This window comes from Streptomyces hokutonensis (assembly GCF_042751305.1).
Classification (GTDB): Bacteria; Actinomycetota; Actinomycetes; order Streptomycetales; family Streptomycetaceae; genus Streptomyces; species Streptomyces hokutonensis_A.
Window position 1 is genome coordinate 114,874 of sequence record NZ_JBHYWD010000003.1, and the last position, 54,721, is coordinate 169,594.

57 protein-coding genes and 1 pseudogene (1 of these 58 cut by a window edge) are annotated in these 54,721 nt (G+C 71.6%); 33 read left to right on the forward strand and 25 right to left on the reverse strand.

Features of this window, described 5'->3' with window-relative positions:
- Positions 1-121: 121 nt before the first annotated feature.
- Entirely contained in the window at positions 122-970 is an 849-nt protein-coding gene (locus tag ACFXC1_RS10405; RefSeq protein ID WP_381241301.1) for an ester cyclase, read from the reverse strand.
- A 100-nt stretch (positions 971-1,070) separates the two neighbouring features.
- Positions 1,071-2,000 carry an NADP-dependent oxidoreductase gene (locus ACFXC1_RS10410; RefSeq protein WP_381241302.1) on the reverse strand — a complete coding sequence of 310 codons (930 nt, stop codon included), beginning with the start codon at positions 1,998-2,000 and terminating at the stop codon, positions 1,071-1,073.
- Between the two features lie 209 nt (positions 2,001-2,209).
- Here ACFXC1_RS10410 and fabD point away from each other — a divergent pair, with 209 nt between their 5' ends.
- Genes fabD through ACFXC1_RS10460 form a run of 10 tightly spaced genes read left to right on the forward strand, consistent with a single transcriptional unit; the run spans position 2,210 to position 11,708 of the window.
- Positions 2,210-3,244, forward strand: a complete 1,035-nt coding sequence (fabD, locus tag ACFXC1_RS10415; RefSeq protein WP_381241303.1) for an ACP S-malonyltransferase — start codon at positions 2,210-2,212, stop codon at positions 3,242-3,244.
- The gene (locus ACFXC1_RS10420; protein ID WP_381241304.1) at positions 3,241-3,651 is read left to right on the forward strand and encodes an acyl carrier protein; all 411 of its coding nucleotides are present in this window, start codon (positions 3,241-3,243) and stop codon (positions 3,649-3,651) included. Before fabD ends, ACFXC1_RS10420 begins: the two co-directional genes overlap by 4 nt.
- Positions 3,641-4,081, forward strand: coding sequence for a holo-ACP synthase (gene acpS, locus ACFXC1_RS10425; RefSeq protein ID WP_381241306.1), 441 nt, complete (start codon positions 3,641-3,643; stop codon positions 4,079-4,081). Before ACFXC1_RS10420 ends, acpS begins: the two co-directional genes overlap by 11 nt.
- Positions 4,068-4,835 (forward strand): SDR family NAD(P)-dependent oxidoreductase, encoded by a 768-nt coding sequence (locus ACFXC1_RS10430; RefSeq protein WP_381241308.1) that lies wholly within the window; start codon positions 4,068-4,070, stop codon positions 4,833-4,835. Before acpS ends, ACFXC1_RS10430 begins: the two co-directional genes overlap by 14 nt.
- Before the next feature lie 24 nt (positions 4,836-4,859).
- Positions 4,860-5,309, forward strand: a complete 450-nt coding sequence (locus ACFXC1_RS10435) for a hotdog family protein (RefSeq protein ID WP_381241310.1) — start codon at positions 4,860-4,862, stop codon at positions 5,307-5,309.
- Positions 5,310-6,578 carry a beta-ketoacyl-[acyl-carrier-protein] synthase family protein gene (locus ACFXC1_RS10440; RefSeq protein ID WP_381241312.1) on the forward strand — a complete coding sequence of 423 codons (1,269 nt, stop codon included), beginning with the start codon at positions 5,310-5,312 and terminating at the stop codon, positions 6,576-6,578.
- Positions 6,575-6,988: a 3-hydroxyacyl-ACP dehydratase FabZ family protein gene (locus tag ACFXC1_RS10445; RefSeq protein WP_381241314.1), complete on the forward strand. Its 414-nt coding sequence runs from the start codon at positions 6,575-6,577 to the stop codon at positions 6,986-6,988. Before ACFXC1_RS10440 ends, ACFXC1_RS10445 begins: the two co-directional genes overlap by 4 nt.
- Complete coding sequence (locus tag ACFXC1_RS10450; RefSeq protein ID WP_381241316.1) at positions 6,985-8,277, forward strand: beta-ketoacyl-[acyl-carrier-protein] synthase family protein; 1,293 nt, start codon at positions 6,985-6,987, stop codon at positions 8,275-8,277. The genes ACFXC1_RS10445 and ACFXC1_RS10450 overlap by 4 nt, the downstream gene beginning before the upstream one ends.
- Complete coding sequence (locus ACFXC1_RS10455; protein ID WP_381241317.1) at positions 8,274-10,592, forward strand: beta-ketoacyl synthase N-terminal-like domain-containing protein; 2,319 nt, start codon at positions 8,274-8,276, stop codon at positions 10,590-10,592. The genes ACFXC1_RS10450 and ACFXC1_RS10455 overlap by 4 nt, the downstream gene beginning before the upstream one ends.
- Before the next feature lie 3 nt (positions 10,593-10,595).
- Positions 10,596-11,708 (forward strand): 3-oxoacyl-ACP synthase III family protein, encoded by a 1,113-nt coding sequence (locus ACFXC1_RS10460; protein ID WP_381241318.1) that lies wholly within the window; start codon positions 10,596-10,598, stop codon positions 11,706-11,708.
- 15 nt (positions 11,709-11,723) lie between these two features.
- On the opposite strand, the gene ACFXC1_RS10465 is transcribed toward ACFXC1_RS10460, so the two are convergent.
- A complete protein-coding gene (locus tag ACFXC1_RS10465) occupies positions 11,724-13,229 on the reverse strand; it encodes an IucA/IucC family protein (RefSeq protein ID WP_381241319.1) in 1,506 nt (501 codons plus the stop codon).
- 37 nt (positions 13,230-13,266) lie between these two features.
- On the opposite strand from ACFXC1_RS10465, the gene ACFXC1_RS10470 reads away from it, so the two are divergent.
- From ACFXC1_RS10470 to ACFXC1_RS10480, 3 genes are read left to right on the forward strand one after another with little or no spacing between them, the layout of a single operon-like run.
- Positions 13,267-14,835, forward strand: coding sequence for an IucA/IucC family protein (locus tag ACFXC1_RS10470; RefSeq protein ID WP_381241321.1), 1,569 nt, complete (start codon positions 13,267-13,269; stop codon positions 14,833-14,835).
- 9 nt (positions 14,836-14,844) lie between these two features.
- The gene (locus ACFXC1_RS10475) at positions 14,845-16,110 is read left to right on the forward strand and encodes a VWA domain-containing protein (protein ID WP_381241323.1); all 1,266 of its coding nucleotides are present in this window, start codon (positions 14,845-14,847) and stop codon (positions 16,108-16,110) included.
- A complete protein-coding gene (locus ACFXC1_RS10480; RefSeq protein ID WP_381241325.1) occupies positions 16,110-16,931 on the forward strand; it encodes a hypothetical protein in 822 nt (273 codons plus the stop codon). The genes ACFXC1_RS10475 and ACFXC1_RS10480 overlap by 1 nt, the downstream gene beginning before the upstream one ends.
- A 42-nt stretch (positions 16,932-16,973) precedes the next feature.
- On the opposite strand, the gene ACFXC1_RS10485 is transcribed toward ACFXC1_RS10480, so the two are convergent.
- A complete protein-coding gene (locus tag ACFXC1_RS10485; RefSeq protein WP_381241326.1) occupies positions 16,974-17,603 on the reverse strand; it encodes a winged helix-turn-helix transcriptional regulator in 630 nt (209 codons plus the stop codon).
- Between the two features lie 88 nt (positions 17,604-17,691).
- On the opposite strand from ACFXC1_RS10485, the gene ACFXC1_RS10490 reads away from it, so the two are divergent.
- The 5 genes from ACFXC1_RS10490 to ACFXC1_RS10510 all read left to right on the forward strand — a co-directional run bounded on the left by ACFXC1_RS10490 (position 17,692) and on the right by ACFXC1_RS10510 (position 21,242).
- Positions 17,692-18,900, forward strand: a complete 1,209-nt coding sequence (locus ACFXC1_RS10490; protein WP_381241328.1) for a pyridoxal phosphate-dependent aminotransferase — start codon at positions 17,692-17,694, stop codon at positions 18,898-18,900.
- A gap of 29 nt (positions 18,901-18,929) precedes the next feature.
- On the forward strand, positions 18,930-19,463 hold the full coding sequence (locus ACFXC1_RS10495; RefSeq protein ID WP_381241329.1) for an HAD domain-containing protein: 534 nt from the start codon (positions 18,930-18,932) through the stop codon (positions 19,461-19,463).
- A gap of 3 nt (positions 19,464-19,466) precedes the next feature.
- Entirely contained in the window at positions 19,467-20,066 is a 600-nt protein-coding gene (locus ACFXC1_RS10500; RefSeq protein WP_381241331.1) for a histidine phosphatase family protein, read from the forward strand.
- A gap of 50 nt (positions 20,067-20,116) precedes the next feature.
- The gene (locus ACFXC1_RS10505; protein ID WP_381241333.1) at positions 20,117-20,749 is read left to right on the forward strand and encodes a hypothetical protein; all 633 of its coding nucleotides are present in this window, start codon (positions 20,117-20,119) and stop codon (positions 20,747-20,749) included.
- A 70-nt stretch (positions 20,750-20,819) separates the two neighbouring features.
- Positions 20,820-21,242, forward strand: a complete 423-nt coding sequence (locus tag ACFXC1_RS10510) for an acyl-CoA thioesterase (protein ID WP_381241335.1) — start codon at positions 20,820-20,822, stop codon at positions 21,240-21,242.
- An 18-nt stretch (positions 21,243-21,260) separates the two neighbouring features.
- Here ACFXC1_RS10510 and ACFXC1_RS10515 read toward each other — a convergent pair whose 3' ends face one another.
- Positions 21,261-21,650: a winged helix-turn-helix transcriptional regulator gene (locus ACFXC1_RS10515; protein WP_381241336.1), complete on the reverse strand. Its 390-nt coding sequence runs from the start codon at positions 21,648-21,650 to the stop codon at positions 21,261-21,263.
- 101 nt (positions 21,651-21,751) lie between these two features.
- Between ACFXC1_RS10515 and ACFXC1_RS10520 the strand changes: the two genes are divergently transcribed.
- Positions 21,752-23,179 (forward strand): MFS transporter, encoded by a 1,428-nt coding sequence (locus ACFXC1_RS10520; protein WP_381241337.1) that lies wholly within the window; start codon positions 21,752-21,754, stop codon positions 23,177-23,179.
- A 213-nt stretch (positions 23,180-23,392) separates the two neighbouring features.
- On the opposite strand, the gene ACFXC1_RS10525 is transcribed toward ACFXC1_RS10520, so the two are convergent.
- On the reverse strand, positions 23,393-24,247 hold the full coding sequence (locus ACFXC1_RS10525) for an NAD(P)H-binding protein (protein ID WP_381241338.1): 855 nt from the start codon (positions 24,245-24,247) through the stop codon (positions 23,393-23,395).
- Positions 24,248-24,343: 96 nt separating this feature from the next.
- Here ACFXC1_RS10525 and ACFXC1_RS10530 point away from each other — a divergent pair, with 96 nt between their 5' ends.
- From ACFXC1_RS10530 to ACFXC1_RS10540, 3 genes and pseudogenes are all read left to right on the forward strand, one after another.
- Positions 24,344-25,144, forward strand: coding sequence for an AraC family transcriptional regulator (locus tag ACFXC1_RS10530; protein ID WP_381241339.1), 801 nt, complete (start codon positions 24,344-24,346; stop codon positions 25,142-25,144).
- A 43-nt stretch (positions 25,145-25,187) separates the two neighbouring features.
- The gene (locus tag ACFXC1_RS10535; RefSeq protein WP_381241340.1) at positions 25,188-25,835 is read left to right on the forward strand and encodes a 3'-5' exonuclease; all 648 of its coding nucleotides are present in this window, start codon (positions 25,188-25,190) and stop codon (positions 25,833-25,835) included.
- A pseudogene (locus tag ACFXC1_RS10540) lies at positions 25,783-25,944 on the forward strand (chitosanase); the annotation flags it as partial. The gene ACFXC1_RS10535 and the pseudogene ACFXC1_RS10540, both read left to right, overlap by 53 nt.
- Here the strand turns inward: ACFXC1_RS10540 and ACFXC1_RS10545 are convergent.
- The 7 genes from ACFXC1_RS10545 to ACFXC1_RS10575 form a co-directional block, all read right to left on the reverse strand.
- On the reverse strand, positions 25,929-27,293 hold the full coding sequence (locus ACFXC1_RS10545; protein ID WP_381241341.1) for a nucleobase:cation symporter-2 family protein: 1,365 nt from the start codon (positions 27,291-27,293) through the stop codon (positions 25,929-25,931). The pseudogene ACFXC1_RS10540 and the gene ACFXC1_RS10545 sit on opposite strands and share 16 nt — an antisense overlap.
- Before the next feature lie 214 nt (positions 27,294-27,507).
- Positions 27,508-28,881 carry an 8-oxoguanine deaminase gene (locus ACFXC1_RS10550; protein WP_381241343.1) on the reverse strand — a complete coding sequence of 458 codons (1,374 nt, stop codon included), beginning with the start codon at positions 28,879-28,881 and terminating at the stop codon, positions 27,508-27,510.
- A 48-nt stretch (positions 28,882-28,929) separates the two neighbouring features.
- A complete protein-coding gene (gene pucL / locus ACFXC1_RS10555) occupies positions 28,930-29,814 on the reverse strand; it encodes a factor-independent urate hydroxylase (RefSeq protein WP_381241345.1) in 885 nt (294 codons plus the stop codon).
- A gap of 3 nt (positions 29,815-29,817) precedes the next feature.
- Positions 29,818-30,225, reverse strand: a complete 408-nt coding sequence (gene uraH, locus ACFXC1_RS10560) for a hydroxyisourate hydrolase (RefSeq protein ID WP_381241347.1) — start codon at positions 30,223-30,225, stop codon at positions 29,818-29,820.
- Positions 30,222-30,737, reverse strand: coding sequence for a 2-oxo-4-hydroxy-4-carboxy-5-ureidoimidazoline decarboxylase (gene uraD / locus ACFXC1_RS10565; RefSeq protein ID WP_381241349.1), 516 nt, complete (start codon positions 30,735-30,737; stop codon positions 30,222-30,224). The genes uraH and uraD overlap by 4 nt, the downstream gene beginning before the upstream one ends.
- Positions 30,738-30,843: 106 nt before the next feature.
- Positions 30,844-31,212, reverse strand: a complete 369-nt coding sequence (locus ACFXC1_RS10570; RefSeq protein ID WP_093629992.1) for a helix-turn-helix domain-containing protein — start codon at positions 31,210-31,212, stop codon at positions 30,844-30,846.
- Positions 31,209-31,460, reverse strand: coding sequence for a hypothetical protein (locus tag ACFXC1_RS10575; RefSeq protein ID WP_381241351.1), 252 nt, complete (start codon positions 31,458-31,460; stop codon positions 31,209-31,211). The genes ACFXC1_RS10570 and ACFXC1_RS10575 overlap by 4 nt, the downstream gene beginning before the upstream one ends.
- A 174-nt stretch (positions 31,461-31,634) precedes the next feature.
- On the opposite strand from ACFXC1_RS10575, the gene ACFXC1_RS10580 reads away from it, so the two are divergent.
- The 3 genes from ACFXC1_RS10580 (at position 31,635) to ACFXC1_RS10590 (ending at position 34,065) form a co-directional block, all read left to right on the forward strand.
- Entirely contained in the window at positions 31,635-32,474 is an 840-nt protein-coding gene (locus ACFXC1_RS10580; RefSeq protein WP_381241352.1) for a TIM barrel protein, read from the forward strand.
- Between the two features lie 22 nt (positions 32,475-32,496).
- Complete coding sequence (locus tag ACFXC1_RS10585) at positions 32,497-33,387, forward strand: 2-hydroxy-3-oxopropionate reductase (protein ID WP_381241354.1); 891 nt, start codon at positions 32,497-32,499, stop codon at positions 33,385-33,387.
- A gap of 438 nt (positions 33,388-33,825) precedes the next feature.
- Positions 33,826-34,065, forward strand: a complete 240-nt coding sequence (locus tag ACFXC1_RS10590; protein WP_381241356.1) for a hypothetical protein — start codon at positions 33,826-33,828, stop codon at positions 34,063-34,065.
- A 72-nt stretch (positions 34,066-34,137) separates the two neighbouring features.
- On the opposite strand, the gene gcl is transcribed toward ACFXC1_RS10590, so the two are convergent.
- Positions 34,138-35,922 carry a glyoxylate carboligase gene (gene gcl, locus ACFXC1_RS10595; protein ID WP_381241357.1) on the reverse strand — a complete coding sequence of 595 codons (1,785 nt, stop codon included), beginning with the start codon at positions 35,920-35,922 and terminating at the stop codon, positions 34,138-34,140.
- Positions 35,923-36,102: 180 nt separating this feature from the next.
- On the opposite strand from gcl, the gene ACFXC1_RS10600 reads away from it, so the two are divergent.
- Complete coding sequence (locus tag ACFXC1_RS10600) at positions 36,103-36,810, forward strand: hypothetical protein (protein ID WP_381241359.1); 708 nt, start codon at positions 36,103-36,105, stop codon at positions 36,808-36,810.
- A 681-nt stretch (positions 36,811-37,491) separates the two neighbouring features.
- Here ACFXC1_RS10600 and ACFXC1_RS10605 read toward each other — a convergent pair.
- Both ACFXC1_RS10605 and ACFXC1_RS10610 read right to left on the reverse strand, forming a co-directional pair.
- A complete protein-coding gene (locus ACFXC1_RS10605; RefSeq protein ID WP_381241906.1) occupies positions 37,492-39,081 on the reverse strand; it encodes an AMP-binding protein in 1,590 nt (529 codons plus the stop codon).
- Between the two features lie 20 nt (positions 39,082-39,101).
- Positions 39,102-40,778 carry an AMP-binding protein gene (locus tag ACFXC1_RS10610; protein ID WP_381241360.1) on the reverse strand — a complete coding sequence of 559 codons (1,677 nt, stop codon included), beginning with the start codon at positions 40,776-40,778 and terminating at the stop codon, positions 39,102-39,104.
- A 252-nt stretch (positions 40,779-41,030) separates the two neighbouring features.
- Between ACFXC1_RS10610 and ACFXC1_RS10615 the strand changes: the two genes are divergently transcribed.
- The 3 genes from ACFXC1_RS10615 (at position 41,031) to ACFXC1_RS10625 (ending at position 45,854) form a co-directional block, all read left to right on the forward strand.
- The gene (locus ACFXC1_RS10615) at positions 41,031-41,864 is read left to right on the forward strand and encodes a helix-turn-helix transcriptional regulator (RefSeq protein ID WP_381241362.1); all 834 of its coding nucleotides are present in this window, start codon (positions 41,031-41,033) and stop codon (positions 41,862-41,864) included.
- 174 nt (positions 41,865-42,038) lie between these two features.
- Positions 42,039-44,858, forward strand: coding sequence for a helix-turn-helix transcriptional regulator (locus tag ACFXC1_RS10620; protein ID WP_381241363.1), 2,820 nt, complete (start codon positions 42,039-42,041; stop codon positions 44,856-44,858).
- Between the two features lie 204 nt (positions 44,859-45,062).
- Positions 45,063-45,854 (forward strand): S1 family peptidase, encoded by a 792-nt coding sequence (locus ACFXC1_RS10625; RefSeq protein ID WP_381241364.1) that lies wholly within the window; start codon positions 45,063-45,065, stop codon positions 45,852-45,854.
- Between the two features lie 106 nt (positions 45,855-45,960).
- Here ACFXC1_RS10625 and dmpI read toward each other — a convergent pair whose 3' ends face one another.
- Both dmpI and ACFXC1_RS10635 read right to left on the reverse strand, forming a co-directional pair.
- Positions 45,961-46,143 (reverse strand): 4-oxalocrotonate tautomerase DmpI, encoded by a 183-nt coding sequence (dmpI, locus tag ACFXC1_RS10630; RefSeq protein WP_381241365.1) that lies wholly within the window; start codon positions 46,141-46,143, stop codon positions 45,961-45,963.
- Positions 46,144-46,234: 91 nt separating this feature from the next.
- Entirely contained in the window at positions 46,235-47,101 is an 867-nt protein-coding gene (locus ACFXC1_RS10635; RefSeq protein WP_381241366.1) for a LysR family transcriptional regulator, read from the reverse strand.
- 65 nt (positions 47,102-47,166) lie between these two features.
- Between ACFXC1_RS10635 and ACFXC1_RS10640 the strand changes: the two genes are divergently transcribed.
- On the forward strand, positions 47,167-47,814 hold the full coding sequence (locus ACFXC1_RS10640; protein ID WP_381241367.1) for a LysE family translocator: 648 nt from the start codon (positions 47,167-47,169) through the stop codon (positions 47,812-47,814).
- A gap of 3 nt (positions 47,815-47,817) precedes the next feature.
- On the opposite strand, the gene ACFXC1_RS10645 is transcribed toward ACFXC1_RS10640, so the two are convergent.
- On the reverse strand, positions 47,818-48,972 hold the full coding sequence (locus ACFXC1_RS10645; protein WP_381241369.1) for a winged helix DNA-binding domain-containing protein: 1,155 nt from the start codon (positions 48,970-48,972) through the stop codon (positions 47,818-47,820).
- 155 nt (positions 48,973-49,127) lie between these two features.
- On the opposite strand from ACFXC1_RS10645, the gene ACFXC1_RS10650 reads away from it, so the two are divergent.
- Positions 49,128-50,315, forward strand: a complete 1,188-nt coding sequence (locus ACFXC1_RS10650) for a magnesium and cobalt transport protein CorA (RefSeq protein ID WP_381241370.1) — start codon at positions 49,128-49,130, stop codon at positions 50,313-50,315.
- 40 nt (positions 50,316-50,355) lie between these two features.
- Here ACFXC1_RS10650 and ACFXC1_RS10655 read toward each other — a convergent pair whose 3' ends face one another.
- The 5 genes from ACFXC1_RS10655 to ACFXC1_RS10675 all read right to left on the reverse strand — a co-directional run bounded on the left by ACFXC1_RS10655 (position 50,356) and on the right by ACFXC1_RS10675 (position 53,366).
- Positions 50,356-51,012 (reverse strand): leucine-rich repeat domain-containing protein, encoded by a 657-nt coding sequence (locus tag ACFXC1_RS10655; RefSeq protein WP_381241372.1) that lies wholly within the window; start codon positions 51,010-51,012, stop codon positions 50,356-50,358.
- Positions 50,934-52,025 (reverse strand): trypsin-like peptidase domain-containing protein, encoded by a 1,092-nt coding sequence (locus ACFXC1_RS10660; protein ID WP_381241373.1) that lies wholly within the window; start codon positions 52,023-52,025, stop codon positions 50,934-50,936. The genes ACFXC1_RS10655 and ACFXC1_RS10660 overlap by 79 nt, the downstream gene beginning before the upstream one ends.
- Positions 52,026-52,035: 10 nt before the next feature.
- Positions 52,036-52,335 (reverse strand): trypco2 family protein, encoded by a 300-nt coding sequence (locus ACFXC1_RS10665; RefSeq protein WP_381241375.1) that lies wholly within the window; start codon positions 52,333-52,335, stop codon positions 52,036-52,038.
- Between the two features lie 66 nt (positions 52,336-52,401).
- Positions 52,402-52,614: a hypothetical protein gene (locus ACFXC1_RS10670; protein WP_381241377.1), complete on the reverse strand. Its 213-nt coding sequence runs from the start codon at positions 52,612-52,614 to the stop codon at positions 52,402-52,404.
- A 191-nt stretch (positions 52,615-52,805) separates the two neighbouring features.
- Positions 52,806-53,366, reverse strand: a complete 561-nt coding sequence (locus tag ACFXC1_RS10675) for a hypothetical protein (RefSeq protein ID WP_381241378.1) — start codon at positions 53,364-53,366, stop codon at positions 52,806-52,808.
- A gap of 71 nt (positions 53,367-53,437) precedes the next feature.
- Between ACFXC1_RS10675 and ACFXC1_RS10680 the strand changes: the two genes are divergently transcribed.
- Positions 53,438-53,878, forward strand: coding sequence for a hypothetical protein (locus ACFXC1_RS10680; protein WP_381241380.1), 441 nt, complete (start codon positions 53,438-53,440; stop codon positions 53,876-53,878).
- Between the two features lie 19 nt (positions 53,879-53,897).
- A complete protein-coding gene (locus tag ACFXC1_RS10685; protein WP_381241382.1) occupies positions 53,898-54,242 on the forward strand; it encodes a hypothetical protein in 345 nt (114 codons plus the stop codon).
- Between the two features lie 11 nt (positions 54,243-54,253).
- Here the strand turns inward: ACFXC1_RS10685 and ACFXC1_RS10690 are convergent, their stop codons facing one another.
- Positions 54,254-54,721 carry the 3' portion of a MarR family winged helix-turn-helix transcriptional regulator gene (locus ACFXC1_RS10690; RefSeq protein WP_381241384.1) on the reverse strand. The gene runs 66 nt beyond the window's last position, so only the last 468 of its 534 coding nucleotides appear in the window; its start codon lies beyond the right edge, outside the window; the stop codon is at positions 54,254-54,256.

The following is a 54,721-nucleotide window of genomic DNA, read 5'->3' on the forward strand; positions in this document are numbered from 1 at the left end:
TTATAAAAAAAAAAAACAAAACAAAACAACACCCCCCCGCGCTCTGGCGGCGCGCGCGCACACCGGGGGGCGCCCCCGCCGCGGCGCCCCCCCCCCCCCCGCGGTGTGGAACGACCGGGCCTCAGCCGTTGGCGTCGGCCGGTACCAACTCGACCGGCAGCGTCCAGGCGTGGCCGGCCGCCGCCGTGCCGCCCTCGGCCAGCAGGGCCCAGGGATCGGTGCCGTAGATCTCCCGGGCAGTCGCGCTCAGCCAGGAGTCGAAGGGCGTCCCGGAAGCCAGCAGCCGGCGCCCCGCGGTGGCCGGATTCCGTGCCTCCACGTAGTGGACGACGCACTCGGCGCTGCCGTGCTGGAGCCAGAAGGACTCGCGTACGATCCCCGCGCGCCGCCGGGAAGCCTCGTATTCGGCCAGTCGGGGACCGGCGAGCTCGGCCTGCAGCTGGCGCCAGCGGTCGGCCTTGCCGGGTGCGACGGTCAGGATGTTCACCACGGGCGCCGCGACGGGCCCCGCCTCCGGGCGCCCGGCGCGGCCACCGCGGTGGAGCCGCCGCATGCCGAGCTGGGCGAGCATGTCGGACTCGACCCCGATGCCCCAGCGCTCGGCGATCAGTCCGTCCGCCAGTCGCCACACCACGACACCGCGCGACTCCATCGGCCGTCCGGTCGGCGCCATGCCGAGGAAGTCGCCGAGATGGGTGCCGCGCCAGGTGTTGTGGATCACGACGTGGTCGGCGTGCGCGCTCATGTCCTCGATGGTGACGTGCAGATCGGGAAAACCCGCACGCAGCCCCGCGATGGTGTATTTGACGCCCGGCCGGCCCTCGGGCGCGCCAGGGAGCGGCTGGTGGTCGATCATGTCCTCGCGGTAGATCTCGTCGACGACCGAGAAGACGCCCTTGTTGACGAACTCGTCGAACACCCTCCGGATGATCTTCTTGTTCCGCTCTGCCGCAGAATCGTCGGTCGGCATGCTGGTCCCTTCTTCGGATGGAGGCGACAAGTCTTGGCGGGGCCTGTGGGCCGTCTCCTTGAACGATCCTTGACGGCACCGCGGGCGAGCGCCGGCGCCGTCACGCACCGACCGTCAGCACGAGCTTGCCCCTGGTGTGCCCCTCCCGGAGCAGTTGCTGTGCCTCGGCGGCCTGTTCCAGCGGATACGTCCGGGCGACCTCCACGGCCAGCTGCTTCTCCTCGGTGAGGCGGCCGAGCGCGGCGAGATCCGCGGCGTCGGGGCGGGCGAAGACGTAGGAGCCGCCCAGCTCGGTCACCTTCGGCTCCACCAGCGACACCAGCCGGCCCGCGGGACGCAGCAGTTCCGCGGAGGCGCGCAGTGCCCGGCGGCCCACCGCGTCCAGTACCGCGTCCACACCGTCGGGAGCGAGCCGCCGTACCCGCTCGGCCAGGGCGCCGCCGTAGGCCACGGGCTGTACGCCGAGCTCCCGCAGGAAGTCGTGGTTGTGCTCGCTCGCCGAACCGATCACCCGGGCGCCGCGCCACCGGGCGAGCTGCACCGCGAGGAGTCCGACCCCGCCGGCGGCGGCGTGCACGAGGACGGTCTCCCCCGCCCGTACCCCGAGCCGGTGCACCACGCTCTGGTACGCGGCCAGCCCGGCCAGCGGCAGGGCGGCGGCCTCCTCCCAGGTCAGGTCGGCAGGCTTGCGGGCCAGCGTGCGGACGGGCGCGACGACGAGTTCCGCGAAGGTGCCCGTTCGCAGGAGGTCCTGCCACACGTAGCCCATCACCTCGTCCCCGGGCGCGAACTCCGTCACCGAGGCGCCGACCGCCTCCACCGTCCCGGCGACGTCGAAGCCGCCGACGACGGGGAAGACCGCGTCCGCGAACGGAGCGAGCAGTCCTTCCCTGGCCTTCCAGTCCAGCGGGTTCACTCCTGCGGCCCGGGTGCGGACAAGCACACCGTTCGGCCCCGGTGCCGGGTCCGGCAATTCGTCGAACTCCAGGACCTCGGGACCGCCGAAGCGGCGGTAATAGACGGCCTTCACCCTGTGCCTCCCTGCGAACGCGCTCGCGTGCGATCCGTATGAGTTCGCACTGTGGCCGAGGGAGGTTGGCCATCCCCTTGAAAGCTTCTTGACCGCACCCGGAACCAGGTCCGTCAAGACCTATTCAAGCAGTCCGCCCAGAACCCGGGCGCAGCGTGTGGAACGCGCAGAAAACCACTGCGGAACGGGAATTCGTGAAGGACGGACACATGAGTCTGCCGAGTACGGCGCCGCCCTCCGGGCCGAGCAATGCCCCACCCGCCGCGGTGTGCGCACCGCGGTCCGCCCGGCCGGTGCTCGCCATGTTTCCCGGCCAGGGCTCGCAGCGCGCGGGTATGGCCCGGGACCTGGTGCGGTTCCACGACGCCATCGCCGTGCCGCTGCTGGAGCGGGCCGGGCGCACCCTCGGTCTGCCGCTGGCCGAGATCTGCACCACCGGCACCGCCGAGGAACTCGCGGCCACGGACATCACCCAGCCCGCCCTGGTCGCCACCTCCCTCGTGGTGTACGAGGTGCTCCGGCGGGAAGGCCGCTTCGCACCCGGCGCGGTGACGGGGCACAGCCTCGGCGAGTACACCGCGCTGGTCGCCGCCGGGGTACTCGACCCGCTCGACGCGTTACGCCTCGTGCGGGTCAGGGGCCGGCTCATGGCCGGCGTCTCCGAGCGGACGGCCGGCGGCATGGCCGCGGTCATCGGCCTGGCGGCGGCCCAGGTCGAGGCCGCGTGCCGGGACGCCTCCCGGCACGGCCTGGTCGAGGTCGCCAACTACAACGAGCGGGGCCAGACCGTCGTCTCCGGCGAGGCCCCGGCCGTCGCCGCGGCCTGTGAACTGGCCCGCGCCCGCGGCGCGGAGCGCACCGTCCCGCTGCCGGTCGGCGCACCGTTCCACTGCTCGCTGATGGCCGGCCTGGAGGCCGAGTTCGGCACCGAGCTGAGCCGATACCGCTTCACCGATCCGCACACCCCGGTGCTGAGCTCCGTGACCGGGGAGTGGGTCCGCTCCGGCGAGCACGCCCGCGAGCTGCTGCGGCGCCAACTGGCTTCCCCGGTGCGCTGGGTGGACGTCCTGTCCGCCGCCCGGTCCGCCGGGTTCGCCGACTTCGTGGAGGTCGGGCCGGGCCGTGTGCTCAGCGCGTTCGCCCGGCACACGGTCCCCGGGGCCACGGTCCGCAGCACCAACGACGTACGGCGCATCGCAGCCCTGATCGACGAGTCATCCCACCGAGAGAAGGACAACTCATGACCCTTGCCACCACCGAGCTGCTGCCCGTCGTCCAGGACGCGGTCGCCGACGCCCTGGGCATCGAGGCGGAAGAGGTCCAGCCGGACGCCACCCTGCTGGGCGACCTGGGGGCCGAGTCGATCGACCTGCTCGACATCCTGTTCCGCATCGAGCGGGTCTCCAAGATCAAGATCACGGTCAGTGACATCGGGGACCTGCTCCAGGGCGGCATCCCCGACGAGGAGTTCGGGGACGAGAACGAGGTCGTCAACGACACCGGCCTGACGCACCTGGAGAAGGTCCTGCCGCAGTTCGACCGCGGGCGGCTGACCGAACCGCTCACCGCCGACGGCGTGCTCGGGCTGTTCACCGTCCAGAACCTCCTCGACATGCTCACCGACCGGGCGGCCGACGCAGATGCCGCCTGAGATCCTCGTCGGCACCGACCTCGTCGCCGTCGAACGTGTGCACCGGCTGGTCACCGAGCAACCTGAGGTGGCCGGCCAGGTGTTCACCGACCGCGAGCTCTCCTACTGCGCCTCGCGCCGCAGCCGCAGCTCGGAGCACCTGGCGGGCCGGTTCGCCGCCAAGGAGGCGGTGTTCAAGGCCCTGGGCGGAGCGCCCGCGATGGCCGACTGGACGGACGTCGAGGTGGTCAACCAGGCCAGTGGCAGGCCCGCGCTGCGGCTGCACGGCCGGGCCGCCTCGGCCGCCCGGCGCAGGAACATGCGGCACGCCCAGGTCACGCTGTCGCACGCCGCCGGCCTGGCCATCGCGCATGTGCTGCTCGTCTGCGAGCCCGGTCCCGACCCCGGCACGGAGAAGACCGAGAACGGTGGAACACATGTCATTGGATGATCGCGCGGCGCTGGTCACCGGCGCCTCCCGCGGCATCGGCCGCGCGGTCGCGCTGGCCCTCGCGGCGCGGGGTGCCGCGGTGGCCGTCAACTACCGCTCGCGCAAGGAGGAGGCCGAGTCCGTCGTACGGGACATCGAGCGGGCCGGGGGGCGGGCGATCGCGCTGCACGCCGATGTCGGTGACCCGGCCGCCGCCCGCGGGCTCGTCGAGGACGCCATCGACGCCCTCGGCGGTCTGCACGTCCTGGTCAACAACGCCGGCATCACCCACAACGGGCTGATCTGGGACGTGCCGGGCGACGCCTGGCTGGACGTCATGCGCGTGAACTTCGGCGGCGCCTACCACTGCACGGCGGCCGTGGCCGGGCACTTCATGGCCCAGCGGGACGGGGCGATCGTCAACATCTCCTCCGTCATGGGTCTCAGTGGCTGGGTGGGCCAGTCCAACTACGCCGCTTCCAAAGGGGCGTTGAACGCGTTCACCCGGAGCACGGCGGTCGAACTCGCCCGCTTCGGCGTGCGGGTGAACGCCGTGGCCGCCGGCATCGTGCCCACCGAACTCGTCGGCGACGTCCTCGCCAAGGACGGCGGCAGGGGCATCCGCCGGCAGGTGCCGATGCGCGCCTTCGCCACCACGGAGGACGTCGCCTCGGTCGTCGCCTTCCTGGCCGGCCCCGAGTCGTCGTACGTCACCGGCGAGGTGGTCCGGGTCGACGGCGGTCTCGCCGCACAGCTCGGCATGGGCCGGCCCTAGCCGGGAGGAGGAGAGGAGAAGACCATGCGATTCCATCTCATCGACCGCATCGAGTCCTGGGAACCGGACCGGCACATCACGGCCCGCAAGGTGACCTCGGTGACGGAGACGACCTGGCGGTCCGGTCCCGATGGACCCGAGCTGCCCTTCGGGCTGGCGCTGGAGGCGCTGTGCCAGGCCGGGAGCTGGCTGTTCCTGCTCAGCACCGGCCATCGGCGGCGCGCCGCGCTGCTCGGTGTCGACCAGGTCACCGAGTACGGCAGGGTGCGCCCCGGCGACACGCTGCGGATGTCCGCCGACGTGGTGGGCCGGCACGACGACGCGGCCGTCCTCGACGGCACCGTGTCGGTCGACGGCCGGCCCGTGCTGCGGGCCGAGGGCATCATGTGCGCCCTGCTCGACGCCGAACTGCTCGACGATCCCGCGGACACCGCGCGGATGGCCGGGGCTCTGCTGGGCGGGGGGCGGGTGTAGATGAAACGCGTGGTCATCACCGGCGCCGGAGCCGTCACCCCGCTCGGCAACGACGCCCCGTCGACCTGGCGGTCCCTGTGCGCGGGCCGTTCGGGCGTGGGCCCGTTCACCCTCTTCGACGCCTCGTCCTTCCCGGTGCGCATCGCCGCGCAGGTACGGGACTTCGACGCCCGCACCGCCATCCCGGCCGCGCTTGGACCCGGCCGCCTCGGCCGGGCCGGCCAGTTCGGGGTGGCCGCGGCGCTGGAGGCGCTGCGGGACGCGGACGCCGGCCCCGGCACCTTTCCCGCCGAGGCGTGCGGGGTGGCGCTGGGCGCCAGTGTGGGACGGCCGGATCTGCAGTCCCTGGTCGACATCGGGGTGCTGCGGCAGCGCACGGGCCGTCCGGACGCCTTCGTACGGCAGCCGCCGCGCCAGGTGCTGGCGGACAACCAGAACCTGGCGCTCAGCGTCGTCGCACAGGCCCTCGACGCGCGCGGCCCGGCGATCGGCACCAGCACCGCCTGCTCCGGCTCGGGGCACGCCATCGGGGAGGCATACCGGTGCATCCAGGACGGGGACGCCGATCTCATGGTGGCCGGCGGTCACGACTCGCTGACCTCCTGGTGCGACCTGCTCGGCTTCAGCCTGCTGGGCGCCATGACCAGCGAGTGGAACGACGACCCCGAGCGCGCCTCCCGGCCCTTCGACGCCGACCGCTCCGGCTTCGTCGTCGGAGAGGGCGGAGTGGCCTTCGTCCTGGAGGAACGGGAGGCGGCGCTGGCGCGCGGCGCCCGGGTGCTGGCGGAGCTCGTGGGCTACGGCTCCACGCTCAACGCCTGGCGCATCACCGACTCCCCGCCCGACGGCTCGGGAGCGGTCCAGGCCATGGAGGCGGCGATCGCCGAGTCCGGACTGGACCCCACCGCGATCGACTACGTCGTGGCGCACGGCACCGGCACCCCGGGCAACGACCTCTCGGAGACCGTCGCGATCAAGAAGGTGTTCGGTGACCACGCGCACCGTCTGGTGATCAGCTCACCGAAGTCCATGGCGGGCCACCTCACCGCGGCCGGGGCGGGGCTCAACCTGCTGGCGGCGATCGGCGCCGTACGGGAGTCCGTGGTGCCGCCCACGATCAACCTCGACACGCCCGACCGGCGGCTCGACCTGGACTACGTCCCGCGGCGGGCCCGGAAGAGGCGGGTGCAGGCCGCGCTCGTCAACGCCTTCGCCTTCGGCGGCACCAACACCGGCCTGATCGTCGCAGCGCACCGGGAGGACACATGACCGACCTCACGACCGCCCCGCCGACCGCGGTGTCCGACCGCGGCTTCGACCGGATGCTGGAGTTCGAGCCCGGCCGTCATGCCGTGGCCGTACGCAACATCCCCGGCACCCATCCGTGGTTCGCCACGCACTTCCCCCGCCGACCGGTCCTGCCGGGTGTCCTGCTGCTGGAGGACCTCGCCCAACTCGCCGCGCTGGTCTGCGCGGACGGTTCGCGGGACTGGCGTCTGAGCGCAGTACGCACCCTGCGGTTCCGGCACTTCGTGGGCCCCGGCGACCAGGTGGAGCTCAGGATCCGGCTGACCGGCCGTACGGCCGACTCGGCCGAGGTGCGGGCCGAGGCCCGCGTGGAGGGACGTACCGTCGCCACCGCGCGGCGGCTCACCCTCACCCGCCGGGAGGCGCCGTGAAGCGCCGCGTGGTCGTCACCGGTATCGGCCTGCTGACCGCCCTGGGCGAGGGCGCTGCCGCGACCTGGGAAGGGCTGCTGGCGGGGCGCAGTGGCATCGGCCCGCTGCGCGGCTACGACCCGGCCCCGCTGCGCACCCGCATCGGCGCGCAGCTGGCGGACTTCCGGCCCGAGCGCTTCATCCACCGCCGGTCGCTGCGGATGCTCTGCCGGGGCGACCAACTGGGCGTCGCCGGCGCGTCCCTGGCGCTCGACGACGCCGGGCTCGGCGGCGAGGAGGAACTCGGTTACCGGGCCGGGCTGTTCCTCGGCAGCGGCAAGGACATGCCCCGCATGGACGCCCTGGCCGACGGTCTCGTCTCCGTCGCGGGCCCGGACGGCACCGTCGACCTGGACCGGCTGGGCCGGACGGCGTCCTCGGTGCTGGCACCGCTGTTCTACGTCGAGGGGCTGCAGCCGGCCGCGCTGTTCCACATCTCCAGCAGGCACGGCATCCGCGGGGCCAACGACTTCTTCGCCGGGACCGCGGACGCGGGCTCCTTCGCCATCGGCCGCGCCATGCGGGCGATCCGCAGGGGCGAGGCGGATGTGGCCGTCGCGGGCGGCTACGACGAGCCCACCTCCTGGTGGACGATGTCGAAGATGGACGGGCTCGGTGTGCTCACCGGCCGCAACGAGCTGGGGGAACGCGCCTTCCGCCCCTTCGACCGGGAGCACGACGGCTCGGTCTTCGGCGAGGGCGCGGCGCTGCTCGTCCTGGAGGAACGCGAGCACGCGCTCGCCCGTGGCGCCCGCGTCTACGCGGAGATCGACGGGTTCGGCGCGGGCACCGACTGCGTACGGCCGCCGAGTTCGCACCCGCGGGGACGTGGGCTCGCCCGGGCCGTCGGCCATGCGCTGAAGGACGCGGGCCGGGACCCCGTCACCGACTTCGTCGCCGCGCACGGCTGCGCCACCGTCCAGGGCGACACCAGCGAGATCGCCGCCCTGAAGGACGCCCTGGGCGACACCGCCAAGGCGGCGGCCATCACCAGCGTCAAACCGCAGACCGGCCACCTGGTGGGTGCCGCCGGGGCGCTGAACACCGCGGTGGCGGCGCTCGCCCTCCACCACGGAACCATTCCCGCGACCCTCAACCTCGAGGAACCGGCGCCGGGTTGCGACCTCGACTGCGTGCGCGGCACCCCGCGCGACGCCTCTCCCCGTACGGCACTCGCTCTCGCCCGAGGGCTGGAAGGCCAGGCCGTGGCCCTGTCGCTGCGCGGGTTCCAGGAAGGACGGACCGAATGAGGAAGACGAAGCGTGTCGTGGTCACCGCCATGGGCGCGGTGACCTCTCAGGGCGCCGGTGTCGACACCCTGTGGCACGGGGTCCGGGCCGGCAAGGTGGCGATCGACCGGGTCCGCGGTCTGCCGACGGTGGGCTCCGCCATCGGCGGCGAGGTCACCACGCCGCTGCCCCCGGCCGACTACGACTACCTGGCCGACCTCGGCGCCCACGAGCACGAGCGCGCGGTCGACCTGGCGCTGGCCGCCGCCCGCGAGGCGATGTCCGGGCACGGTCTGCCGGACCTCCCGGCCGAGCAGTGGGGCGTGGCGATCGGCAGCTGCAACGGCGGCACGCGGAGCGCGGAGCGGGTGCTGCGGCGGACCGGCGACGGACCGCTCACCCCCGAGGACGCGCGGGAGTTGCTGCTGCTCTCCCCGCACACGATCGCCGAGATCCTGGCCTCCGCGTTCGGTCTGAAGGGTCCCGTTCTCTCGGTGAACACCGCCTGCGCCTCGGGTGCCCACGCCCTGGCGCACGCGGCGGAGGCGATCCGGGCGGGGCGGGCCCAGGCCTTCCTCGTCGGCGGCACCGACGCCTTCACCGAGACCGCCTTCGCGGGCTTCTCCAGTCTGCAGTCGCTCTCCGACCGACCCGCCGCGCCGTACTCCCGGCACCGCGACGGCCTCTCGCTGGGTGAGGGCAGCGGCATGCTGGTGCTGGCCGAGGAGTCCGTGGCCCGTGCCGCGGGCGCCCCGGTCCTGGCCGAACTGCTCGGCTACGGCCTGTCGGCGGACGGCCACCACGCCACCGCGCCGCATCCGCGGGGCGAGGGCGCCGCCCGTGCCATCCGCGCCGCGCTGCGCACCTCGGGGCTGTCGGTGGAGGAGGTGCCGTACGTCAACGGGCACGGCACCGGCACCCCGAAGAACGACTCCGCCGAGAGCAACGCCGTGCGCGCCGCGCTCGGGGAGGCGGCCGAGAAGGTCGCGCTCAGCAGCGTGAAGTCGATGATCGGCCATCTGCTCGGCGCCGCCGGCGCGGTGGAGGCGATCGTCACGGTGTCCGCCCTGGAGGAACAACTCGCCCCGCCCACCGCCGGGTTCACCGAGCCGGACCCGCGCTGCGGTCTCGACGCCGTGCCGGGAAACGCCCGGCCGATGGCCATGGACGTGGCGCTGTCCAACAACTTCGCCTTCGCCGGCGCGAATGCGACCGTCGCTTTCTCCCGGCCCGGTGCGCGTGCCGCACTGCCCTCCACACCGTGGGAGGAGCGGGTGGTGGTCACCGGCATCGGTGTGCTCACGCCGTCGGGCGCGTCGCCGGAGGAGCTGTGGCGTGCGTTCCGCTCGGGCGCCGTCGCGGGCGTCCGGGAGAACGGGCTGCGGCTGGCCCGCCTGGATGTCGATCCGGGCTCCGCGATGACGCCCGGCGAGCGGCGCCGGGTGGACCGGCTCGGCCGGCTGGCCATCGTCTCCTGCCGGCGGGCGCTGGAGGACGCGCGCCTGACGCCGGACGAACGCGTCGGCGTGGTGCTCGGCAGCGGACTGGGCCCCATGCGCAGCACCGAGGACTTCCTGCGGCCCGTGCTGGAGGAGGGGGCGGAGGCTGGCAACCCGGCCATCTTCCCGAACACGGTGTACAACGCCGCCGCCGGCCAGATCGCCATGGTCCTGGGCGCCAAGGGCCCGACGTCCACGGCCGCCGCCGCGCACGCGGCCGGCGCCTCCGCCCTGTCCATCGCGCACGACATGCTGCGCACCGGCACCGCGGACGCCGTGCTGTGCCCGGCCGTCGACGATCTGACCGACACCGCGGCCGAGGCGTATCGCAGGCTGCCGCTGACCGGGGGACCCGCCGGACGGCGCTACGGCCTCTCCGAGGGCGGCATCGCGCTGGTGCTGGAGCGGGAGTCCTCGGCCCGGGCCCGGGGTGCCCTGGTCCTCGGCGAGCTGCTGGGGCACGGCACGGCGTACGACGCCGCAGGCGCGGGCCGCTGGGATCCGCGCGGCGACGGGCTGTACCGGGCGATGCGCAAGGCGCTGGCGGATGCCGGCACCCGACCCGAGGAGCTCACCGCGGTGTGGGCCAACGCCGCCGGCATCCCCGCCGTCGACCGCCCCGAGGAGCGTGCGCTGCACCGGCTCGGGGTGCGGGCCGAGGTGCTGGCGCCCAAGCGCGTCCTCGGCGAACCCGTCGGGGCGGGCGCCCATCTCAGCGTCGCCCTGGCCGTCGAGGACCGGCGGCGCGGCGGCACCCCCGGTCCCGTCCTGATCAACAGCTCGTCGCTCGGTGGCACGCACATCGCCCTCGTCCTGCGTCCCGGAACGGAGTTCTGAACCATGCCCAAGCATGTGTCCGTCGTCAGCACCGGTGCCGAACTGCCCGGCGACCCCATCGACAACGCCACGCTGGAACGGCTGTGCGGCCCGCTGCCCGAGGACGTCCTGGCGGGCATCGAGGTGCAGCGCCGGCACTGGATCGTCGATCCGGAGACCGGCGAACACCGCACCGGCACCGCCGAGATGGCCACCGCGGCCGCGCGACAGGCGCTGGAGCGGGCCGGGATGGCGGCCTCGGAGGTGGAGCTGCTGGTGACCTCGACGGCGAGCCCCGACCATCCGCTGCCCGTGGTCGGCACGTTCGTGCAGGAGCGGCTCGGTCTCGAACGCTGCGCGGTGGTCGAGGTGCGGGCGGGCTGTGTGGGTGCGGTCCAGGCCATGGACTACGCGCGCCGCCTGCTGGCGGACGGCACCTACCGCACCGCCCTGGTGATCGGCGCGGAGTCCATCTCCCCGCTGCTGGCCGACATCTATCTGGGCTCCGACCCGCTGTCCGTCCGTATGCGGGACCGGCTGACCGCCTACACCTTCGGCGACGGCGCGGGGGCGGCGGTGCTCAGGGCCGGCGACGAGGCGCCGGAGTCCTCCGGGGCCGCCTCCGTCTTCGCCACCCAGTGCCTGGGCGGGACGCGCAAGCCGGGCATGCTGGTCGTGGGCGGCGGCACGGACGCGCCTCCCGCGGTACAGCGGCGGCGCCGGCGTCTGATGGACATCCGCCTGGACATCCCCGGCACCGCCGCCTTCGGCCCCCGGGTCTTCGTCGACGGGCTGCGGGACATGCTGGACCGGTCGGGCCTGACCCTCGGCGAGATCGACGCCTGTGTGCTGCCGGAGGGCAACGCCGAGTACTTCAGCCGGGAGTTCGAGGAGGCGGGGCTGTCGGCGCAGGATCACGCGGCGCTGCAGAAGTGCGTCGTGGAGAACCTGGCCGACGTCGGGGCCACCGGCTCCGCCGCCGTCCCGCTGGCCCTGGACGCGGGCTGGACCGCGGGCCGGATCACGCCCGGCGACACGGTGCTGCTGCTCGCCGTCGAGGCCAGCCGCTATCTCTACGCGGGCCTCACCCTGACCTGGGAGGCACCGACGCCCGCCGGGTCCCGGGTCCGGGGCTGACGCCGGGCGCCGCGCTCACTCCGCCAGCGGGTTGGCCACCGGCAGATAGCGCGCGTCGGCGCCGTTCGCGCCGGTCCAGCGCAGTAGCAGGTTCGTCTTGCCCGGCAGGGTGGGCGAGGCGAGCAGTCCGGCGATCTCGGGAAGGTCGTCGCGGCGGGCCAGTTCGGCGCGGACGGCGGGCCAGGGGTCCAGTTCCGGGTGGCGCTCGGCGAGGACTCCGGCGACCTCGACGAGGTGGTTGACGACCAGGCAGTACACCAGCCGCTCCCACCCGGCGGCCCGGTCCACGTCCGCCGGCAGCAGTTTCACGCCCTCCGCGTCCCGGTACAGCGCCTGTACGGGTGTTCCGTCCGCGTCGACAGCTACGACCGTGTTCTGCAGATGCGCCTCGAGTACGACGCCGTGGTCCGCGAACGCGCCCAGCGCGGGCGGTACGACCTGCCGCAGATACGCCTCCCACCAGGCCGCCGGGTCCGCCGTACCGTCGAGCGGGTTGCCCTCGAAGCCCTCCACCAGCGCGGCGGCGAGCAGCGGGGTGGTGCCGGGCAGCAGGTGGTCGCGCAGGCCGTCGCGGACGAGGACGGCGAGTTCCTCGAAGGCGAAGGCGGCGGTGCGGTAGCCGCGGTCGCTCAGCCAGCCGGCCGGGCCGCCCATCGCCGCGAAGGCGTCCCGGACGGCCGTGTCGGTGCGCCGGAGTTTCAGCAGGTCGTGGCGCCAGAGCCGGCGCACGTCGTTGGTGATCCGCACGTCCAGGCTGAACTTGAGGAACAGGTCGTCGGCGGGGCTGTACACCGTGCGGATCGCGGCCGTGGGCCAGGCCTCGGTCGCGGTCGTGCCGAGCCGGATCAGCCGGCCGTCCGCGAACGCCTCCGCGAGTCCGTCACCGACGAGGTCGAGCTGCCAGGGGTGGGCGGGCAGCAGCTGGTAGCCGGGCGGGGCCTCGCCGAGCGCGTCCAGGGCCGAGGTGTCGCCCTCCTCGACCACGGCGTCCTCGCGCAGCCCGAGCAGCACCAGCGGGAAGCGGGCGTACGCCTCCGGGGCGTAGGGCAGCCAGCCCGCGACGGGGCCGCCGCCGCGGGCCTTGGGTGCGGGATGGTAGGGATGGCCGGTGATCAAGGACTGTTCGGAGCGGAGATACGGGTCGTCGGGCGCCTTCGCCGCCTCGCGCGCGGCGAGCAGCGCGGCGACCGCGTCACGGCTGTCCGTCATCTCGGCGGGCAGTTCGTGGTTGGACACCCCGGTGTGCCGGCGCAGCTCGTCGGCAACGAGTTTCACGAGTTCGGGGTGGCCGACACGGTGCCAGTCGCCGTCCGCGTACACCTCGGGCTCGGCGGGCCGCCGCTCGCCGCGCACCCGCAGCAGCCGGCCGCTCGCCGGCAGCCGGTACACCCGTCGCTCCCCGGGTTCCGGGAGTGGCCGGGCCACCTCCCGGAGCAGACAGTTGAGCAGGGGCGCCGCCGCGTACGCGTCGGCCCGCTCGGCCGTGCCGGCGCCCGGAGGTGTGAAGTCGACGCGATCCATTCGTTCCCTAAGTCCGTGTCCTGCGATCGCGATCAGTATGTCTCTCGTCGTCACCGACCCTGACGCCCCGTCCGCACCCGAGGAGTCGACCGTGGACCGTCCCCCACATCCCGAGGCAGAGGTGGCCGAGGAACTCGCCGCCGTACGGCCCGACCTCCTGCAACGGTACGCGGCCGAGCTGCCCGGCGCCCGTGCGGCGGTCCTCACCCGCCTGTGGCGGGCGCTCGCCCATGAGCCTCTGCCGTGGATCACCGGCCGGTCCCCGGGCCTCGTTCTACGGCTCTCCGGCGGCCGGACGCTGCACGGCCCGCCCGCCGACCCGTACGCGACCGACGCGTACGTCACGGTTGTCCACCTCGACGGCACGGCCTACGACGATCCGGCACGGCTGATGACCGACCTCGCGGTGCCGCACGGCTCGGCCTTCGCGGCCGAACTCGGGCACAGCGTCGCCTCGTTGGCGCTGTCCCGGGCCAACCAGCCCGCGCACACGGAGGAGTGGCCGGCGCACGACTGGGAGTGGGAGCAGCGGATCGTCGACGGGCATCCCTTCCACCCCAACTGCCGTTCCCGGCCCGGGTTCTCGGCGGCCGAGCAGCTCGCGTACGGGCCCGAGCACCGGCCGGTGGTGGCGCTCGGTTCGGTGCCGGTGCGGGCGGAGGAGTGTCTGCTGACCGGCGCGTGGCCGGAGGAACTGCGGGACGCGGGGCGGCTGTTGATCCCGGTGCACCCGTGGCAGGCGGTCCATGTGCTCAAGCGCGCGGGGGACGCTCCGGTGGACGCGCATCCGCTGATGTCGCTGCGCACACTGGCCCTGGCGGGCGGTACGCACGTCAAGACCGCGCTGAGCGCCCGGCTGACGTCCTCGGTGCGGGACATCTCGGTCTACTCGATCGGTCTTTCGGCGGTCTTGTCGGCGTTCGGGGAGACCCTGGCGGCGCGCTCGGACGGCCTGTTGCACGTCACCCGCACCCTGGGCGCGGCCACGGCCGACTCGCCCGACCTGGCGGCCGTGTTGCGGGAGTCGCCGCAGACGTACGCGGACACGGAAGCGGGCGAGCGGGTCCTGCCGGTGGCCGCCCTCGCGACCACCGGCCTGCCCCGATCGCCCGCATGGCTGGCCGAGTTCACGCGCCTCGCCCTCGTCGTAGGTCTGCGCCTGCTGGAGTCCGGTGTGGCTCTTGAGGCGCACGGTCAGAACCTGCTGGTGGTCCTGGACCGGACGGGTGCCCCGGTACGCCTGGTCTACCGCGATCTCGCCGACATCCGGGTCAGCCCCAAACGCCTTGCCCGGCACGGGATTCCGGTCCCCGGGCTGAGCGGACGGATCGTCACCGACGACGAAACGACCCTGCGCCGCAAGCTGTTCGGCTCACTGGTGGCGGGCGCGCTCGCGGGTACGGCCGGTTCCGGTACGGCGCTCAGGGCGGCGCTGGCGGCCGTCGTACCGAAGCTGGAGCGGACGCCCGACCTCCTCGCGCTCCTCCGACAGCCGCTGCCGACCAAGGCGTTGACGCTGATGCGGCTGTCGCCGGAGCTGCCCGGGGACCAGTGGACCGGGCTGCCCAACCCGCTCGTTTTGGAGCCCGGTCCATCTGATCAATAGGATCCGGCGATGATCACAAGACAACGGCTGGCGGCGGGGATCTGTGCCCTGCTCGCCACCCTCTCGGCCGGGGTCGCCTTCCCGGCCGGAGCGGTCGCCGACGAGACGGACTCCACGGCCTCCCCCAAGGTCGAACTCGTGCTGGACGTCAGCGGATCCATGAGCGCCAAGGACATAGACGGCGGCTCTCGGATGGCAGCGGCGAAGCAGGCGTTCAACGAGGTGCTCGACGCGACACCCGAGGAAGTGCAGCTCGGCATCCGCACCCTGGGCGCCAACTACCACGGCAACGACCGCAAGACGGGCTGCAAGGACACTGCGCAGCTCTACCCGGTGGGCACCCTGAACCGCACCGAGGCCAAGACCGCGGTGGCGACGCTCCAGCCCACCGGCTGGACGCCGATCGGGCCCGCGCTGCTCAAGGCGGCGGACGACCTGAACGGCGGTGACGGCACCCGCCGGATCGTCCTGATCAGCGACGGCGAGGACACCTGCCAGCCGCTGGATCCGTGCGAGGTGGCCCGCGAGATCGCAGCCAAGGGCATCGGCCTGACCATCGACACGCTGGGTCTGGTGCCGGACGCGAAGACCCGCGACCAGCTCAGCTGCATCGCGGACGCGACCGGCGGCACGTACACGTCCGTGCAGCACAAGGAGGAACTCTCCGACCGCGTGGGCCAGTTGGTGGACCGCGCGGCCGACCCGGTGGTGACTCCGGTCGCCACCGAGGGCACGGCCCAGTGCTCCAGCGCCCCGACCCTCAAGTCCGGTCTCTACACGGACCGCGAGGAGTTCGGCAAGCAGCGCTTCTACCGCGTGGACGTCAACCCCGGTCAGGAGCTGCGTGCTTCGGTCAGCGTGGGCGCCGACCGTGAAGTCGACCCGGACTACGGGGTGTTGCTGCGGGCCGTCACCGTGCACGGCCGCGAGATCGTGCGCGGCGAGGGCACGGGCAACGGCCGTACGGACGTCATCTCCACCGGCCTTCGCTACCCGAAGGCGGAGAGCGACGACGACAACGCGCCGGCCGAGACCGTGTGTCTCCAGGTCACCAACTCCTTCTCGGCGGCCTCCGGCGTGAAGACCACGCCCGGTCTGCCCCTCGAACTGACCGTCGACGTCGTGGACGCGCCCAGCAATTCGAGCGACGTGGCCTCCTTCGGCCTCGGCCGCGGCTGGTGGCTGCTCGGCGCCCTCGTGCTGACCGGCTTCGTCGCGGGTCTGCTCTGGGGCTGGCTGTCCCGCTGGCGTCTCGCGGTCTGGAGGACCAACTGATGCGGATCACACGTGTGTTGAGCACGGCCCTGCTGATGGCGGGGCTGGCGGCGGGCCCTGCGGTGGCGGACTCCTCGCCCTCCGCGAGCGCCTCCACCTCCTCCTCCGGCGGCAGTTCGGCCCCCACCCAGGCCGGCACCTCCTTCCGTACGGCCACGGAACTCGACCAGGGCCGGCAGGCCACCGCGAGCGGTTCCACGGGTGACTACCTGTACTGGTCGTTCGCCGCGGACGCCGGTCAACGCCCCACCGCCAAGGCAACGGTGAAGCTCCCGGACACACACGCCGGCGAGACCTGGCAGCTCGATGTCTACGACGGCCTGCGGCGCCGCCAGGCCTGCCAGTACGGGGCTGCGACGCGCACCGCCGCGCAGGGCACCGCCTCGCTGGACCTGGCGTGCACGCTGCGTACGGTCCGTGCCTGGTCGGAGCAGTGGGCCAACGACCCGTTGCCCGGCACCTATTACGTCCGGCTGACGGTCGTGGACCTCCAGTCCTCGGACCTGGGCCAGCCGGTGAGCACCGAACTGCGGGTGGACTCCAAGGACATCGGCGGTTCGGCGGCGGTGGACGGCTCGCTGGCCCAGCCGCTGACACCGGGGATCGCGGTCAAGTCGGCGTCGGACGAGGACAGTTCGTCGACCACGTCGGCAGCGCTGTCGAGCATCGAGCCCGACGGCGGCTGGTCGTCGGGCTGGTGGTCCGACCGCTGGGTGTGGACGGGCATCGGCGGTGTGCTGGCTGCGCTCGCGGGGATCGGCGGGTATGCGCTGACGCGTGGGTCGGGACGGCCCCGGCGCGTACCGCCGCCCGGTATGTGACGTCTCATCAGAAGGCCCGCTCCCGGCGGGCCTTCTGTCGTCTCAGGCCTCCCGCAGGGCCTTCGCGAGCATTCCGTCGCCGCTCACGTCGATGCGTCCGGCGCGCACCGCGTCGGTGAGGCTCAACTCCCCCTGAGCGACGGCCGTGCACGTCTCGACGCCGAGCACGAGCCGGGCGTCGGGCTCCCGGGGCGCGGGACCTTCGCCGTAGACCGGGCCGCCCCCCTCCGTTCCCGCATACAGGTGGAACTCCCCCTCCTCCAGCCGGACTTCGACAAGCCCCTCGCCCTCCAGCGCCCGCAGCAGCGGCAGCGCGAACCAGTGGGCGCGCACCGCGTCCGTGGGTCGCCGCTCCCCCAGTTCGGGCGCGCCCCAGGCACCGAGGGCCTGCAGCACGGGCAGCAACTCCCGCCCCCGTCCGGTGAGTTCGTAGACGTAGGCGGCGCCGGGCGGTGGCAGCCGCCGCCGGGTCGTCAGGCCGTCCCGTTCCATGTCCTTCAGCCGTGAGGCGAGTACGTCAGTGCTGACACCCGGCAGATCGGCGTGCAGGTCCGTGTAGCGGCGCGGTCCTGCGAGGAGTTCGCGGACGATCAGCAGGGTCCAGCGGTCGCCGACGAGGTCGAGGGCCCGGGCCGCGGAACAGTACTGGTCGTAGCTTCGGCGAGGTGACATGCGACGCAGTCTAGACATGTTGTTGGACTTTCCAAGCTCACACTTGGTAAAACCAAGCAACACACGAAGCCGATGGGGCGAGGGCGCAATGGAGTTCCGGCAGTCGAGCAAGCTCAGCGAGGTCTGTTACGAGATCCGCGGTCCGGTGATCGAGCACGCCAACGCACTGGAGGAGGCGGGCCACAGCGTCCTGCGGCTGAACACCGGCAACCCCGCGCTCTTCGGCTTCGAGGCGCCCGAGGAGATCCTCCAGGACATGATCCGGATGCTCCCCCAGGCCCACGGCTACACGGACTCGCGGGGCATCCTCTCGGCCCGCCGCGCGGTCGCCCAGCGTTATCAGACCCTGGGCCTGGAGGTGGACGTCGACGACGTGTTCCTGGGCAACGGCGTCTCCGAGCTGGTCTCCATGGCCGTACAGGCGCTGCTGGAGGACGGCGACGAAATCCTCATCCCCGCCCCGGACTTCCCGCTCTGGACGGCGGTGACGACCCTCTCCGGCGGCAAGGCGGTCCACTACCTGTGCGACGAACAGGCCGACTGGTACCCCGACTTGGACGACCTGGCGGCGAAGATCACCGACCGCACCAAGGCCGTCGTCATCATCAACCCGAACAACCCCACCGGCGCCGTCTACCCCAAGGAGATCATCGAGGGCATCCTCGACCTCGCCCGCCGGCACGGCCTGATGGTCTTCGCCGACGAGATCTACGACCAGATCCTCTACGACGACGCCGTGCACCACTCGGCCGCCGCGCTCGCCCCCGACCTGGTCGTCCTCACCTTCTGCGGCCTGTCGAAGACGTACCGGGTGGCCGGCTTCCGCTCGGGCTGGCTGGTGGTGACGGGCCCCAAGCAGCACGCGAAGAACTACCTGGAGGGCCTGACGATGCTGGCCTCCATGCGGCTGTGTCCCAACGCGCCCGCGCAGTACGCCATCCAGGCCGCGCTGGGCGGCCGGCAGTCCATCCGCGACCTGACCGTCCCCGGCGGGCGGCTGTACGAACAGCGCGACGTGGCGTGGGAGAAGCTCAACGAGATCCCCGGGGTCTCGTGTGTGAAGCCGAAGGGCGCGCTGTACGCGTTCCCCCGGCTCGACCCCAAGGTGCACAAGATCCACGACGACGAGAAGTTCGTCCTCGACCTGCTGCTCCGGGAGAAGATCCAGGTCGTCCAGGGCACCGGCTTCAACTGGCCCACCCCCGACCACTTCCGCATCCTCACGCTCCCGCACGCGGACGACCTGGAGGCAGCGATCGGGCGGATCGGGCGGTTCCTCGGCGGGTATCGCCAGTAACCCCGCCCCGCCCTGGGTAGCTCCTCCGCATGACGGACCGCCCTTTACTGCTCCTCGACGTCGACGGCCCCCTGAACCCGTACGGCGCCCGGTTCCTGCGCCATCGCGGCTATGTCACCCGCCGGCTGTGGCCGGCGAACTGGTCGGCCCGGCAGCGGCCGGGCTCCCGGCGGCTGCGGCGGGGGCTGCGGGTGCGGCTGCACCCCGGGCACGGGGAGCGGATACGCGCGCTGCCGTACGAGCCGGCCTGGGCCACCACCTGGATGCACGAGGCCAACGAGATGATCGCGCCGGTGATCGGGCTGCCCGGCGACCTGCCGGTGATCGAGTTCACGGACCTGTTCGCGAAGGACCCGGACGGGCTGTACTGGAAGACCCGGCAGGTCGTGGCCTGGGCGGCGGGACGGCCCTTCGTCTGGGTCGACGACCTGGTCACCGACCTGGACATACGGCATGTCGAGGAGCACCACGACGGGGCGGCGCTCCTCCTCAAGGTGGACCCGCGCCGGGGTCTGCGCGAGACCGATTTCGCGACGTTGGAGCAGTGGGCCCATAGCCTGTGAGGTATGGGTGATCTTTTCCTCGTACGGCATGGAGAGACCGAATGGTCCCGGTCGGGGCGGCACACCGGCTGGACCGATGTCCCGCTGACCGCGAAGGGGCGGGAGGAGGCGCGCGGTCTGGTGCCGCTGATCCGTTCGCACCGGGTCGGCGCCGCGTTCGTCAGCCCCTCGCAGCGGGCGCGGGAGACCGCCGAGCTGATCGGTCTCACGGACGTACGGATCGACCCGGATCTGCGGGAGTGGGACTACGGCGGCTACGAGGGGATCACGACCGTCGAGATCCAGCGCACCCGGCCGGACTGGTTCCTGTTCACCGACGGGGTCGCGCCCGGGCCGTCCGACCACCCCGGGGAGACCCCGGGCCAGGTGGGTCGGCGCGCCGACCGTGTGCTGGCCAAGGTCGACGCGGCGCTCGCCAACACCGAGGGCGTGGTGGTGCTGGTGGCGCACGGCCATTTCCTACGGGTCCTCACCGCGCGGCGGCTCGGGCTGCCGCCGTCGGACGGGGCGCTGTTCCAGCTGGCGACCGGGACCCTGTGCCGGCTGGGCACGGAGCACGGGCGGCCGGTGATCGCCGCCTGGAATGTCAGACCCCCGTCGTAGCCTTCGAATGAGCCGCGGACACCCGTCGACGCGGCGGGGAGGAGCACGCCGTGACACGACCGCCGACCGCCGCGCAACGGCGTGTCATCGACGCCGCCGATCCCGTCACCGGTCGGCTGCGGGGTACGGAGGCGCAGCTCGCCGCGCTGGTGAAGCGGGGGCTCGCGTTCCGGCATCCGCGACCGCCGCACGACCACTTTCTGACGCCGGCGGGGCATCGCATACGCGAGTCCGCACCCGAGGTCGCCGAGCCGGTCGCGGAGACGGCCCCCGCGACCGCCGGGGTCTTCGCCGCCCGGATCGGCGGCGAGGATCTGCCGGACACCGGTCCGGTTCGCACACGTGAGGTGCACAGCGCCTGGCAGGGGCTGCTGGAGCTGCGCCGGATGACCAATCGGGACGGCTCCGTGGACCGGCCGTGCGGCTGGGAGCGTTCGCATCTGGTGCAGGCCGCCGCGCTCGCCCTGGAGGCGGCGGGGCACCGGCCCGCCGGACGGGACGGCACGGAGGGCTACCGGGTGCGGGCGACCCCGCAGCCCGAGGCCGTCGCCGTGCGCGACCCGGACGGGACGGCGCTGCGCGCCTGCGCGGAGACGCTGGAGCGGGCCGGCTGGCAGGTGAGCGAGCACAACGAGCCCCGTACGGGGGCGAGTTATCTGCTGGCCTCACCGCGGAGAAGCTGAGGGGCGTGCCAAGATCGGTGCGGCAGATCGTCCGTCAGTACGAGTTCCGTCAGCATGAGAAGGGAACGCAGTGAGCGAGCCGTTTTCCGTCCCGGTGACCGTCCGCGGATACGAGACCGACAGCCTGGGGCACCTCAATCAGAGCGTGTATCTGCAGTACGCGGAGCACGCCCGCTGGGCGCTGCTGCAGGCCGCGGGGGTGGGTCAGGCCGAGTTGCTCGCCGAGGGGGTGGCGCCGGTCGTGCTGGAGACGACCATCCGCTATCTGCGGGAGCTGCGCGCGGGCGAGGACGTCGAGGTGAGCTGTGTCTTCGAGTGGGGTGAGGGCAAGACGTTCCGGGTCACCCAGACGATCACGAAGACCGACGGCACGGTTTCGGCGGAGGTCGCGTCGGTCGGCGGCCTGCTGGACCTCAAGGAACGCCGACTGGCGGCTCAACCACGGGAGTACTTCAAGCAGTTGACCACGGACCCGGGTCTGTTCGGGCTCTGAGCCGGGGCGCCGTCACCCTCACTCCGGATCGCGCTCGGAGTCGTAGGACGCGCGGGACTCGGCGATGTAGAGGCGGTTGCGTTCGGCCCAGTCCGTCAGCCGTTGCAGGGTCTCGTGCAACTCCTGGGCCACCGGGGTGAGTTGGTACTCGACCTTGGGCGGCACGGTCGGGAAGACGGTGCGGGTGACGAGTCCGTCGCGCTCCAGGTTGCGCAGAGTGAGGGTCAGCATGCGGCGGCTGATGCCCTCGATGCTGCGCTCCAACTCGGTGAAGCGGATGGGACCGTGGGCCGCCGCGACCAGGATCTGCACGCTCCATTTGCCGGCGACCCTGTCAAGAACTTCGCGCACCGGGCAGGCGTGCGCGTTCACGACCTGGGCGGTTACACCGGTGTTCCCCTGGGACATCGAAGTGCCTCCTTCTGCCGGCCTCCATGGTTCCTCACGATGTTCCCCGTTACAAGTCGTGCACCTATGGGTGCAACGGAGAACGATGGAGGCCACAAGCCATGTCGACCCTGTCCGAGGCACCGCCGCAAGGGCTGGAACGAACGTACTCCCGCTGGGCGTCCCTCGTCGTCCTGTGCGCGGGGACGCTGATGACGATCCTGGACGGCAACATCGTCACGGTCGCCATGCCCGCGATCCAGCGCGACCTCGGGTTCTCCGGGCCGGGGCTCGCCTGGGTCGTCAACGCCTATCTGATCCCGTTCGGCGGACTGCTGCTCCTCGTCGGCCGGCTGGGCGATCTGGTGGGCCGCAAGCGGATGTTCACGGCGGGGCTCGCCGTGTTCACCGCGGCCTCCGTGCTCTGCGGGCTGGCGACGAGCCAGGGCACGCTGATCGCGGCCCGGACCGTGCAGGGCGTCGGCGGCGCGATGGCCTCGGCGGTCGTCCTCGGCATGCTGTTCGCGCTCTTCCCCGAACCGGGTGAACTGGCCCGCGCCATCGCGGTGTTCAGCGCGGTCGGCGCCGGCGGCGGAGCCCTCGGCACCTTCCTCGGCGGGGCACTGACCCAGGCCCTGAACTGGCACTGGATCTTCCTCATCAACCTGCCGATCGGGATCGTGGCGTGGTTCGCGGCCGTCCGCGTCCTCGCCCCGGAGCAGGGCGCCGGCCTCGGCAAGGGCGCCGACTACCCGGGCGCCGCGCTGGTCACCGGAGCGCTGATGCTCACGGTCTACGTCATCGTCGGCACCGGCGACCGCTCCCTCACCGCCACCCTGCTGCTGGCCGCCCTCGCCCTGGCGCTCTTCGTGGCGTTCACCGTCCGCCAGGCCCGGGCCGCCCGCCCGCTGCTGCGCCTCCGCCTGTTCCGCTCCCGGCTGCTGACCGGCGCGAACACCGTGCAGATCCTGATGATCGGCACCATGTTCGGCTTCCAGTTCATCGGCGCGCTGTACGTCCAACGCGTCATGGGCTTCAGCGAGTTGCTCACCGGTACGGCGTTCCTGCCGGCGCCGGTCGCGATCGGCCTCCTGATGCTGGGCCTGTCGGCGCGGACCATCGGCCGCTTCGGCGCGTACCGGGTGCTGCTGGCCGGCCTGGTCCTCATCGTCGCGGGGATGGGGCTGCTGAGCCGCGCCCCCGCCGACGGCTCGTACGTCACCGACGTCCTGCCGCCGCTGCTCCTGCTCGCCGCCGGGTTCGCCGCCGCGATGCCCGCGCTGACCGGGCTCGCCCTGTCGGGCGCGCGGGAGGAGGACGCGGGACTGGCCTCCGGGCTCTTCAACACCACACAGGTGGTGGGCGGTTCACTGGGGCTCGCGATGCTGTCGACACTGGCGGCGGGCCGGACCGATGAACTGGTGGCCCGAGGGGCCGAGTTGATACCGGCGACGGCGGCGGGGTACCAACTGGCGTTCCGCGTCGCGGCGTTGATCGGGGCGGCGGCGCTGGTGCTGGCGGCGGGGGTGCTGCGGGGGCGGCGCGACTGACACGACAGGGCGGCGGTGCTACTGGCGGCGCAGCCGACGCGCCCCGGCGCCGGGGCTGCGAGGGGCGCGCGGCTGACGTGACCGGCGAGGGTGCTCCGGAATGAGCGCACGGCTGACGCGACCCCCGCACCCGCTCGGGCCCGCCGTCCCCGAACGCCATCCCGCAGCCGCGCCTGTCGCTCCGCCCCGAACGCCGCCTCGCAGCCTCTCCCCTCACTCCGCCCCGAACGCCGCCCTGTGGTCCTGGGCCCACTCCCGATAGGTGCGCGGCGGGCGGCCCAGGACCTCCCGCACCTCCTCGGTGACGACCTCGTTGCCGCCGTTCCTGACGAACTCCCTGCTGATCTCGGAGGCGTCGATGAACGTGTCGCTGTAACCGAGACCGAGCAGATACTCACGCGCCTCGGCCGATGACAGGTCGCGCACCTCGACGGGGCGCCCGAGGACCTCGGCCAGCACGGCGGCCTGATCGGGCACGCTCAGCACCTCGGGTCCGGTCAGGGTGTACGTCCGCCCCGAGTGGCCCGCGTCGAGCAGCGCGGCCACCGCCACCTCGGCCACGTCACGCGGGTCGACCACCCCCTGGCCGCCGGAGCCGCTCGTGTTCGGCAGCGGGCTGCCCGCACGCACGGATGCCGCCCAGCCGAGCGTGTTCGAGGCGAAGGCGGAGGGGCGCAGGATCGTCCACTCCGACCCGCTGTCCCGCACCGCCTGTTCACCGGGTTCGTGCCAGGTGCTGAAGGGTCCGACGGCGGGGTCGCCGGTGCCGATGCCGGAGAGCTTCACGATCCGGCGCACGCCCGCCGCCCGCGCGGCCTCGACCAGGCCCCGGTCGTGCTCCGCGTCGTCCGGTCCGAACACGCCCACCAGGAAGGCGGCTTCGGCGCCGGTCAGCGCCGCGTCCACGGCGGCCCGGTCGGCGGGACCGCCCCGCACCGGCTCCACCCCCGAGGGAATCCGGGCCTTCCCGGGGTCCCGGGTCAGGGCGCGCACCTTCTCGCCTCGCGCCACGAGCTGTCGTACGACCTCGCTGCCGATGGTGCCCGTGGCACCCGTCACTAGGATCATGACCACCACGGTGGGCGGGCAGGGGCCTTCGGTTCTAGGAGATTCCGGCACGTTCGAGGGCCCGGTGCGGGCCGTTGGCGCGCTTACCGTGGAGGGGTGACCAACGCCGACGTGTCCGAACGGGAGTTGCCCCTGCCGGACGAGCTGCGCCCCTGGATCGCGCGCATCGCCGATCTGGCCGTGAACCGCCTCCCGGTGGAACCGTTCGTCCATCTCCCGGACGCGGCAACGAAGTTGGTGGTCCGCATCGAGGGGAACGGCCGCCGCAGTGTCCTCGTCGTCGGGCCGCGCGTCCGGGCCACCTACCACGCGGCCAAACACCTCGTGGCCTGCGCGGAGTTGCGGCTGACGCCGGGGACCACACGGCCGCTGCTGGGCGTTCCGGCCGTCGATCTCGTCGGCCGGGCCATGCCCCTGGGCGAGCTGCCCGGCCGGGTCGCCCGTCAACTGGCCGACGAGCTGCACGGGTTGGAGCCCGAGGCGGCCGTCGCCCGACTCACGGAGGTCGTCCCCGACCGCCTCACCGCCGCCGCGGACTCCATGCGCACCGACCTCGTCCGGGCAGGTGTCGACGCGATGTCGATCCGCGTCGGTCACCTCCCCGGCCCGGTGCCCGCCGTCGCCCGTGAACTCGCCGTCAGCGAGCGGCAGTTGCGCAATCTCTTCGCCGAGGGAGTCGGTCTCTCCCCCAAGCACTACGCCCGTATCAACCGGGTGCGCGCCGTGGTGGCCCACGCCACCGAACTCTCCTGGGCCGAACTCGCCGCCGTCACCGGCTACTACGACCAGTCCCACATGACGTCCGACTTCCGTGCCCTGATGGGCGTCCCGCCCCGGTCGTACTTCACCGGCCGGCTCCCCGAGGCCATGCCCTGCCGGATGGTCCGGCACGGCTGAATTCGGGTGCGGACCACCACGTCCGCCTGCGATGCTCCGGCCCATGTCCGCACGACGCGTCAAGCCCAGCCTGTACATCTCCGTCGACATCGAGGCCGACGGTCCGATCCCGGGCCCGTACTCCATGCTGAGCCTCGGCGCGGCCGTGGCCGGGACACAGGACGCCGACGGGTTCACCGCGGCGGACCCGGAGAAGCAGACCTTCTACCGTGAACTGCGGCCGATCGGCGAGGAGTTCGTGCCGGAGGCGCTGGCGGTGAGCGGGCTCGACCGGGAGCGGCTGCTGAGCGACGGTGCCGAACCCGCCGCCGCTCTCGCCGAGTTCAGTGCCTGGGTGCGTGAAGTCGCCGCGGGCGCGCAGCCGGTGATGTGCGGCTACCCGGCGTCGTACGACTGGATGTTCCTGTACTGGTATCTGATCCGCTTCACCGGCGCGAGCCCCTTCGGGCACTCCGGCTGTCTGGACATGAAGACGCTGTACGCGACGAAGGCCGGGCTTCCGCTGCGTGCCGTGGCCAAGGGCACGATGCCGCGCGAGCTGCTGTCCCGGCGGCGGCACACCCACCACGCTCTCGACGACGCGATCGAGCAGGCCGAGCTGTTCGCCAACCTCATGGTCTGGCCGGGGAGTTCACAGTGCCTTCCCCGACGCCCGCGTCCGGGCGATGAAGCAGGAGGCGGCGCACAGTGACGTGTCCCGGGTCGAGACCGCCCAGCGGTTGTTCCTGAAGAAGGGCGACCTCGACCTGGACACACCGCTCAAGTGGAAGGTGTACGGGGACAGTTACACGATCGGCTGACCGGCGAGGGGTACGGCCTCGGTCGTATCCCTGGTCTGCTCGCGGACCCGGCCGAGGTGGTTGAAGACCAGGTTCAGGGTTACCGCCGCCACGCAGCCGGTGGAGATGCCCGAGTCGAGGACGATCCTGACGGTCCCCGGGAACGCGTGGTAGAAGTCCGGTGCCGTGATCGGGATGATGCCCACGGCCAGCGAGACCGCCACGATCAGGACGTTGTCGCCCTTCTCCAGGCCCGCCCCGACCAGGGTCTGGATGCCGCTCGCGGCGACCGAGCCGAACAGGACCACGCCCGCGCCGCCCAGCACCGGGCGCGGTACGACGGCGATCAGCGACGCGGCCGCCGGGCACAGGCCCATCAGCACCAGGAAGCCGCCGCCGGTGGCGACGACGTACCGGCTGCGGATGCGGGTCATGGCGACCAGGCCGATGTTCTGGGCGAAGGCGCTGCACATGAAGCCGTTGAAGAGGGGGCTGATCGCCGAGCCGAGGGTGTCGGCGCGCAGGCCCGCGGCGATGGTCGCCTCGTCCGCGGGGCGTTCGACGATCTCGCCCAACGCCAGCATGTCCGCGGTGGATTCGGTCATCGAGACCACCATCACGACGCACATCGAGACGATCGCGGCGAGCTGGAACTGCGGTGCGCCGAAGTGGAAGGGGGTGGGGAAGCCGATCAGGTCGGCGTCCGTGACCGGGGCGAAGTCCGTTGCTCCGAAGGGGATGGCGAGGAGCGTGCCGATCAACAGGCCGAGCAGGACCGCCACTTGCCTGGCGAAGCCGCGGGTGAAGCGGCGGAGGACCAGCACGACGACGAGAGTTGCCGCCGCGAGTCCCAGGTTGGTCGTCGAACCGTAGTCGTGCGCCGAGGGGTCGGGGCCCTGAGCCCAGCCGAAGGCGACCGGCAGCAGGGACACGCCGATGAGGGTGATCACGCTGCCGGTGACGACCGGCGGGAAGAAGCGGACCGCCCTGCTGAAGAAGGGGGCGGCGAGGAAGCCGAGCAGGCCGGCGACGATCACCGCGCCGAAGATCACGGGCAGCGCGTCGGACTTGTCCCTGGTGGAGGCCGCGATCGCGGTCATCGGGGCGACTCCGGCGAAGGTGACGCCGTTGACGAAGGGCAGCCGGGCGCCGATCTTCCAGATCCCGAGGGTCTGCAGAAAGGTGGCGAGGCCCGCGGTGAAGAGGCAGGCGCCGGTGAGGAAGGTGAGTTCGGTGCCGGAGAGGCCGACGGCGGCCCCGACGATCAGCGGCGGGGCGACGACACCCGCGTACATGGCGGCCACGTGTTGCAGTCCCGTGGTGGCCATCTTGAGTGCGGGGAGTTTCTCGTCGACGGGATGGGTGGTCACGGCGGCTCCTCCGGGCGGGTGACACGTCGGCTCTGACGTGGGTTTCAGGAGGTGATGCGCGGTCGTGCGGGACCGGGGGACGGAACCCAACAAAGGGGATGGGTAAGGCCGTTCCGGGGCGCGCACCTGCACGCCCCGGCCACGGCCACCGGATGAGGGCCGTCCCCCTCAACCGGAGATCTCGGGTCGGCCGTCCTGCCGACCTGTCAACTGCTCAGCCCTGTGCGGCGATCCGTGCCAGCCGCCGGGCCTCTTCCCGCGTGGAGCGGGCGATGGCGTCCTCGTCGACGTGCAACAGGCGTCCCAACTCGACGATCTGACGGCCGTTCACGAAGGAGGCGGTGACCGGGGCCGCCGCGCCGAAGACCAGCGCGGTCACCGGGTCGGCGATCGAGGCGTGGGCCAGGGTGTCCAGGTTCCACAGCACCAGGTCGGCCAGCTTGCCCGGCTCCAGGGAGCCGATCTCGCTTGCGCGGCCCAGGACTTGGGCGCCGCCGTAGGTTCCGAGGCGCAGCGCCTGACGGGCGTTCAGGGCGGCTTCGCGGTGGGCGCCGAGGCGGTTGATGAGAAGCGCGTTGCGCAGCTCGGTGTGGAGTTCGCCGGACTCGTTCGAGGCGGTGCCGTCGACGCCGAGGCCGACCGGGACGCCGGCGGCGAGCATGTCGGGGACGCGGGCGATACCGGCCGCGAGGCGGGCGTTGGACGAGGGGCAGTGGGCGACACCGGTCTTCGTGCGGGCGAAGGCGGCGATGTCGGAGTCGTTCATGTGGACGCAGTGCGCCATCCACACGTCCTCGCCGAGCCAGCCGGTGGACTCGAAGTAGTCGGTCGGCCCCACGCCGAACAGCTCCTTGCAGAACTGCTCCTCCTCGACCGTCTCCGAGCCGTGCGTGTGCAGCCGTACCCCGAGCCGGCGGGCCAACTCGGCGCCCTGCTGGAGCAGTTCGGTCGAGACGGAGAACGGCGAGCAGGGGGCCACCGCGACCTGGGTCATCGCGTCGAAGGAGGCGTCGTGGTGCTCCCGTACCGTCGCCTCGGTCGCGGCGAGGGCGCCCTCCAGGGTCTCGACGGCGAAGTCGGGCGGCAGTCCGCCGTCCTTCTCGCTGCGGTCCATCGAGCCGCGGGCCAGCGTGAAGCGGACGCCCATCTCGCGGGCGGCGCCGATGATGGCGCCGGAGAGATCGCCGGAGCCCTTCGGGAAGACGTAGTGGTGGTCCATCGCGGTGGTCACCCCGCCGCGCGCCATCATCGCGAGGGAGCCCTGCGCGGCGGCGCGGACCATCGGCTCGTCGATGCGCGCCCAGGTCGGGTACAGCGCGACGAGCCAGTTGAAGAGGTTGTGGTCGGTGGCCAGACCCCGGGTGATCCACTGGTAGAAGTGGTGGTGGGTGTTGACCAGGCCGGGGGTCACCAGGTGACCGCTCGCGTCGATGCGCCGGACCACATCGGTGAGCCCCTCGGGGGCCCTGCCCGCGCCGAGCGACTCGATGCGGTTGCCGGCGATGACGACATACCCGGTGGCGTACTCGGTGTCGGCGGCGTCCACCGTCGCGATCGCACAGTTCTCGATGACGACACGTTGACTCATCGTTACCATCGTTCGTCCCAACTTCCTTGCTTCCGTGCCGAGTTCGCGTCAGAGGTTGGTGAGGTCCGCCGGGATGAGCGCCTCGCTGCCGTCCCGCAGGACGGTCGCCTCGATCAGGCCGTAGGGCCGGTCGGCGGCGAAGTAGACCTCGTTGTCGTTCTTCAGCCCGAACGGCGCCAGGTCCACCAGGAAATGGTGCTTGTTGGGGAGCGAGAAGCGGACCTCGTCTATCTCCTCGCGGTTGTCGATGATCCGCGCACCCATCTGGTACAGGGTCTGCTGGAGCGACAGCGAGTACGTCTCGGCGAAGGCCCCGAGCATGTGCTGCTTCGTCCGCTCGTAGGAGGTCTCCCAGTCGGGCATCTCCTGTGCGTCGTCGGACCAGTTGAAGCGCCAGCGTGCGGACACCTCGGTCGCCAGGATGCGGTCGTAGGCCTCGGGGAGGGTCGTGTACTTGTCCTTGACGTAGCCCCAGAACTCGGAGTCCGTCGAGTTGAGCACCGTCAAGTCCTTGAGCCCGGAGACGACTTCCCAGCTCCGGCCGTCGTACGTGATCTGGGTGAGCCGGGTCTCCTGGCCCTTGCGGACGAAGGAGTGGCCTCCCGTCGTACGCTCCCAGGCGTACTCCTCGATGCGGATGCGCGCCCTCTTGATCGGTTCCTGCGAGGTCACGAAGTGCCGGGCGAGGTGGATGCCGAACTGCTCGGCGGACTCGATGCCGTGCTCCTTGGCGAACGCGTACACCGTGTTCTTGGTGGTGTCGGTCGGCAGCACGTTGGCGTTCGAGCCGGAGTAGTGGACCTCGTCCATGTCGCCGCTCAGCGACACGGAGACGTTGAGGTCCTTGATGTGGTGGGTGGCGCCGTCCCGCGTGATCTTGACGACTCGGTTCTCGGCCTTGCCGTACTGGTTCTGGCCCAGGATCGTGGTCATGTGCTAGCTCCCTCGATATACGGAGTAGCCGAACGGGTTGAGCAGCAGCGGCACGTGGTAGTGCTCCCCGGGCCGGACGGCGAAGGTGATCGCCACCTCGGGGAAGAACACTCCGCTCGCACCGCTGTCCCGATTCGCGGGGGCGTCCTGCTGCGCATCGGCTTGCTTGTTCTCTGAACGCTGGAAATACGCCTCGACGGCGAAGTCGAGCCGTACGTGTGTGGTGCCCTCCGGCAGCGCCGGGAGGTCCTTGCACCGCCCGTCCGCGTCGGTCGCGGATCCGCCGAGCGCCTGCCAGTCCGCCAACGCCCCACTGCGGGCCGCGAGTTGGACGGCGACTCCCTCGGCGGGTCGACCGACGGAGGTGTCCAGGATGTGCGTGGACACCGAGGCGGTGGTGCTGGTGCTCATGCCGTTTCTTCCTCTACGAGCTTGGCCAGCCGGATGCGGTTGATCTTCCCCAACTCGGTGCGGACGATCTCGCGTTCCCGCTCCGGCGAGTTGCCGATCCGTTCCTTGACCGCGTCGCGCATCTGCTCGCCGGTGCGGCCGGTGGCACAGATCAGGAAGACATGGCCGAACCTCTCCTGGTACGCCAGGTTGAGGTCGAGCATCTCCGACCTGAGCTCCTCGGAGGCGCCCGCCATGCCGCGCTGTTCGCGGGCGGAGGTGGGGTCGCCGGGCTTGGGGCGGCCGATCGGCGGGTGGCCGGCCATCGCCTCGCCGAGGTCCCCGGCGGTCAGGTCGGCCATCGCCGCGTCACTCTCGGCGTAGAGGTCCTCGGGTCCGGCGTACGGGCGGCCGGTGAGCAGTCGCCGGGTCCACGCCGTGGATGCGCACACCTCCAGGAGGGCGGCGAGGGCCGCGTGCTCCTCCAGGGCGTTGAACCGGGCGAGGCCCGGCGGCGTGGATGTCGACGTCACGGGAGCCTCCGTGGCCTTGTGCTGATCGGGCTGGCAGTAGCTAACGCCCTCGGCAACACCACGTCAACACTTTGTTGAAAATTCCGGGTAACAACCGGGAAAGGGTTCAACTCTCCTTCTCGCGGTTGAGGTAGTTGTAGACGGTGAACCGGCTGACCCCGAGCGCGCTCGCGACGGTCTCCACGCCGTGCCGTACCGAGAAGGCGCCGCGCGCCTCCAGTATCCGTACGACCTCCTGCTTGGCCTTGCGGTCCAGGTCCGCGAGGGGCTTGCCCTTCTTGCGCTCCATGGCGGCCAGGATGTGGTCCAGCGAGTCCGCGAGCTGCGGCAGGCGTACGGCGACCACGTCAGCACCCTCCCAGGCGAGCACGACGTCGTCGGGGCCGGCCTCGTCGGGCGGGACCAGCTCGCCGCCCATCGCGTCGACCAGCGGCTTCACGGCCGTGATGAAGGGCTCGTCACCGAGGCCGGTCACCGGTCGCCCTCGCCGATCACGTTGAGCTGGAGCGAGATCCGGGTGGCACCGGCCTCCAGGGCCCTGCGCAGCAGCGCGTCCACGGCAGCGAGCACCGCGTCGGCACCCCCCTCGGCCGTGTTGCCGAACGGCCCGACGTCCACGGCGTCCAGCTCCGCCCCCTGGATGACCTCCCTGGCGACCAGCGCATGGGCGGGGGCCTCGTCGAGGTCGAAGGGCTCTGTCGTGAACTCCACTCGCAATCGCACGCGCACAACCTAACGCGCGGTGCCGTTTTCCGCCGAGCCCTCTTGACAAGCTCCGACACCCGACGGCAATCTTCCATTAAGCAGAAACAATATTCCACAATACGGAATCTCAACGCCGCATCCCGACACGGCACCCGGACAGATCACCCCGACACGGAAGGGAGCGCGACCCCGATGCCGGCTTTTAAATGGGACACAGCCGCAGACCAGCGCTTCAACGTCAACCTGTCGATCCTCTTCACCGAACTCCCGCTCCTGGAACGCCCCGCGGCAGCCGCCGCGGCCGGCTTCACCGCGGTCGAGCTGTGGTGGCCCTGGGTCGACTCCCCCACCCCCGCACGGTCCGAACTCGACGCCCTCAAGCGGGCGTTGGAGGACGCGGGCGTCCAGCTCACCGGCCTGAACTTCTACGCCGGACAGCTGCCGGGACCGGATCGCGGCGCCCTGTCGATCCCCGGCGAGGAGTCGGAGCGGTTCCGCGCGAACATCGACGTGGCCGCCGACTTCGCGGGGTCCCTCGGCGCCACCGCGCTCAACGCGCTCTACGGCAACCGCGTGGCGGGAGTCGATCCGGCCGAGCAGGACGCGCTCGCGCTGGAGAACCTGGTCCTCGCGGCCCGCGCCGCCGACCGGATCGGCGCGGTCCTCCTGATCGAGGCGCTCAACAAGCCCGAGTCGCCGCTGTACCCGCTCGTCAGCGCGCCCGCCGCCGTGGGCATCGTCGACAAGGTGAACGACGCGACCGGCCTCGGCAACGCGCGCTTCCTCATGGACCTCTACCACCTGTCCATGAACGGCGAGGAACTCCCGTCGGTGATCGAGCAGTTCGCGGCGAAGACCGGCCATGTGCAGATCGCGGACAACCCGGGCCGCGGCGCCCCGGGCACCGGCACCCTCCCCCTCGAAGACCTCCTCGACCAGCTGAGGAAGGCCGGTTACGACGGCTGGGTGGGCCTGGAGTACAAGCCCGGCGACCGCCCGAGCGCCGAGGCATTCGGCTGGCTGCCCAACTGACCTTCACCGAAAGGCACTTCCGATGAGCAAGCTCCCCAAGGTCGCCTGGATAGGCCTCGGCATCATGGGTTCCCCCATGTCCGAGAACCTTCTCAAGGCCGGTTACGACGTCACCGGATTCACCCTGGAACAGGACAAGTTGGACCGCCTGGCCACCGCCGGCGGCAGCGCGGCCGGTTCCATCGCCGAGGCCGTACGCGACGCCGACGTGGTGATCACGATGGTGCCCGCGTCCCCCCAGGTCGAGGCCATCGCCTACGGCCCCGACGGCATCCTGGAGAACGCGCGCGCCGGCGCCCTGCTGATCGACATGTCGTCGATCACCCCGCAGACCTCGGTCGACCTGGCAAAGGCGGCCGCGGACAAGGGAATTCGGGTCCTGGACGCCCCCGTGTCCGGCGGCGAGGCCGGCGCGATCGAGGCCGTACTGTCCATCATGGTCGGCGGCGACCGGGCCGACTTCGACGAGGCACGGCCGATCTTCGACGCGCTCGGCAGGACCATCGTGCTGTGCGGTCCGCACGGCTCCGGGCAGACCGTGAAGGCCGCCAACCAGCTGATCGTCGCCGTGAACATCCAGGCGTGCGCCGAGGCCGTGGTCTTCCTGGAGAAGTCGGGCGTGGACCTGGCCGCCGCCCTCGACGTCCTGGGCGGCGGGCTCGCGGGCTCCACCGTGCTGACGCGGAAGAAGGACAACTTCCTCAACCGCGACTTCAAGCCGGGCTTCCGGATCGACCTGCACCACAAGGACATGGGCATCGTCACCGACGCGGCCCGCAACGTCGGCGCGGCACTGCCGGTCGGCGCGGTGGTCGCCCAACTCGTCGCGTCGCTGCGCACGCAGGGCGACGGCGGCCTCGACCACTCGGCGCTGCTGCGCGCCGTCGAGCGCCTCTCCGGCGCGCGGCTCTGAGACTTCCGGGCGGCGCCGCCGCCGACATCTGTCCTGTCGCGCCCAGGCGGTGGCGCCGCCCGGAATCACGCCATACCGCGAACCAACAGACGGCCCGTGTGTGCCGGACGACCCGGATGAGGGGTGGTCGCCGGCACGGCGCGGGCGGGGCCAGGACCGCGGCGGAGTGCGAGCCAGTGCGGTGGTGAAGGTCCCGGGATCTCCTTCTCGACCTGAGAGAAGAAGCCCCCGGTTCCGTCGCGACCGCCGCGGTCCCAGCCGAAAGACCGACCCGAAACACCCACGCGCAACACCCCGCCCCATGACCCCGTCCGGCGGCGCGAACGTCCTGTCGCGCCCAGCCTCGCGCCGTCGGACGGCCACCACGAAGAGCGCCGGAGACGGCGCTCTTCGGTGTTTCCGGGTGCGGATCCGCCGTACTCGCAGGAGCCTTGACGCATGACACATCCACCGACGGAGTTTCCGCACATCGTGGTCCACCCCCCGGCCCTGGACGGCTCCCGTCGGGTCACCACCGGCGACGAGACCCTCGGCATCGCCTCCCACCTGGACGATGTCGTCGAGATCCTGCGGCTGGCCGACCTGGACCGGATCGAGGTCGAGGAGAGCGACCTGATCGAGTGGCAGGGCGGCGGACCGGAGGACTGGCCGGGGCTGTCTGAGCACCACGACCAGTGAGCCGGCGATCGGCGACACAGCCACACGAAAGAGGGGGCCGTCCCTCAGGACGGCCCCCTCTCCTCCCGTGTCTCAGACCTTCAACGTCCTGATCGACGTCGGTGCGTGGCCGGGCTCGGTCGCGATCTCCTCGAACTCCACCACCTCGCCGATGTCGTTCGTGCGGCTCATCGAGATGTTGGTGACACGCTCCAGGATCGCTTCGACGACGACCGGCACGCGGAACTCCGCGGCGAGCTTCTTCGCCTGCTCGAAGGCGGTGCCGAGTTCGGCGGGGTCGGTGACCCGGATGGCCTTGCAGCCCAGGCCCTCGACGACCTTGACGTGGTCGACGCCGTAGACGCCCAGCTCGGGCGAGTTGATGTTCTCGAATTCCAGATTGACCTGGAAGTTGATGTCCAGGCCGAGCTGCGCCTGGCGGATGAGGCCCAAGTAGGCGTTGTTCACCAGGACATGGACGTACGGGATGCGGTGCTGTGCGCCGACGGCCAGTTCCTCGATCATGAACTGGAAGTCGTAGTCGCCGGAGAGGGCGACGACGGATGCCTCGGGGTCGGCCTTGGCGACGCCGAGCGCGGCCGGGATCGTCCAGCCGAGGGGGCCCGCCTGGCCGCAGTTGATCCAGTGGCGGGGGCGGTAGACGTGGAGCATCTGGGCACCGGCGATCTGCGAGAGGCCGATCGTGGAGACGTACCGGGTCTCCGGGCCGAAGGCCTTGTTCATCTCCTCGTAGACGCGCTGCGGTTTGATCGGGATGTCGTCGAAGTGCGTACGGCGCTGGAGAGTCGACCTCTTCTCCTGTGCCGAGGCCGCCCAGGCGGAGCGGTCGGGGAGGCTGCCCGCGGCCTTCAACTCCCTTGCCACCGCCACGAAAAGCTCCAGTGCCGCCTTCGCGTCGGAGGCGATGCCGTAGTCGGGGGCGAAGATCCGGCCGATCTGGGTGGGCTCGATGTCGACGTGGACGAAGGTGCGGCCGGCGGTATAGACGTCCAGCCTGCCGGTGTGGCGGTTGGCCCAGCGGTTGCCGATGCCGAGGACGAAGTCGGACTCCAGGAAGGTCGCGTTGCCGTAGCGGTGCGAGGTCTGGAGGCCGACCATGCCGGCGTTCAGCTCGTGGTCGTCGGGCAGGGCACCCCAGCCCATCAGGGTGGGGACGACCGGGGTGCCGGTCAACTCGGCGAACTCGACGAGGAGTTCGGCCGCGTCGGCGTTGATGACTCCGCCGCCGGCGACGATCAGCGGTCGTGAGGAGGCGTTCAGCATCCCGATCGCCTTCTCGATCTGGGCGCGGGTCGCGGCCGGTTTGTAGACCGGCAGCGGTTCGTACGTCTCCGGGTCGAACTCGATCTCGGTGAGCTGGACGTCGATCGGCAGGTCGACGAGGACCGGGCCGGGGCGGCCCGAGCGCATCAGGTGGAAGGCCTGCTGGAAGACGCCCGGGACCTGGGCCGCCTCCAGGACGGTGACCGCCATCTTCGTGACCGGTCCCGCGATGGAGGCGATGTCGACGGCCTGGAAGTCCTCCTTGTGGATCACGGAGGTCGGGGCCTGGCCCGTGATGCAGAGGATCGGGATGGAGTCGCCGGTCGCGGAGTAGAGGCCGGTGATCATGTCCGTGCCGGCCGGGCCCGAGGTGCCGATGCAGACGCCGATGTTGCCGGGGCGGGTACGGGTGAAGCCCTCGGCCATGTGCGAGGCGCCCTCGACATGGCGGGCGAGGGTGTGGTGGATACCGCCGGCCGCCTTGAGGGCGGCGTAGAAGGGGTTGATCGCCGCGCCGGGGACGCCGAACGCGTCGCTGACGCCCTCGCGCTTGAGGATCTCGACTGCCGCGCGGGCAGCGGTCATACGAGCCATGGAGTACTCCTGCTTCGGCTGTCGGATTCGCGTCACCGTCGCGCCCCGCGGTGAGTAATCCCGCATTGAATTCTGCATTTACTTCCGCATTGCGGAAACTAGATTCTACTATCTGGAAGAAATGTAAGTGGAGGCACGAAGGCCGTCAAGACACGGACAGCAGGGGTTTTCAGGAGGACCATGGGGCTCATGTCCGAGAGCGTGCCGGTGCGCTGTCCGGCCTGCCGACGTGAGCACGTCTATGCCGCGCCGTCCTATCCCTGTGTCTGCGGTGCCCCCGTGGCCCCGCCGCTCGATCCGCGCGGCACGGCCACGGTCGTGAGCCACCGGGTCTGGGACGAGGACTGGATCGCGGTGCGCTGCGAGGCCTGCGGCCGGCTGGACGAGTGGCCGTACCCGGAGCTGGGGTGCCCGTGCGGGACGCTGCTGCGGATTCCCGTCGCCGGGGAGGAACCGCCGGCGCAGTCGGCCACGAGCGTCCCCAGGGTCGACTCCGGCGCCCGGGACCGGCCCGCATTCCAGCCCGTCACGATCCGCACCGCGCGCGACGCGGTCACCGCCGCCGCGCTCTATCTGCGCTGGCTCGGCTACCGCGACATCCGCCGCGCCGACCAGCGACCCCCGTCCGGAATCGGCCTGGCCGCCCGCGGCATCCTGGCCCAGGTGGACCCCACCGTGCGCCCGGCATCACTGCGCGACGTGGAGTGCCTGTGGCTCACGGCCATGACGGAGTCCACCGACTGCGTCTACTTCTCCCTGGCCGGCTACGCCGACGACGCCCGCACCCGCGCCGACTCCCTCGGCATCCCCCTCTTCGTCCTCGACCTCACCGGCACGCCCCAGCCGGTGAACGAACTCGCGGACCAGCTCGACGCGGCGGGGGGTTAGTTCGAGGGCCGCGACGACCACGGCCGCTACGCGTCGACTGACGACCGGTCCCGCGGACCGACCGCGGAACGGTGCCAGGCCGGGGCCGCCCAGCGCCGCACTGCCGGGGCAGCGCCACGAGAACCCACCCCGCACCGCCGACTCCGCCCCGGAACGCACCCCGACCCGCGAGCGCCCCGGCTCGCCAACTCGACGCCGCGGGGAGTCGAGTCGACGACCACGGCCGACCTGCGGCGAACCGACCGCGGAACGATCCGAAGCCGACGCCCAGAACCACACGACCGGAACAGCATCACGAGAACCCACCCCGCACCGCCGACTCCGCCCCGAAACGCGCCCGGGCACCCCACCCCGCAAGCGACCCGACCCGCCAACTCAACGCCACGAGGAGTCGGTTCAACAACCACGACCGACTCACGGCCACCCACCACAGCCGACGACCAGTCCGGCGAACCGACCGCAAAACGATCCGAGGCCGACGCCCAGGGACCACGGGGCCGGAACAGCGCCACGAGAACCCACCGGAGACCGCCGGCTCCGTCCCGGAACGCCCCTGGGCACCCCGGCCGGTGAGCAACCCGGTCGGCCAACTCGACCCCGCGGGCGGCTGGTTCGGGGGTGCGGCCCAGTCCGGTGCTTCCGCACAACCCCGGCCGGCCGCACGACCCCGTACGCCCCGCGTCAGCGCTCCCGTACTGCCCGCTCCCGCAGTTCGATCTTCCGTACCTTCCCCGAGACCGTCATCGGGAAGGCGTCCATGACCTGGAGCAGGGTCGGGATCTTGTAGTGGGCCAGCCTGTCCGCGCAGAAGGCCCGGAGTTCCTCCAGGGTCAGGGGGTCGGCCGGGTCACGCGGGATGACGCAGGCCAGCACCTCCTCGCCGTAGCGCTCGTGGGGGACGCCGACCACCTGGACGTCGGCGATCTTCGGGTGGGTGTAGAGGAACTCCTCGATCTCGCGCGGGTAGATGTTCTCGCCGCCCCGGATGATCATGTCCTTGATGCGGCCGACGATCTCGACGTAGCCGTCCTCGCGCATCACCGCGAGGTCACCCGTGTGCATCCAGCGGCCGGCGTCGATCGCCTCGGCGGTCTTTCCGGGCTCGTTCCAGTAGCCGAGCATCACGCTGTAGCCGCGGGTGCACAACTCGCCTGCGGTGCCCCGGGGTTGGGTGACGCCGGTCGCCGGGTCGACGACCTTGACCTCCAGGTGGGGCAGCACCCGTCCGACCGTGCCGGTGCGGTGTTCCAGGTCGTCGTCCCGCCGCGTCTGGAGCGAGACCGGGGACGTCTCCGTCATGCCGTAGCAGATGGACACCTCCGCCATGTGCATCTCGGCGACCACCCGTTTCATCACCTCGACCGGGCACGGCGAGCCCGCCATGATGCCGGTGCGGAGCGAGGAGAGGTCGTAGGACGGGAAGTCGGGGAGGTTCAACTCGGCGATGAACATGGTGGGGACGCCGTAGAGGGAGGTGCAGCGCTCCTGCTGAACCGCCTTCAGGGTCGCCGCCGGGTCGAAGGACGGGGCCGGGATCACCATGCACGCGCCGTGCGAGGTCGCCGCCAGGTTGCCCATGACCATGCCGAAGCAGTGGTAGAAGGGCACCGGGATACAGACCCGGTCCTGCTCGGTGTAGCTGATCAACTCGCCCACGAAATAGCCGTTGTTGAGGATGTTGTGGTGGGAGAGGGTGGCGCCCTTGGGGAAGCCGGTCGTGCCCGAGGTGTACTGGATGTTGATGGGGTCGTCGCAGGAGAGTTCCGGGTACGGCTCGTCACCCTTGCCCCTGCTGAGCAGCGCGTCCCAGCTCGGGTCGCCGATGTACACGACCTCGCGCAACTCCGGGCATTTGCCCCGCACTTGGTCGACCATCGCCCGGTAGTCACTCGTCTTGTGGCTGACCGAGGCGAACAGGACCGAGATGCCCGCCTGCTGGAGGACGTACTCGACCTCGTGGGTGCGGTAGGCCGGGTTGATGTTCACCATGACCGCGCCGATGCGGGCGGTGGCGTACTGGACGAGCACCCATTCGGGGCAGTTGATCGCCCAGATCCCCACCCGGTCGCCCTTCGCCACCCCGCTCGCGAGCAGCGCGCCCGCCAGCTGGTCGACATCGGCGGCGAATCGGGCGTAGGTCCAGCGCCGCCCGGAACGTACGTCGACCAGCGCCTCGCGGTCGGGCCAGGCGGCGACCGCCCGGTCCAGGTTGGCGCCGATGGTGTCGCCGAGGAGCGAAGTCCCGCCGGTCCCATGGCTGTACGAGTTCATCGGCGAGTTCGACGGCGAGTTCATCGGAAGTCCTCCTCGCGGTACTCGGCGGCCGACCCCGCGGCCGTCGCCTCACGCAGTTCGATCCGGCGGATCTTGCCGGAGACGGTCTTGGGCAGCTCGCCGAACTCCAGCCGGCGGATGCGCTTGTAGGGGGCGAGGACGTCCCGCGAGTGCTCGAACAGCACCTTCGCGGTGTCGGCCCCCGGCTCCCAGCCCGCCGCGAGCACGACGTACGCCTTCGGTACGGCGAGCCGCAGCTCGTCCGGCGCGGGCACCACGGCGGCCTCGGCCACCGCCTCGTGCTCCAGCAGCGCGCTCTCCAGCTCGAACGGGGAGATCTTGTAGTCGGAGGCCTTGAAGACGTCGTCGGACCGGCCGACGTAGGTGATGTAGCCGTCCTCGTCGCGGGAGCCGATGTCGCCGGTGCGGTAGTAGCCGCCGGCCATCGCCTCCGCCGTACGGTCCGGTTCGCCGTGGTAGCCGGTCATCAGGCCCACGGGGCGGTTGGACAGGTCGAGCGCGATCTCGCCCTCGGTCGCGCCCGGCGCACCGGACACCGAGTCGAGGAGTTCGACCCGGTACCCCGGACTCGGCCGCCCCATCGAACCCGTCTTCAGCGGCTGACCGGGGCTGTTGGAGACCTGGACGGCGGTCTCGGTCTGCCCGAAGCCGTCCCGGATGGTGACGCCCCAGGCGCGCCGGACCTGTTCGATGACCTCGGGGTTCAGGGGCTCCCCCGCGGCCAGCGCCTCGCGGGGCGGGGTGCGCAGCTGCGTGAGATCGGCCTGGATGAGCATCCGCCACACCGTCGGCGGGGCGCAGAACGTGGTGACGCCCGCGCGGTCCATCTCGGCCATCAGCCGGACCGGGTCGAAGCGCGTGTAGTTGTGGATGAAGACGGTCGCCTCGGCGTTCCAGGGCGCGAACAGGTTCGACCAGGCGTGCTTGGCCCAGCCGGGCGAGGAGATGTTGAGGTGTACGTCGCCGGGCTGGAGGCCGATCCAGTACATGGTGGCCAGATGGCCGATCGGGTACGAGGTGTGGGTGTGCTCGACCAGCTTGGGGCGGGCGGTGGTGCCCGAGGTGAAGTAGAGCATCAGCGGGTCGTCGGCCAGGGTCGGGGCGGGGTCCCGTACGAAGAGGGACGCCGAGGTGTCGTAGACCTCCTCGAAGTCCAGCCAGCCGGGCCGCTCCGCCCCCACGGCGATGCGGGTGTAGCCGCCCGGCACCTCGTCGAACTTGCCGGTGTCCTCGGAGCGCACGATCACATGCCGGACCCGGCCGCGCTCGACGCGGTCGCGCAGGTCGGCGGGGCCCAGCAGCGGGGTGGCGGGGATGACGACGGCGCCGAGCTTCATCGCGGCCAGGGCGGTGATCCACAGTTCGGCCTGGTTGCCGAGCATGACCAGGATCCGGTCCTCGGCGCGGACGCCTCGCGTGCGCAGCCAGTGGGCGGCCTGGTCCGAGCGGACGGACAGCTCGCCGAAGGACAGTTTGGTCTCGTGGCCGTCCTCCTCGACGATGTGCAGCGCGGTGCCGGCGTTGCCGTGGGCGATGACGTCGAACCAGTCGAAGGCCCAGTTGAAGTGCTCGGGCCGGGGCCAGGAGAAACCCTCGTAGGCCGTGGCATAGTCCTCGCGATGTGCCAGCAGGAAATCGCGCGCACAGCGGAACGACTCACTCGCCGTCGTCATCTTGCCTCCTTGCTTATTTTGGTCGTTCACCTCCAGGGCGCTCTCAGCCGGTGTCGAGAGCCCGACCGTGCTCAGCCCTTCGGGCCTCCGCGCGCTCGACCTCTCGACACCGGCGCACCCTTCCGGTTCACTCCCGCGGTAACCGGACCATTGCCGGGCGGCTCTCTGACATCGTGTAATCCGTGATGTGGGTCTCACTACCCCCGTACGGGGGTGTGTGCAGCGGAACGGCCGCAATGAAGGGGCAAGCGGGTGGCGACGGACGCGGCGGGGATGGTGGAGATTCAGGCGGCACTGGTACGGCTCCGGCGCGGCACGGGGCTGCCGGTCGCCTTCGGCGGCCTGGTGGAGAGCGGCCGGCAGCAGATGCGCATCAGCGAACTGAGCGGCACGCTGACCCCGTCCCTGCGCGCCCTCGCGGTGAACTCGGGCAACGGTCTCGGCGGCAAGGCCGTCGCCCTCGCCCGCCCGTGCGCCGTCCTCGACTACTCCGCCTCCCGCCAGATCAGCCACGAGTACGACGCCCCGGTCGCCGCCGAGGGCCTGCGCGCGATCCTCGCGGTCCCGGTCGTCGTACGGCGCCGGGTGCGCGGTGTCCTCTACGGCGCGCTGCGCACCGCCCAGCCGCTGGGCGACCGGATGCTGAGCGCGGCGATGGCCGCGGCCAGGGACGTGGAGCAGGCGCTGGTGGTCAGGGAGGAGGTGGGGGAGCTGCTGAGCGCGGCGCGTCCGGCACCGGCGCCCGACCCGGCGGCGAGCGCGGTGTGGGAGCAGGTGCGGGAGGCGCACGCGGCACTGCGGGCGCTGGCCCCGCGCATCCCGGATCCGGCGCTGCGGGCCGAACTCCTGGACGCCTGCGGCCTGTTGACCGCCGAGGCGGCCAACGGGGACGTGGAACTGGCGCCCCGGGAACTGGACGTCCTGGCGTCTGTGGCGGCCGGGGCGACGAACGCGGTCGCGGCGGAGCGGCTCGGGCTGCGGCCGGAGACGGTGAAGGGGTATCTGCGCTCGGCGATGCGGAAGCTCGGCGCGCACACCCGCGGGGAGGCCGTGGTGGCGGCGCGGCGGGCGGGGGTGCTGCCATGAGACAGGCCCCAGTGCGGGCCCGGGGACCGGCTCCGATGACGGCCTTCTATTCATTCATCGGAGCTTTGAATTTCCTCCTGTCACACGGTTGTTATTTCCCTCACCACCCCATCCATCCGAATTTCAAGGACTGATTGCCTAATATTGGCCCGGACACGACACACGAGGGGAGCGGTGACCGTGCGACGGGACTTCAAGGAGCCTGCCAGAACCCGCCCCGACCTGGTCATAGGCCGGGAGGAGATGTTCAACGCCGCCCGTGACCAGCTCGCCGGCGGTGGCAGTGTGCTGCTCCACGGCCCCGCCGGAATAGGAAAGTCGACCGTCCTGCGGGCACTGAGCGCGGAATACGGCGACTCGGCGCGGACCGTGTTGCGCTGCTCGGCCACCGAGTCCGAATCGCATCTCCCCTTCCTCGCCCTCGCCGACCTCCTCGGTCTGGTCCTCGACGAGGTCTCCGAGCGGCTGCCCGCCGCCCAGCGCACGGCCCTGGAATCCGCGCTCACCGGACGCGGCGAGTCCTCCCTCCAGCGCGACGGACTCGCGCTGCGCCTCGCCGTCCTGTCCGCGCTGCGCGCGCTCGCCGCCGACGGTCCCGTCCTGGTCGTGGCGGACGATCTCCAGTGGCTGGACCCGGCCAGCGCGGAACTCCTCGGCTTCGCCGCCCGCCGCCTCGGCGACACCCAGGTCCAGATGATCTTCGCGGTGCGCACCGAGGGCCAGGAGTACGACCGCTATCTGAACGCCTCCCCGCCCGACACCCTCGCGTTCCGGCTCAACCCGCTCTCCCGGGCACAGGTCTCCGCGCTGCTCGACGACCGCGGCTACACCGGACTGCCCCGCTCCACGGTCCGCGAGATCCACCGCACCAGCGGCGGCAACCCGCTGTTCGCGCTGGAGCTGGGCCGCGCCCTGGCCGAGAACCCCACCCCGCCGAGACCCGGCGAGCCGCTCCCCGTGCCCACGTCACTACGCGCGTTGGTGCTGAGCCGCCTCGACATGCTGCCCGCCGAGGCCCGCCGTACCCTGCTGGTCGCCAGCGCCGGCGCCCGTCCGACCGTGGCCCTGCTCCAGACGGCCGGCCGCGAGAACGCCGAGGCGGAGACCGCCCAGGCCGCCGAACTCGGCCTGCTGGCAACGGAACCCGAGGGTCCCGCCGTACGGTTCGCACATCCGCTGATCTCCGCCGCGCTGTACGCGGAGGCCCCCGCGCAGGAGCGGCGGGCCGCGCACGCGGCGCTGTCCACCGCGGCCTCCGACCCCATCGAGCGCGCCCGGCACCTGGCCCTGGCGACCACCGGCACCGACCCGGAGGTCGCCGCCCGGCTCGCCGAGGCCGCCACCCTCGCCCGCGACCGCGGGGCGCCCTCCGTCGCCGCCTCGCTCGGACTGCTGGCCGCCCGGCACACCCCGGGCGACAGCGTGCCGGGTCCCGACGAGCGGCGGTTGCAGGCCTCGGAGGACGCGATCACGGCGGGCGAGCTGGATCTCGCCCGGGACATCGCGCGCGAGGTGCTCAGCCGGACCTCGGTGCCCGCCGAACGGGTGCGGGCCTGGATCATCGTCATCGACACGGCCGGCCACTCCATGGCCGACGTCGACGCCGTCTTCCCGCAGGCCCTCGCCGACGCGGGCGACGACCCCCGGCTGCTCGCCCTGGTCCGCTACCAACTGGCCTGGCGCGCCCTGCTCGTGGAGGGCGACTTCGCCGAGGCCCGCGCCGAGACCGCGCGCTCGGCCGAACTCGCCGCGCTCGCCGGAGACCGGCGCACCGAACTCCTGGCGCTCTCCTTCCAGGCCCAGGCCGAGACCCTGATGGGCCATCCGGACGCGCCCCACACCATCAAGCGCGCGCTGAAGGAACCCCAGGACCCGAGGGTGGCCTGCCATCACAACGGCGCCGGTTCGGCCCGCTTCCGCTGGCTGGTGATGAGCGATCAGCTGCCGGAGGCCCGCGCCACCATCACCGCCCTGCTGCGCGAGGTGCGGCGGCGCGGGTCGGTGGAGAGCGAGGTGCACTTCCTGCGCGGCTTCGCCGAGACCGAACTGCGCTCCGGGCACTGCGGCCGCGCCCTCGACCTGGCCCGGGAGGGCCTGCGGCTGGCCCGCGACTCCGGCATCGGCCAGACGGCGTCCGCGATGCTCACCGCGCTCGCCGAGGCCTCCGGCGGTGACGTCGAGGAGGCCCTCGCGCTGGCCCGGGAGGCGGTCGAGCACGCCGAGGAGGACGGCGACCAGATGTATCTGTCCCGGGCCCTCGGTGCCCTGGGATACGCCCAGTTGGTCGCCGGCGACGCCCACGGGACCGTCCGCTCGCTGCGCCGGGTCCGCGAACTGGAGCAGGCCCTCAAGGTGACCGACCCGGCACGCGGACGCTGGCACGGCGACCTCGCCGAGGCCCTCGTGCGGATCGGCGAGACAGCGGAGGCCCAGGACGTCATCGACGTCACCCGCGAACGCGCCCTGCGGCTCGGCCGCGAGAGCGTCCTCGCCGTACTCGACCGCGCCGAGGCCCTGGTGCGCGCCGCCCGCGGCGAACACGACGCGGCCATAGCACAACTGACGTCCGTTCAGGACCGGCTCGCCAAGCTCGGCTACGGCCTGGAGGAGGCCCGCGCCGCCTTCGCGCTGGCGTCGCTGCGCACCGGGCAGCCCGGCCCCACGTCCTACGACGAGGCGACCCGGCTGTTCCGCCGCTGCCGTGCCCTGCCCTGGCTGCGCCAGGTGGACGAGGCCGCCGTCACCCGCCCGCCGGAGCCGGCGCCCGCGGCCACCCCCGCGCCGCCCGCCCTGGACGGGCTCGACGGGCTGGCCTCGATGGAGCGTCAGGTCGCCGCGCTGGTCATGGAGGGCGCCACCAACCGGGAGATCGCCGCCCGGCTGTTCATCAGCGTCAAGACGGTCGAGGCGACCCTGACCCGGGTCTACCGGAAGCTGGGGATCCGCTCGCGGGTGGATATCGTCCGACTGGCGGCGGGGCGCCGTCCGAACTGAGGACCCTACGGGTTAACTGTGCGGCGACCGAGGGTTTTCCCTGCCCAACTCCCCTAGGGGGTTCCCTCATTGGGAGCAGGGTGTGCCTGGTTCTAGCTTATGGGTGTGCCGCTCGCCCGGGCATACGGGGGTCGGTCCCGCGACCCCCGTTGCACACCCCCACACCCGCGCGACCCCCCACCGGCAACCCTAATGAGGAGACTCATGTTCGGGCTCAACCGCGCAAAGAGATCCACCGCAGTCGTCGCAGCAGCCGCCGCTGCCGCAGCGACCGCACTGCTCAGCGCCCCCACCGCTGTGGCAGCCCCCCAGCCCATCGTCGGCGGTTCCACGACCACGACGACGTCGTACCCGTTCGTCATGCAGATCACGGACGCCTCGCAGAACCAGTTCTGCGGCGGCACGCTCGTCTCCGCCACCAAGGTGATCACCGCGGCCCACTGTATGGTCGGCGAGACCACCAGCAGCGTCCGCGTGGTCGGCGGCCGCACGTACCTCAACGGTACGAACGGCACCGTCAGCAAGGTCAGCAAGATCTGGATCAACCCCAGCTACACGGACGCCACCAACGGCGACGACGTGGCCGTCCTGACCCTCTCGACCTCGATGCCGTACACCACGGCGTCGTACGTCTCCTCCTCGCAGACCAGCGTGTACGCGGCCGGCACCACCGCCCGCATCCTCGGCTGGGGCACCACCTCGGAGAACGGCAGCTCCTCCAACCAGCTGCGGACGGCGACCGTGCCGATCGTGTCCGACACCAGCTGCAAGAGCTCCTACGGTTCGGACTTCATCGCGTCCGACATGGTTTGCGCCGGATACACATCCGGCGGCGTAGACACCTGCCAGGGCGACAGCGGCGGTCCCCTGCTCATCGGGGGCGTCCTGGCAGGGATCACTTCTTGGGGCGAGGGCTGTGCCGAGGCGGGTTACCCGGGTGTCTACACCCGGCTGACCACGTTCTCCAGCCTGGTGACCACACAGGTCAACTCGTAACCCGGAAGGTCTCCTGAGTACTCCTCAGGGAAAAACCAGGGTGCGTTGCGGGCTTCCACGAGCAGCCCGCAACGCACCCTATCCATGTGCGGGGCAAGAGGTCCGGCTACTTGTCGGCGACGAGCTTCCCCGCCGCTCCCCAGCTGTCGGCGGGCACCTCGTGGATCCACACCTGCACGGTCTCGGCGGGGATCCTGTACGCGTCCACGAAGGCATCGGTGACCCGCTTGACGAGGTCCCGCTTCAGCTCGACGTCGCGCGGTCCCTGCTGGATGGTCACGATGGGCATGCTGAACTCCCTTGAGTCGGGCTCCTGTTCGGTGAGTCCAGTTCACCGCGCCGGCCGTCCCCGACCAAGAAGCAGCCCGCGAACGCAGCGATCAGTTCCCGTGATCGCCGCAGGCCAGCAGCAGGTTGTCCAGGTGCGGGGGTGTGCGCGTGGCGTGCACGGCCAGGCCCGTCGACAGCGTGAGGCCGGGCGCCGCGAACGGTACGAAGGCCACGCGCGGGCTGTGCAGCACGCGCGCGTGGGAGGCGTAGACGACCGTCCACAGCAGACGGGTGCCGATGCTGGCGAGGGTGTCCTGGAGGGACCCGCTCACCGGTCCGGGCAGCGGCTCGAAACCGGCCCGGTGACAGGCGCCGACGACGAGATCGACCAGCGCCGGGTTGTTCCGGCGCTCGGTGAGCGCGAGCGGCAGCGCGGCCAGTTCACCGACGCGGATCTCGGGGCGCCCGGCCAGCGGATGCGAGGCGGGAACGGCGGCCACGAGGGGATCGGGCCACAGCGGCAGCACCCGTACACCCGGCACCGGTTCCACGGCCCGGACGAACGCGGCGTCCAGCTGCCCGCCCGCGACCCGGGCCAGCCGCTCCCCGACCGGCAGCGAGAACAGCTCGACGGGCACGTCCGGTGCCCGCTCGGCGAACGCGCCGAGCACCCGGTCCAGATGCGCGCCGAGCCCGGTACTGGTCCCGATCCGCAGCCCCGCCGGCGGCGCGACGGCGGCCCGGGCCCGCTCGGCGGCGGCCAGCACCGCCCGCGCCTCGGGCAGCAGCCGCTCCCCCGCCCCCGTGAGCCGCACCCGCCGGGGCGACCGGTCGAACAACTCGGCGCCCAACTCCCGCTCCAGCCGCCGGACTTGCTGACTGACCGCCGACTGCACGATGTGCAACCGCTCGGCGGCCCGCCCGAAGTGCAACTCCTCGGCGACCGCGACGAAGTAGGTGAGCTGCCGCAGTTCCATGGTCCGACTCTAGAGACGGTTCCTGGACTCCTGTTTCAATGAGCCCCTCGACAGGGGTGATAGGCATGGTGTCCACGGACCGTTTCCTCGCCTTCGCGGCGATGTCGCTGCTGGTGATTGTGATCCCCGGGCCGAGCGTCCTGTTCGTCATCGGCCGCGCGCTCGCCCGCGGCCGCCGCACGGCGGTGGCGACGGCGATCAGCAACGTCTTCGGCTCGTATCTGCTGGTGGCGGCGGTTGCGTTCGGCATCGGCTCCCTTGTCGAACGCTCGGTCACGATCTACCTGACGGTGAAACTCGCGGGCGCGGCGTACTTGATCTACCTGGGCATCCAGGCCTTCCGCCACCGCAAGGACCTGAAGGCCTCGGCGATGCGGACCGACCCGGCGTCGGAGCCGCGCGGCGACCTGCGGACGGTCCTCGATGGCGCCCTCGTCGGCGTCACCAACCCCAAGGGCGTGGTGTTCTTCGCCGCCGTACTTCCCCAGTTCGTGAACCACTCGGCGGGCAACGTCCCCCTCCAGATACTCCTGCTCGGCCTGATCCCGATCGCCATCGGCCTGGTCACGGACACCCTGTGGGGCCTGACCGCCTCGGCGGCCCGCACCTGGTTCGCCGGCTCCGACCGCCGTCTGTCCCTGATCGGCGGCGCGGGCGGCTTCACGATGATCGGCCTGGGCGTGACGGTCGCGGTGACGGGCCGCGCGGACTGACCTCTACTGCCCGACGACGGTCCCGAACCGGATGTCGTACGACGTCCCCGGGTGCAGGGTGTCCAGCATCCGCGCCCCTTCGGCGGTGACCTCGTCGCGCTGGGCCTTGGTCAGCCGGCCGAAGGGCTCGACGACGAGGTGGCCGTCGCCGTCGTCGAGCTTCCAGACCCCGGCGAGGAAGCCGTCGACGAGGAACGTGCGGTGGGCGACGTTGCCCTGCCAGGCGCGGCCCCAGTACTCGGCCGGTACGACCCGGGTGCGGTCGGCGTGGGAGAGGAGCAGGTTGTCGAACTCGGGCAGGAAGCGCGGCGGGGCCGGGGTGTCGGCGGCGGGGCGGGGCGCGTCCGGGAGGTCGAAGAGTTCGACGCCGTTCGGGTCGTAGAAGGTGACGAGCCGGGGGCGCAGCCGTTCGAAGGCCTCGCGCAGCCTGGTCAGGCCGGCCCAGGTCTGTATGTCCTTGACGGAGGCGGGACCGAAGGCGGCGAGATAGCGCAGCACGGTCGCGTCCGGGGTCGGCACGGGTTCGGCGGGCCGCCCGAGCCAGTGCTCGGCGGTGGTGAGCGCGACCTGACCGCTCCTCCCCCACAGCCCGCGCGGGGTGACCTGGACGAGCGGCAGCCGGCACCGGGCGGCGATCGCGAGGGCCTGCGGATCGGCGTCCGGCCACTCGACGAGCAGCGCCTCGCGCAACTCCTTCATGGTGCGGGGCTCGGCCTCGACGAGTTCGCGGGCGAGCAGGGCGAGCCGGTCGAGATCCACCCCGACGAGCCCCTTGCGGAAGGTGCCCAGCTCACGGTCGCGGGCGGCCTGCACCAGCGGGCGCAGGGTGAGGGCGTCGGCGGCCGTGTGGGTGTGGATGGTGGACCGCATGGTGACGATCCGGACGACCTCGCGTTCGGCCATCGGCCCGGACAGTGCCTCGGGAGTGAAGCCGTCGAGGCGGGAGGCGAGCGCGTAGTACGGCGGCTTGACGTTCTGGGCCTGGAGGCCGAGGAGATGCTCGACGGCCGCCGTGGCGGTGAGCGGTGAGCGGCGCAGGAGGAGCTGCCGGTCGAGGGTGGCGCGGTTGAGGGCGCGGAGGTCGAGCACGGGAGCGGTCGGGGTCTTCGCAGGCTTCGCCTTCGCGGTCAACGCCTTCGCGGTCTTCGCCTTGGTCACACTCCGCACGCTAGCGACGATTGCGGACACCTTCGGTCCGCAACTCTCACCGAATCCCGGACCCGATCACACGCCGAGGTCGTTTGCCCCGTATATCCTGCTCGTGCTCTTGCTCCGTGATCACGCAGACACAGGCCCGATCGAGAGGCACCGCGATGCCCCAGCGACGCGCCCGCCCCACCTCGAAGAACGGCTGGACCGGCAGGACCGGTGGAACCGGCAGGAAGTCCGGCTGGCGCCGCACGCCCGCCCCGCCTCCGCCCCCCGCACCCGAGCCGCCCCTCTCCGCCACCGACGCACCCCCTTCCGAGCCCTCCGACGCGGGCAGCGTCGTCCAGGCCGCGCTGTACCGGGACGGGGTGCGGGTCTCGGCGCCGGACACCCTCGCCGACACCTTCCGCGAGCTGCGCGAACAGCCGTCCGGCATGGCCTGGATCGGCCTCGCCCGCCCCACCGAGGCCGAACTCCTCTCCCTGGCCGCCGAGTTCGACCTCCACCCGCTGGCGGTCGAGGACGCGATGGAGGCCCACCAGCGCCCGAAACTGGAGCGCTACGGCGAGACTCTCTTCGTAGTCCTCAGCGCCGCCCGGTACTTGGACACACCGGAGGAGGTCGACTTCGGCGAGCTGCACGTCTTCGTCGGCCCGGACTTCGTGATCACGGTCCGGCACGGCGCGGCCCCCGACCTCTCGGCGGTCCGCCAACGCATGGAGGAAACACCGGAGTTGCTCAAACTCGGCCCCGAGGCGGTGCTGTACGCGATCCTCGACGCGGTCGTCGACGGCTACGCGCCGGTGGTCGCCGGCGTCCAGATCGACATCGACGAGATCGAGACGGAGGTCTTCCGCGGCGACCCCGCGGTCTCCCGCCGCATCTACGAACTCTCCCGGGAAATGGTCGAGTTCCAGCGCGCCACCCGCCCCCTCGTCGGCATGCTCCACAGCCTGATGGCCGGCTTCGCCAAGTACGGCACGGACGAGGAACTCCAGCGCTACCTCCGCGACGTCGCCGACCACGTCACCCACACCAGCGAACGAGTCGACGGCTTCCGCCAGGCCCTCACCGACATCCTCACAGTGAACGCGACCCTCGTCACGCAGCAACAGAACGCGGAGATGCGGGCGTTGGCGGAAGCGGGGTTCGAACAGAACGAGGAGATCAAGAAGATCTCGTCGTGGGCGGCGATTCTGTTCGCGCCGACGTTGGTGGGGACGATCTACGGGATGAACTTCGATCGGATGCCGGAGTTGCACTGGGTGCTCGGGTATCCGTTCGCCATTGTCCTGATGGCGGTCGTGTGCAGCAGTTTGTACGTGATCTTCAAGCGGAAGGACTGGCTCTGAGTAGTCGTCCTGGGAGACGTTGCGGATGGGGCCGTGCGTCTCAGTCCGTCGTCGGGCGCCGGGCCGGGCGGACCGTGGTTCGGATGCCGGGGAGTGCGGGGACGGATGTGCCCGGTGGAACCTGGCGCAGGACGAGTCGGCGCAGGTTCGGCAGGGTGGCGGTCATGGCCGGCAGGTCCGCTTCCGCTGACCAGTCGAGGACGACGGAGCGGAGGTCGTCCACCTCGTCGAACCGGACCCTTCGCGCGCCGGACACCAGGCTGAGGTGGCGTATCCGAAGTCCGGCGGGGAGGCGGGCCTGGTCGCGTGGGCGTGATTCGAGGCGCAGGCTGTCCAGCCGTACGCCGGACAGGCCGGCGAGGTCCGCGCGGGTGGTGATGCCGGCGATGACGAGCCGGGAGAGCCGCGGTTCGCGGAGCGGGGTGAGGTCCACGGGCAGGGCGCCGGCGTTCCTGGCACACCGGTCCAGGACGAGGACCCGGAGTGAGCGGGCCCCGGACAGGGGGCGCAGGGAGGTCATGTCGTTGTCGCGCAGGGTGAGGCGGCGCAGGTCGGGCAGGGCGGTGAGCGGGGTCAGATCGAAGACGCTGTTGCGCAGGGTCAGGGTGACGATGGACTTCAGGTGGTCGACGTGGTCGATGCGCCGGCCGTTCTGGAGCTCGACGTCGAACCGGCTGAAGTCGATCTCGCTGAGCACGTCACGCGCGTACGTCTCGTAGTCCCCGTGCCGGCCACCCCGCGCACCAGGGCGCGTTCCTGGTCGCCGAGGGCCTGGTCGGCGCGGACTCCGGGGGTCACGGCGTTCTTCGGCTCGTCGCCGGTGTCCCGCGGGCTCACCGTCAGGGGGACGTAGCCGGTCGCGAAGGTGTGCCGGCGCGGTATGCCACGCGGGTCGACGCCGAAGAACTCGAAACGGTTCAGGGTACGGGCCATGAAGGCGCGGTACCTGTCGGCGAACTCCTCGTCCGCCTGGTCGGCGGCGGGTACGAGGTCGGGGAGCAGCGTGGACCGCTCGGGGACCGGCAGCAACTGCCGTAGTCCTGGGGCGAGTCCGTCCAGCGCGAGGTCGAACCGCGCGGCGGTCAGGATGCCCAGGTCGTCCCCCGGGTGGTGCTTGGTGACCACGCCGACGATCCGGTCCTCCGCCCACAGCGCGGCCCCGGACATGCCCTCCCACGGCGACACCGCGCCGCCCGTCCCGGGGGCGAGGAGGGCGGGCCGGGCGGTGACGACGATCTCCAGGGTCCGCTCCCGCCAGTGCGACAGGAGCGCCACCGACCCGACGACGTGTGCGCTGTCGCGGAACCAGGTCGCCGCGGCGGGTCCCGTCGGACCCGTGGCTCCCGCTCCGGTGTTCCCGCGCAGCTTCCACCGGGGGAACCCCACTGCCTGCAACGGCAGTTGGGCGGCCCGCGTCCCGATCCGCCCGAACCGGGCGTCCGCCGGCGCCGGTTCGCCCGGGCGGGGCGCGATGGTCACCACGGCGAGGTCCGAGGCTGCGTCCGCGGACCAGGACAGCGCGTCCGCGGTCCACTCCCCCGGCAGGTCGGGCTCGAACCGCACCTGCACGGATGCGGCACCCTCCAGTACGTGAGCGGCGGTCAGCACCACGTCCGTGGTGACCCGGTAACCCGAGCCGCGCCGCCGCCCGCCCGCGTGGGTCACCAGCAACTCGGCGACGCGGGCACGGTCGAGGCCCTCGGAACTCATACGCCGGCGCTCATCTCTCGCCGTCGACTTCCTCGCCGGAGATCAGCGGCCTGCAATCCGGCACACCGGCCTGCCGGGGATCCAGCACCAGTTTGATCCGCTGGGTGGAGGCGCGGGACGCCTTGCCCTCGGTGCCGAGTTCCGCGACCCAGAACCTGACCTTGCCCCCGGCGCCGCCCTCCTTGCCCACGGAGAGGGCCAACTCCAGCTCGACAGGCCCGAGTTCGAACCGCAGCCCGGCGTTCTCGCCGGCCCGCATGGCCTCGGTGAGCTCCGCCCGCAACTGGGCTATCAGTTCAGCCAGTTCCACGCCCGCCATCACAACCATCCCCGTTCCCAGCAGTGTTGAGCTGAACGCGTCACCATGGGCCCCGATTCAACGTACGACTATCCACCGTCGGACACCGGTGAACAGCGCGCCGCCGTGGAGGTCGAGGTAGATCCGCGGGTCGTCCCGGTCCGCGCCCGGCGAGGTGATCACGTGGACGCGGGCCTCGTCCACGCGAATGTGTACGACCTCGACGCCGTCGACGTTCCGGCGCGCCAGGTGGCGTAGCAAAGCCTCCTCGTACGCCGCGCCCTCCTCCACGAGGTCCCCGACTCGCGACCGGCGACCTTCGGCAGCATGTCCTACCGCTTCTCCTCACCGGTCCTGCCCGGACAGTCGCTCGACGTCCATGTCTGGGACCACTGTGGGGTGTTCATGCTCCAGACCCGGGTGGGGGCATGGTGGTTCTCGACCGGGGAGTGCTCACCAGGAAGAACTGACGGGGGACTCGGTCACGTCCTCGGCGGCTTGCGAGGCTTGCGCGGTCTGCTCCGGCCGCCCGACGGCCGGTCCCGGTCCCGGGCCGCCGTCGCCGCGTCGAACTCGGCCTTGCTGATCACTACTCGCGGTTCAGGTACGAGCACGGTCGCCGTCGACCGCCATGGAACGGCCGAGGACCAGCCGACCAGCGGCATCGTCTCGTCGTAGTGGGGAGCGAACCGCGCGACCACGACGGTCGGCATCCGATGGCGCAGGCCGCGGACGTGCGCGAGGAACGCGTCCGGCAGCGAAACGTGGTGGGTCTCCACGTAGTGCGCGAAGTCCCGGCGCCACAGCCAACTGCCGTCGGTCATCAGCGACGAGCATCCCGGAGAGTGCCGATGAGGGCTTCCGGTGATGACGTCGTGACCGCCTTCCATGACGTCGACGAGGACATGGCCGCCGTCCAGGTAGGCCACCAGTTCCGCCTCATCCGGTTCACCGGCCGGCCGGACGGCGTCGCGTATCGATCCGTTCGGCCGGCCGGAGCGGTTGTCCAACTCGTCGTAGAAGCCCAGCAGTTCCAGCACCATTACTCCTTCGACGAGCGTATCCGCGCAAAAAGCAGGTGATCCATGTTCGGTCGGGCAGGCACCATGCCCCGGTGAGCACCATCGTCAAGTTCTTCGCGGCATCGGGTCACGAGGCTGCGGCTGCGGTCGTGAACGGCGGCCCCGATGGGGTTTCCTTCGAGTCGCTGTCGTACGGCAACTTCGACGCCGAAGAGGCGCTCCTCGAATGGGAGAGCGTCTTCACCGGTCGGAGCTTCGATGTGCTCGTGGCTGCTGGTCAACCCGAAGTCGTCGCGGATCCCGGCGACGGCGAGGGCCCGATACTCTTCGCCGCCTCCCATGCCCTTCAGGACGCGCTTGCCGCTGCCGACCCGTACCGGCTTGTCGAAGTCGGTCGGCTGTGGGTCGAGGAGCGGGCGGCATCCGGCGATGTGTTCGACCAAGAGATCGCGACCGGGATCCTGAGCGATCTGGCCCGGCTTGCCCGCGGCCTCCGCGGGCAGGACCAGCGCCTGTACTGCTGGCTGGCATAGAGATGGAGACGGAGCAAGCATGTGGGACGGCCCCTTCTACCGAGTCAGGCGCACCGGTTACGAGATCTGCTTCGTGCCCGGTGACGGCGAGGACCTCGACGAGGTCTGCAACGTGGACATGTGGGTCGTCCGTGACGACGGCGAGCGCTGGTCGGGAACCGTGTTCACGCTCGACGAGGTGCGCCGCATCATGGACACGCAGCGGCAGGCGGGCGAGCCGGAAGGCGACTACTGGTGGTGCTGGGACGGCCTCATCGTCCGTGACCCGGGCGTGCCGTCGATGGTCGCGGTCATCGACGGGCTCTTCGCGACGGGCGAGTACGAGACGGTCCTTCGCAACATAGGCCCCGAAGAGGACGTCTGACTCCGCCCCCCTCACCCACTCTCCCCCGCCCGTGGCCCCTCCACCCGCGCGAGCCACGCGGTGAGCAGCCCCTCCAACTCCTCCGCCTCGCCCGGCGTCAGCAGGCCCAGCAGCCGGTGTTCGTTGCGCATGTGGTCGGTGAACGCCCGGTCGATCAGTTCGTGTCCGGGGCGGGTGAGGGCGACGATCCGGCCGCGCTGGTCGTCGTCGGAGCGGCGGCGGGTGACGAGGCCGGCGCGCTCCAGACGGTCGATGCGTTTCGTCATCGCGCCGGTGGTGACCATGGTGTGGGCGGCCAGTTCGCCGGGTGCCCGTTCGTAGGGCTCGCCTGCGCGGCGCAGTGCGCACAGGACGTCGAACTCTCCCTCGCTGAGTCCGTAGCGCCCGTAGACGAGGCTCAGCTCCTCGGTCAGCCGGCCGGCCAGGCGGTGCAGTCGGCCGATCACGCCCTGCGGGGTGACGTCGAGGTCGGGGCGCTC

Coding starts and splice junctions, on each gene's coding strand:
- ACFXC1_RS10610 (WP_381241360.1), bottom strand. CDS start 40,778: ATGACGACGGCGAGTGAGTCGTTCCGCTGTGCGCGCGATTTCCTGCTG.
- ACFXC1_RS10465 (WP_381241319.1), bottom strand. CDS start 13,229: ATGGATCGCGTCGACTTCACACCTCCGGGCGCCGGCACGGCCGAGCGG.
- pucL (WP_381241345.1), bottom strand. CDS start 29,814: ATGACCACGATCCTGGGCCAGAACCAGTACGGCAAGGCCGAGAACCGA.
- ACFXC1_RS10445 (WP_381241314.1), top strand. CDS start 6,575: ATGACCGACCTCACGACCGCCCCGCCGACCGCGGTGTCCGACCGCGGC.
- ACFXC1_RS10490 (WP_381241328.1), top strand. CDS start 17,692: ATGGAGTTCCGGCAGTCGAGCAAGCTCAGCGAGGTCTGTTACGAGATC.
- ACFXC1_RS10550 (WP_381241343.1), bottom strand. CDS start 28,881: ATGAGTCAACGTGTCGTCATCGAGAACTGTGCGATCGCGACGGTGGAC.
- ACFXC1_RS10535 (WP_381241340.1), top strand. CDS start 25,188: ATGTCCGCACGACGCGTCAAGCCCAGCCTGTACATCTCCGTCGACATC.
- acpS (WP_381241306.1), top strand. CDS start 3,641: ATGCCGCCTGAGATCCTCGTCGGCACCGACCTCGTCGCCGTCGAACGT.
- ACFXC1_RS10590 (WP_381241356.1), top strand. CDS start 33,826: ATGACACATCCACCGACGGAGTTTCCGCACATCGTGGTCCACCCCCCG.
- ACFXC1_RS10605 (WP_381241906.1), bottom strand. CDS start 39,081: ATGAACTCGTACAGCCATGGGACCGGCGGGACTTCGCTCCTCGGCGAC.
- ACFXC1_RS10685 (WP_381241382.1), top strand. CDS start 53,898: ATGTGGGACGGCCCCTTCTACCGAGTCAGGCGCACCGGTTACGAGATC.
- ACFXC1_RS10515 (WP_381241336.1), bottom strand. CDS start 21,650: ATGTCCCAGGGGAACACCGGTGTAACCGCCCAGGTCGTGAACGCGCAC.
- ACFXC1_RS10520 (WP_381241337.1), top strand. CDS start 21,752: ATGTCGACCCTGTCCGAGGCACCGCCGCAAGGGCTGGAACGAACGTAC.
- ACFXC1_RS10495 (WP_381241329.1), top strand. CDS start 18,930: ATGACGGACCGCCCTTTACTGCTCCTCGACGTCGACGGCCCCCTGAAC.
- ACFXC1_RS10640 (WP_381241367.1), top strand. CDS start 47,167: ATGGTGTCCACGGACCGTTTCCTCGCCTTCGCGGCGATGTCGCTGCTG.
- ACFXC1_RS10650 (WP_381241370.1), top strand. CDS start 49,128: ATGCCCCAGCGACGCGCCCGCCCCACCTCGAAGAACGGCTGGACCGGC.
- ACFXC1_RS10660 (WP_381241373.1), bottom strand. CDS start 52,025: ATGAGTTCCGAGGGCCTCGACCGTGCCCGCGTCGCCGAGTTGCTGGTG.
- ACFXC1_RS10430 (WP_381241308.1), top strand. CDS start 4,068: ATGTCATTGGATGATCGCGCGGCGCTGGTCACCGGCGCCTCCCGCGGC.
- uraH (WP_381241347.1), bottom strand. CDS start 30,225: ATGAGCACCAGCACCACCGCCTCGGTGTCCACGCACATCCTGGACACC.
- ACFXC1_RS10475 (WP_381241323.1), top strand. CDS start 14,845: ATGATCACAAGACAACGGCTGGCGGCGGGGATCTGTGCCCTGCTCGCC.
- ACFXC1_RS10500 (WP_381241331.1), top strand. CDS start 19,467: ATGGGTGATCTTTTCCTCGTACGGCATGGAGAGACCGAATGGTCCCGG.
- ACFXC1_RS10470 (WP_381241321.1), top strand. CDS start 13,267: ATGTCTCTCGTCGTCACCGACCCTGACGCCCCGTCCGCACCCGAGGAG.
- ACFXC1_RS10580 (WP_381241352.1), top strand. CDS start 31,635: ATGCCGGCTTTTAAATGGGACACAGCCGCAGACCAGCGCTTCAACGTC.
- ACFXC1_RS10585 (WP_381241354.1), top strand. CDS start 32,497: ATGAGCAAGCTCCCCAAGGTCGCCTGGATAGGCCTCGGCATCATGGGT.
- ACFXC1_RS10625 (WP_381241364.1), top strand. CDS start 45,063: ATGTTCGGGCTCAACCGCGCAAAGAGATCCACCGCAGTCGTCGCAGCA.
- ACFXC1_RS10525 (WP_381241338.1), bottom strand. CDS start 24,247: ATGATCCTAGTGACGGGTGCCACGGGCACCATCGGCAGCGAGGTCGTA.
- ACFXC1_RS10460 (WP_381241318.1), top strand. CDS start 10,596: ATGCCCAAGCATGTGTCCGTCGTCAGCACCGGTGCCGAACTGCCCGGC.
- fabD (WP_381241303.1), top strand. CDS start 2,210: ATGAGTCTGCCGAGTACGGCGCCGCCCTCCGGGCCGAGCAATGCCCCA.
- ACFXC1_RS10440 (WP_381241312.1), top strand. CDS start 5,310: ATGAAACGCGTGGTCATCACCGGCGCCGGAGCCGTCACCCCGCTCGGC.
- ACFXC1_RS10600 (WP_381241359.1), top strand. CDS start 36,103: ATGGGGCTCATGTCCGAGAGCGTGCCGGTGCGCTGTCCGGCCTGCCGA.
- ACFXC1_RS10405 (WP_381241301.1), bottom strand. CDS start 970: ATGCCGACCGACGATTCTGCGGCAGAGCGGAACAAGAAGATCATCCGG.
- dmpI (WP_381241365.1), bottom strand. CDS start 46,143: ATGCCCATCGTGACCATCCAGCAGGGACCGCGCGACGTCGAGCTGAAG.
- ACFXC1_RS10485 (WP_381241326.1), bottom strand. CDS start 17,603: ATGTCACCTCGCCGAAGCTACGACCAGTACTGTTCCGCGGCCCGGGCC.
- ACFXC1_RS10420 (WP_381241304.1), top strand. CDS start 3,241: ATGACCCTTGCCACCACCGAGCTGCTGCCCGTCGTCCAGGACGCGGTC.
- ACFXC1_RS10480 (WP_381241325.1), top strand. CDS start 16,110: ATGCGGATCACACGTGTGTTGAGCACGGCCCTGCTGATGGCGGGGCTG.
- ACFXC1_RS10435 (WP_381241310.1), top strand. CDS start 4,860: ATGCGATTCCATCTCATCGACCGCATCGAGTCCTGGGAACCGGACCGG.
- ACFXC1_RS10455 (WP_381241317.1), top strand. CDS start 8,274: ATGAGGAAGACGAAGCGTGTCGTGGTCACCGCCATGGGCGCGGTGACC.
- gcl (WP_381241357.1), bottom strand. CDS start 35,922: ATGGCTCGTATGACCGCTGCCCGCGCGGCAGTCGAGATCCTCAAGCGC.
- ACFXC1_RS10675 (WP_381241378.1), bottom strand. CDS start 53,366: ATGGTGCTGGAACTGCTGGGCTTCTACGACGAGTTGGACAACCGCTCC.
- ACFXC1_RS10635 (WP_381241366.1), bottom strand. CDS start 47,101: ATGGAACTGCGGCAGCTCACCTACTTCGTCGCGGTCGCCGAGGAGTTG.